Genomic DNA, 43102 nt, shown 5'->3' with positions numbered 1-43102 from the left:
AGGCAAAATTAAAAATGAGTCCGGTACAATACCGAACCCATTTTGAGAAAGTTGCCTAATGAAATAACCGTGTCTAACTTTTAGGGGTCACTTCAAAATCACATGCGCGGCGTTTTTTATTATTCGATTTCTTCAATTGGTTGTTCGTTTACGGCTTCTTCTACACTCACTGGTACTTCCTGCTTTGGCGCTTTCCCAGTCTTTTTTAGAATGAAGTAGGCACAGCCAAAATTACAATATTCAAATAAATAATCTTCAAAAGTACTAATCTTCGTATCAAATGTGGCTTTTTGATTTCGATCATCGAAAAACCCTTTTAAACGAAGCTGGCCATATCCCCAATCTCCAACGATATAATCATATTTCACTAAAATATCAGAATATCGAGATAAAAACGCATCCTCTTGAAATCCATCTCGGACGTTTTCGACAATTTCATATGCATTTCCTTCTGCAATAATCATCGAAAAATTCCCCCTATCCACATACGTTCCTTTAGTTTCAAAGGTAGTATTCTATTTATTTTACTTCTGCTTGAAGTTGTCTTGTTTTCGTTGCTTCATTTACTTGCTCATCTGCATGGTAGCTACTACGCACTAGTGGACCTGCTTGACAATGTTGGAACCCTTTTTCCATCGCAATTTTACGAAGCTTTCCAAACTCAATCGGAGAATAATATTTTTTGACAGGTAAATGTTTTTTCGATGGTTGTAAATACTGACCAATCGTCATAATGTCTACGTTATTTGCACGTAAATCATCCATTACTTCTAAAATTTCATCCCATGTTTCCCCTAATCCAATCATTAGCGATGATTTTGTTGGAATGTCTGGTTGCATTTCTTTCGCTTTTCTTAAAAATTCTAAGGAACGATCATACTTAGCACGTGCACGAACTCTTGGCGTTAAGCGGCGAACCGTTTCAATGTTATGGTTTAAAATATCAGGTTTTGCATCCATTAACATTTGTAAGTTCTCTTCTACTCCACCTAAGTCTGAAGGTAATACTTCCACAGATGTTTGAGGAGATTTACGGCGAATCGCACGGATCGTTTCTGCCAGTACGCCAGCTCCACCATCCTTTAAATCATCGCGAGCAACCATTGTAATAACGACATGTTTTAAATTCATAATTTCAACAGAATCTGCTACACGTTCTGGTTCTGCTAAATCTAGCTCAGTCGGTAAGCCTGTTTTTACAGCACAGAAACGGCAGGCACGCGTACAAACCGACCCAAGAATCATCATTGTTGCTGTTCTTCTTTCGCCCCAACATTCATGAATATTCGGACAACGCGCTTCCTCACATACCGTATTTAAGTTTTTCTCGCGCATTAATTTTTTTAAGCCTTTATATTCATCATTTGTATTTAATTTTATCTTTAACCACTCTGGTTTACGTAATATTTCATCTTTCCTAGTTGTAGGATTCGTAGTCATATCATCAGCCCCAATCAATATTGAAAAATATTTACACTGATGTCAATGTAACATATTCCTACAATCGAAAACAACTAACTTTCTTTTTTCATTTCAGATTAATTACTAGGAACAGGTACCTCGATTGACGGCTGTGCTCCCTCTCCCCCATTTGTATAAATATGAGGTACTTGGCTTCGGACTAGTCCAATCGCAACAGGTATTGTCTGTTCGACAGTCGCTTGCTTACTAGCAAATGGAATAATAATTTGCACATTTACTTTAAGGTGAATATTTACTTCTACTAAAGCATTGTTAATTCCAAATTCTTTAATGGATGTTGCGACATCACTAGCAACGTTTCCGATGATATGAAATCGAATCGGCACTCTTGGACCTAAGTTTCCTAAAAGCGGGATGTTTAATGCTTGGGCAATGGGAACGAAAAATACAATACCATCCCCCTTTTGTATTTCACTTATGTCATATTCAACATTTTCTAGATCTGGTAACTGAGTTAAATCTCCCTGCTCTGCTAATGTTAGGTGTTCTTTTACTAAAGTTACTGTCTCAGCACGAACTTGGTTAATAATTTCTGCATTAAATCGAGTAGTTAGCATGTAGTCAGACTCAGATGGTAAATCTTCTATAATCTCATTTATATCTAAAACCGTCGTCGTTCTCGCATTGATTGCTTTACTCACAACATGAGCCGCAATTTTATAGGTTTGTACTTCAGCATATTGTAAATACGTGGGCATTAGACGACCATTTAGAATATACAAAAACAACGTGACTGCCACAACGAAACTAATGACAAATATCGCAAAACGATTGGATCTGTTGCGCCTTTTTGGTCTTTTAAACCGCATTTTTGGTCGACGAGAAAACAAAAAATCTCCTCCTGCTCCAATTTATGAACAGGGGGAGATTTCTATTCTGCATTCGGTAAATAATCCGTTTCCACTTTTTCAATGATCACATTCAACTGTTCATCTAAATTAATTAAATAGGTTGATTTTAATAATGTGCCATTTTCTTCAAATATCCGAATGCTTGGCATTGCTGCATTATCCTTATTTTGTTTTGCAATAATGCCTCTTCTACCGTCCGATAATAAAACGACGGACCCATTCGGATAATGGATGATGCTTCGATTAAAGGCTTCCACCACGCGTTTATCGAAAATCGTACCTTTACCAGCATTAATGATTTCAACACCTTGAGATGGCAGCATTTTCTTTCGGTAGACGCGATTCGATGTGACGGCATCAAACACATCTGCCACAGCAATAATTTTGGCATATGGATGAATCTCGTATTCTACTAGTCCTCTAGGATAGCCACTTCCATCAAGGCGTTCGTGATGTTGAAATGCACAATGGGCAACAAGTAAGGACACCGTATGTAAATTTCGTAAAATATCAAATCCACTACGCGCGTGCTGCTTCATAATTTCATATTCTTCATCGGTTAAACGGTCCGGTTTAAATAATATATCAGTAGGAATGATCATTTTTCCTACATCATGTAACATCGCGCCAATTCCAATTGTTTTTAATTCTTCACGGGAGTATCCCATTTCTCTTGCAATTGCAACTGAATATAACGTCACTTGAAAGGAATGTTGGTAAATATATTCATCATAAATGAGTGTATCGGTTAAAACCGTTAATATTTCATCACTTTTCATAATGGAGTTTAATAGATCATCTACAAGCTCTCCAATCGCTTTAGACTGTTTATCTAAGACTAGAGATGCAGCGCTACTATTTAACCCTTTTAACTGATTAAATGAACTCGTTATATGTTTAACGGCTTTTGTTCGTTTTTCTGGTGAAATGGTTTCTTCTATTTCAATACCATCCGAAATTGCATCCTCAATGTACAAATATTGTATGCCTAATTGTTTAAGACGTCTAAGGATGCCTTCAGATAAAACAACATTTTTTTGTATAAGAGGATGCCCCGCTTCATTCCAAATCGTTTTACCTGCTACCATTCCTGGCTTCAGTACATTAATCGATATTAATCGCATTGGCATTTAAACCTCAATTCTTATTCAACTGTTCTTACCATTTTATAAAACCAATGCTAAAAATATAATATTTCAATAACGATTGTCAATCAAAATTTCTTTTCCCCAAAACTTACGAATATGTCTCTTAAAAACATTGGTAGTAAATATTGCTTCTTGGCATATTTGAAATTCGGGAAAAAGTAACCAAACGTAAACATATCTAAAGTAGCTAATTTGTACGTTTGGTCAGGTAAGGCAACTTTATTATTTATTAACAGTTCACGATGTCGATTCATTGAAAATTGATACGTAAGCATCTTACCAAAAATGGTTCCTCTAAACCCAAGTCCTTTTAATTCGAGCATCGGCCAATCTTGATTTTGTGCTTGTAAATACACTTCTTTTAGCTCTGTTCCTGTCAGTTCGATTACGCACAAATTAATGGGATGAGGGAATATTTTATGAATATCGTACTTGGTTATGGTTCCCTTTTTTAAATCATCCAACAAAATTCCAGCATTAAACATCGTACAATCGGCCTTCGTAAAATCTAAGATGGCTTCTGCAAAAAGTGTGGACAAATTGGAATAATGGAACCATTCTTTATTATAAAATTTTTTTGTTTCGAAAATGGGCGTTTGAAGCAGTTGCTTTCCTTGTTCTCGAAGCTCTGTTAGAAATAGCCCTTCTTCATTAAGTTCAGGTAATAGGGCATTTTCAATGGCAATTTCATCTTTTTTCGTAAGGGTACGCGTTGTATGATTAAATTGCAATGTGAGATGACCCGTATACATGCCAAACTTTCCACAACCAGTAAGTAACACATTATTCACTACTTTACCTTGCTGGAATAAATGGTGGGTATGCGCCCCAAAAATGACGTCAATGGATGGACACTCTGCAGCTAATAATTCATCCTCTGTAATTCCTAAATGGGATAAACAAACGACAATGTCTACTTGTTCTTTTAGTTGATTTACGATGTCAATGATCTTCTGCCGTGGTTCTGTCACATGCCAATTTAATTCTTCGTAAAAGGCATCAAATCTTGCAGTGGCAGCAACCACACCAATCGTCGTGCCGTATTTTGTTTGTAGAATCGTATAAGGTTTCAACCATTTCGGCTTTTCCCCTTGTATTGGTTCTATATTTGCTACAATTACTTCAAATTGCGCTTCATCGTAAAGCGTATAAAGCTCGTCATAGGATAACGTAATTCCTTCGTTGTTACCGATCGTGACAACATCATATTCTGCTTCATTTAATAGCTTCACATTCCCTTTACCTAAAGTAGCTTCAGTAAAAATGTTAGAGCGATCGAGATGATCCCCTATATCCATTAAAAAGCTTGCCTCGCCACACTTAGCATATTCTAATCTTTGTTCTTTTATATATTTTTGCATTCTTATCCAATATTCAAAATGACTATGTATATCATTTGTATGAAAAATATGAATTGTCTCCAGCATATTGACACCACCTTTCATTATTTTAAAATTCTAAAGTAATCCTTCAATGACCGAACGAATCCCCATAATCATCATCACAACTTGTAATACCATAACGACTGTTTTTGAGCTTAATTTTTTATTTAATGCCGAACCAAACTTTGCACCAATATATGCTCCAATAATGACCGGTATTGTATAACTCCAAGGGACATTCCCTAAATAAATATGACTTGCAGAGTTAACAAGGGACGATAAAAATACCATGAACATTGAAGTTGCCACGGCCACGTGAGGTGGAAATAAAAATAAAAGAACCATTGCAGGAACTAATAAAGACCCACCACCAATTCCAAACAGCCCGGAAATCATCCCTACGACAAATGTTAGGACGATCGCAAACCAAATTGGAAAACCATATTCATATTCAATACCATTTTTATCAATAAACGTTCTTTTTGTACCATGATCGATAAACCAACTAATTGGCTTTAACTTATCTTTCACTAATAAAAGCGTGGATAAAACGATTAACAAAATACCAAAAAGTAAATTAAAGGAGGGTAAATCTAAACTTTTATTTAACCATGCTCCAAACATCGTTCCGGGAATACTTCCAATAAAAAAGATCAAGCCACTTTTAAAATCAATTTGTTTTGATTTCATATACGATAGAGTGGAAGATAATCCTGTAAAAATCATCATAATGACCGATAAGCCAACAACACGTTGAGGCGTTAAGTCTGGGAAAAATTGTAGTTCCAACCCAATAAATAATGTGGCAGGAATCAAGATGACACCGCCACCAAGTCCCACCAGTGCCCCCACTATGCCTGCACATAAAGCGATAAGCCCTAATAATAAAAATGCCATTAAAATTCTCCTTCAAATAGATCCAATTGTTTTGGTGAAAGTCCCTCGTAATCTATACGGAGCATTTGTTGCAATGTTTTTGCATTTTTTGCTGCATGGTGCCCTGAATTATTATTAAATAAAACATAGACTTCCTGACATTGACTTTCTAGTTTTTTTATCTTTTCCGCTAAATCGGTTAGTTCGTCTTCATTATAGTCATAAAGAAAACGTACTTCTCTCCAATTTTCTGTTGATCCAGAGTTCCGCCAACCAAACACGTTGCGCCCATGTATACGAACGAGTGCCTTTTTAGAGGTCGCTTCTAACACGAAAGGAACCGAACCAACACCAGCTTGTGGCTCGTCACACACCGTATGGATTGTCCCAAGCTCTCGTAAAAAACGGAGTGTCTCTTGTCTTCTCTCTTTGCTATACCATGTCTGATTTCGAAACTCAATCGCAATGGGAAAATCGACTAATTGTTGTTTAATGTAACGCAAATATTGAACATTTTTCGCTGCACAATCAAACCAAGGTGGAAACTGGACTAAAATCATCGCTAACTTGTTTGCCTTCTGGAACGCTTGAGCGCATTGACGAAATGCTTCGAACATATCGTTACGCGTCTCATATGGATTGTCATCTCGTAAATGTCCTGTCATTCCTTGATAGGCCTTCACTATAAATTGAAAAGTATCCGGTGTTCCAAAAATCCATTTCTCTATATTTTGGACAGAAGGAATCGCATAAAAGGACGTATCCACCTCAACGATAGGAAAATGACCGCTATAATCAAATAATCGATCTCGTTTTGCAGCATTTGAACGATAAATCGATGGATGATCTCCCCATCCAGTAAGACCAATTTTTATCATGTTATTTCACCTATTTTACATTATTTCATTTATCTTCATCTTCTCTAATTATTAGTATAAACGAAAAAATTAAAAAGTTCGTTTACGCAAGTAGCATAAATCGAACTTTTTTGTTTTTTCTTATTTAAGTCGTATTTTTTCATTTTTATCAATTTGTACAACATGTTGATCTTGGATAACAACCGTGATTGAGCCATAACTTAATGTCGAAATCATTTTTTCAATGTTTTTTAAAGCTAATTCAATATTTTCCTGTTTTTTACTCATATCACATTTTCCTTTCTTTTGTTTATTTTGAAAAATTTATTGATAAATCTCGTCAAACACACCACCATCAACAAAATGTGTTTTTTGTGCTTCTTGCCAACCACCAAACTCATCAATTGTAATTAAGTCGAGTGTTTGGAACTGATCTTTGTATTTCTCTAGAATTGCTTCATTACGCGGGCGATAGTAATTTTTCGCAGCAATTTCTTGACCTTCTTCCGTATATAAGTATTGTAAGTAAGCCTCTGCCACTTCCCGAGTCCCTTTTTTATCTACAACCTTGTCAACTACTGCAACTGGTGGTTCTGCTAAAATACTTAATGATGGCGTTACAATTTCAAATTCATCTTTACCTAATTCATTTAATGAAAGATACGCTTCGTTTTCCCAAGCAATTAATACATCCCCAATTTCACGTTCAACAAATGTTGTCGTAGAACCACGTGCACCAGAATCTAATACTTCAACATTTTTATATAAATCTTTAATAAATTGCTTTACTTTTTCTTCATCACCATTGAATTTTTTATCAGCATAGCCCCAGGCAGCTAAGTAATTCCAACGTGCACCACCACTTGTTTTAGGGTTTGGTGTAATGACAGAAACATCTTCTTTTGTTAAGTCATCCCAATCTTTAATTCCTTTTGGATTGCCTTTACGAACTAGAAATACAATAGTTGATGTGTAAGGTGACGAGTTACTTTCAAATTCCGTTTGCCAATCTTCGTTTAATAATTGACGAGATAATGCAATTTCATCAATATCGTAAGCTAATGCTAGCGTAACAACGTCTGCTTCTAAACCATCAATTACTGCACGGCCTTGCTTACCAGAACCACCATGGGATTGCTGGAATGTTACTTCCTGACCACTTTCTTCTTTCCAATGAGCAGCAAAGGCTTCGTTAAATTCCACATATAGTTCACGAGTTGGGTCATAAGAAACGTTCAATAATTCAATCGAATCTTTTTTTATTGTTGTTTCTTTTGAAGCTTCACTTGACGTTTCTACAGTTTGCTCACTATCCTTTTCATTGTCCTCTCCACCGCAAGCTGCTAATACAAGCAGTAATACAGCAATTAAAAATGGGAATAATAATTTCGTAGATTTCTTCATTTTTCTTCTCTCCTTTTAATTTTATTTAACTCATTAACTTACTAGGTTTTAAGTTAAAAAATTACAACCCAGTAAGTACATTTTTGAGTATTTTTATATAAAAAATGCTCAGTTAACAATACATTAATGTTTGTCAGCTGAGCCTCTGGATGTCCAGTAAGCAGAAACTATTTTTTGATTACATTTAGATACAGAAAAGGCCGCTATTTCAACTGAATGAAATAGCGACCTTTAGTTTGTCTAATCAGTCGTGTAACTCAAAATCTAATTCCTATTATGTTTATAGGTTTAATATATCATATACATTTGAGATGTCAATAATTTCTAAAAAATTTTTATTCGACTACATTAAATTGAAAAATCCTCGGGTATAAACACTCTTAATTGTTTTGGGCGGATATAGACTACATCCCCTTTTTTGATCCCTAACTCATTGAAATGTTCTTTTGTTACTTCAGCTTCTAAATATTCATCAATGTCATCACGTTTTAATTCAATTTGAACAACTGGACCTAACAGATGAATATGTACAATCGTCGCTGCAACGGTCTCATTGTTTGATTGTACTTTTTCAATATGAATATCATGAGGTCGAACATACCCCACTGCTTCTTCATGGGAATCTAAATAAGTTGGTACATCAATTTCAAATTGGCCTTGTGTTAATTTCCCATTATGCAATCGACCTTTAAATAAATTCACATTGCCTAGGAAGTCATAGACAAACGGACTTTTCGGATTTTCGTATACCTCATCCGGTGTGCCAATTTGTTCGATTTTCCCATTATTCATGACAATAATACGATTCGCTACATCCAGTGCTTCCTCTTGGTCGTGAGTTACGAAAATACTTGTGACATGAAACTCATTATGCAATTTGCGTAGCCAACGACGTAACTCTTTTCGCACCTTTGCATCTAACGCGCCAAACGGTTCATCTAATAACAACACTTTTGGCTCTACTGCAAGGGCACGTGCTAAAGCAACCCGTTGACGTTGCCCTCCTGAAAGCTGTGAGGGATAGCGATCTGCTAAGTTATCTAATTTTACAAGTGCTAATAAATCATTCACTTTTTTCGCAATTTCTTCTTTTGATGGACGCTCTTTTCTAGGACGTACTTTTAAACCATAGGCCACATTATCAAAAACTGTCATGTGACGAAATAAAGCATAATGTTGGAATACAAAGCCTATTTTCCGCTCTTTTGGACTAACATTTGTAATATTTTGACCGTCAAACAAAATGGCACCTTCATCCAATCCTTCTAAACCAGCTAATATGCGTAAAAGGGTAGTTTTACCTGAACCAGATGGACCTAAAAGTGCAATTAATTCACCTGATTCAATATCAATTGAAATATCACTTAACGCTTGAAATGAACCAAAATTTTTTGAAACATTTTGTACTTGAATACTCATATATTTACCCCCTACACTTCTTTTGCTTTCCACTCAATAATATTTTTAATGACAATGGTGATGATCGCTAAAATTGACATTAAGGACGCTACTGCAAAGGCCGCTGTAAATTGATATTCGTTATATAAAATTTCGATATGCAACGGCATTGTATTTGTTAAGCCTCGAATATGTCCCGAAACTACGGATACCGCACCAAACTCTCCAATTGTCCGCGCATTACATAAAATAATTCCGTACAATAAACCCCATTTTATATTTGGTAGTGTGACTAACCAAAACGTCTTAAAACCACTTGCCCCTAATGACATAGACGCTTCCTCTTCTGTTACTCCTTGCATTTGCATTAATGGAATCAATTCACGAGCTACAAATGGGAATGTAACAAAGATGGTTGCTAGAATAATACCAGGCAATGCAAAGACAATTCGAATATCGTGTTGGTAAAGCCACTCTCCAAACAATCCTTGTGCACCGAATAATAAAATAAAAATTAAACCGGCGATTACAGGTGAAACCGCAAAAGGTAAATCAATTAGTGTAATTAATAAATTTCTTCCCTTAAAATTAAACTTTGTTATGACCCACGCTGCAGCAACACCAAATATCGTATTTAATGGCACTACGATTAATACTACGGTAAGTGTTAGTTTTATTGCCGCCAAAGCATCTGGATGAGTAATAGACGCTACATATGTCGCCCAGCCCTTTTCTAAAGCTGTTACAAAGATTGTGATCAGCGGTAAAATTAAAAATAAAGCAAGAAATAAAAGAGAAATCGTTATTAAAGACCACTTTACAATGGCGGATTCCTGCAAAGCATAAGACTTTATAGCTTTGCGATTAATAATTGGAGAGGCATCCTGTTGGACCTCTATTGATTTCGTCATATAAGCTTAACCTCCTTAATACTGATTAAATTTTCGATTTGTGTACCATTGAATGATGTTAATAATAAAGAGGAACAGGAATGAGGCGACTAACATGACTGTAGCAATGGCAGTAGCTCCAACATAATCGTATTGTTCCAATTTCGTCATAATAATTAATGGTGTAATCTCTGTCTTCATTGGTATATTCCCTGCAATAAAAACGATGGAACCATATTCGCCAAGGGAACGAGCAAAGGCCAAAGAAAAACCTGTAATCATCGCAGGTAATAATTCTGGAAAAATAACCTTTAAAAATGTTTGTACACGATTTGCCCCAAGACTCGCGGATGCTTCCTCCACTTCACTACTTAAATTTTGTAAAACGGGTTGCACTGTTCGTACGACAAATGGCAAACCGATAAATGTTAGTGCAATAATAATTCCTAGTGGTGAATAAGCAATTTTAAAATCAAAAAATTGACCGATCCAACCATTTGGTGAATACAGTGTTGCTAAAGCGATACCAGCTACTGCAGTTGGTAAAGCAAAGGGTAGATCCACAATACCATCGACAAGCTTTTTGCCAGGAAAGTCATAGCGAATTAATACCCATGCGATAATCGTTCCAAAAACTACATTAATAATCCCTGCTGCCAGTGCTGTACCGAGCGTTAGTTTATAAGAAGCAACTGCACGTGGATGTGTAATGGTTTCGTAAAACTCGCTCCAACTCATTGACAGTGTATTGAAAAAGATCATTGATAATGGTAGCAACACAATAATGCTTAAATAAATCATCGTATACCCAAGTGTTAATGAAAAACCAGGTATGATTGTTTTTTTCTTACGTTTCTTTAGTGTTAATTCCATAGGTACCTCCCTAACAAAATCAATCGAATTACAAGGATGGAGACAACTAGCTATTGGTAGATTTCATCAAAAGTCCCACCATCTGCAAAGTGAACTTTTTGTGCTTCTTGCCAACCACCAAAATCCTCAATCGTCACTAGCTCTAAATTTTCGAATTGATCTTTATATTTTTCTAACACTGCTTCATTACGTGGTCGGTAGTAGTTTTTCGCAGCAATTTCTTGACCTTCTTCTGAATATAAGTAGTTTAAGAAACCTTCTGCCACCTCACGTGTACCTTTTTTATCAACAATTTTGTCAACAACTGCAACAGGTGGTTCTGCTAAAATACTTAAAGAAGGCGTAATAATTTCAAATTCCCCTTTATCACTTTCATGTTTTAAGGATAGATACGCCTCATTCTCCCAAGCAATTAACACATCCCCCATCTCACGTTCAATAAATGTTGTCGTTGATCCACGTGCACCAGAATCCAATACTTCCACATTTCCATATAACTCTTTTATAAATTGTTTAATTTTTGTTTCATCCCCATTAAATTGCTTATCCGCAAAGCCCCACGCAGCTAAGTAATTCCAGCGTGCTCCTCCACTTGTTTTAGGATTTGGTGTAATCACTGATACATTTTTTTTGATTAAATCGTCCCAATCTTGAATATCTTTTGGATTTCCTTTACGCACTAGAAATACGATCGTTGAAGTATAGGGCGATGAGTTATAATCCAACTCTGTTTGCCAATCTTCGTTTAATAATTGACGTGAACGTACAAGCTCATCGATGTCATATGCTAATGCAAGCGTTACAATGTCAGCTTCTAAACCATCGATCACTGCACGACCTTGTTTACCTGATCCACCGTGTGATTGTTGAAAGGCTACATCTTGCCCCGTTTCTTCTTTCCAATAAGTCGCAAACGCTTCATTAAATTCTTGATAAAATTCACGTGTAGGGTCATAAGAAACATTCAAAAATGCTACCTTTGAAGATCCATCACCACAAGCAGCTAAAACCATTAACAGTACAGAGATTAAAATTGTAAAAATTACTTTTTTACTGTTATTCATTTTGTAAAACACCCCTTAAAAAATAAAGGGTTACATGCTCCTCCCTTAAAAGAGAAAAGCCTGTAACCTTCAGTTTGTCTGATCAGTTAGATATGTAGTTTTTGTTATTGCTATAGTAAAACCATTTCTTAAAAACACATTAAACAAATATATCCTATTAGTCAACAAGGAATTAAAATAATTTCACGTTTTTTTAAAAAATTCAAACTCTTTCCTATATTAGAAAAACAGGTCCAAATAATAGTTGACTATTTCTAGTAATATAGTATACTTTAAATACGAATTAAGGAAATTAAGCTAGTTCTTATGATTTTATCCAAATTAAATAGTTAAATGCTGACTAGACAACTAGAGGCGTTTTAATGCACACGGTTTTCTTTCTGTATGGCATTAAAGCGCCTTTTTCTTATAAAAGGGGGAAATTTATGCTTACTTACGGCACATGGAATGATTCATTAGTCGATTTTGAAGTAGACGACACATATAAAGGTGCGCTCAATGTTTTAAAATGGGCTTACGATCATTACGGAGAAGATGTAGTTTATGCATGTAGTTTTGGTATTGAAGGGATTGTGCTAATTGATTTAATTGCAAAAGTAAAACCAGATGCCAAAATTGTCTTTCTAGATACAGACGTTCATTTTAAAGAAACTTATGAAACAATTGAACGTGTAAAAGCAAACTATCCTACATTAAATATCGAGATGAAAAAACCTGCACTTACTTTAGAAGAGCAAGCTGCACAATTTGGTGATGAGTTATGGAAAACCAATCCAAATAAATGCTGTGACATTCGTAAATTAGTACCGTTAAAAGAAACACTTACTGGAGCAAAAGCATGGATTTCCGGATTGCGCCGAGATCAATCAGAAACTAGAAAAAATACAAACTTCATTAACCAGGATAATAAATTCCAATCTGTAAAAATTTGTCCTCTTATTCATTGGACATGGAAAGATGTGTGGCGCTACGTTAGTAAACACAATTTAGCGTATAACCCACTACACGACACAGGTTATCCAAGCATTGGCTGTTCACACTGTACAAAGCCAGCCTTTACGATGGAAGATTTACGTTCCGGTAGATGGTCCGGTTCAAACAAAACAGAGTGTGGATTACACGAATAAGAAAAGCGAAAGCGGCTCGCCCAATCTCGCTTCGACGATACATTAACAACACAACTTAGGAGGAAATTAAACAATGAGTATTCAACCACATGGAGGCAAACTAGTTTATTCTTATGAGCCGAATGCATCTTTAGAAAATATCGAAAAGGAAATTCAATTAGATGCCATCGCACTAAGCGATCTTGAACTAATTGGGATCGGTGCGTATAGCCCAATCGAAGGCTTTTTATCAAAAGAAGATTACGAAAATGTTGTAGAAAAAATGCGCCTAGCTTCAGGGATCGTTTGGAGTATTCCAATTGCACTACCTGTTTATGACGATGTAGCAGCTACTTTAAAAGTAGGAGAAAAAGCAAAATTAGTTTTCAATGGAGAAGTTTATGGCTTAATCGAAATTAGTGATATTTATTCACCAGATAAAAATGTTGAAGCTTTATTAGTTTACGGTACTGATGATTTAAACCACCCAGGTGTGAAAAAATTATTTGATCGTCCAGATACGTATGTAGGTGGAAAAACAACATTAATTAAAAAAGCAACAAAGCAATTCCCTTCTTATAGTTTTGAACCAAAAGAAACACGCGCTATTTTTGAAGAAAAAGGATGGAGCACAATTGTTGGCTTCCAAACACGTAATCCAGTTCACCGTGCCCATGAATATATTCAAAAAATCGCATTAGAAATTGTGGATGGTCTTTTCTTAAACCCACTTGTTGGTGAAACAAAATCAGACGATATTTCAGCTCCGATTCGTATGGAAAGCTATGAAGTATTACTTGATCAATACTATCCAAAAGAACGTGTTCAATTAGGTGTTTTCCTAGCTGCTATGCGTTATGCAGGTCCAAGAGAAGCAATCTTCCACGCACTTGTTCGTAAAAACTACGGTTGTACACACTTCATCGTAGGTCGTGACCACGCAGGTGTTGGCGATTACTATGGTACGTATGATGCTCAAAAGATTTTCGAACAATTTGCGCCTGAAGAAATTGGTATTACACCATTAAAATTTGAACATAGTTTCTATTGCACTGCTTGTGAAGGCATGGCAACTACAAAAACTTGTCCACACGATGCTTCATCACGCATTATTTTATCAGGGACAAAAGTACGTGAAATGTTACGAAACGGAGAAATCCCGCCAAGCACATTTAGCCGTAAAGAAGTAATCGAAGTGTTAATTAAAGGTTTACGTCAAGAAGTTCATTCATAATAAAGAGGTGTAGAATTTTGAGTACAAATATCGTTTGGCATGAGGCTTCAATTAGTAAAGCAGAAAGAAGAGAAAAAAATAAACATCACAGTTTTATTCTTTGGTTCACAGGTTTATCAGCATCAGGTAAATCATCCATCGCGAATGCAGTTGCACAAAAATTATTCGAGCAAGGGAATCAATCGTTCGTTTTAGATGGAGACAATATCCGTCATGGTTTAAATAAAAACTTAGGCTTTGATGAAGAGTCACGTAAAGAAAACATCCGCCGTATTGGTGAAGTTTCTAAGCTTTTCGTGGAAAGTGGCCAAATCGTTTTAACAGCATTCATTTCTCCATACAAAGAAGATCGCAATGTTGTTCGTGCACTTGTGGAAGAAGGCGAATTTGTTGAAGTCTATGTACAATGTTCCGTAGAAGAATGTGAACGCAGAGACCCGAAAGGACTTTATAATAAAGCGCGTAATGGTGAAATTCCAAACTTTACAGGAATCAGTGCACCTTACGAAGCTCCAGATAATCCGGAGCTGGTTGTCGATAGCGAGAACTTCTCCGTAGAAGAGTGTACGGAACAAATTATTAAGTTCTTAACTGAAAAGAACTATATTTAAAACTTAGAAAAAGCTACTACATTTGTTGTATGACAAAGGTAGTAGCTTTTTAAATTGACTCACTTAGTAAGAATACATGGCTAAATAATTAATAGTAAAAAAAGGAATGGTACATGTGATGGACATCTTTAAAAGATTCGATAAACTTCTTTAACATATCCTAACACCACCTTCTTTTGCTATTACTATTACAATGCTCATTTTTATTGAAATGATACATTTTTTATTTAGATATTTTTAATAACTGAGCTTCATTTAAATGGTGGGAAAACTATTGAATGAAGTGGGCTTCATATACTTGATGAAGGACAATATCACGGGAAAATTCGATTAAAGTGGGCTTCATAACTCCGATGAACACTTTTTCCATTAAAAAAATTCCTTAAAGCGGGCTTCATACACCCGATGAACACCTTTTCTATTGAAAAAACTCCTTAAAAGAGGCTTCATACACTCGATGAACACCTTTTCTATTGAAAAAACTCCTTAAAAGAGGCTTCATAACCTCGATGAACACCTTTTCTATTGAAAAAATTCCTTAAAGCGGGCTTCATACACCCGATGAACACCTTTTCTATTGAAAAAACTCCTTAAAAGAGGCTTCATACACTCGATGAACACCTTTTCTATTGAAAAAACTCCTTAAAAGAGGCTTCATAACCTCGATGAACATCTTTTCTATTGAAAAAACTGCTTAAAGAGGGCTTCATAACCCCGATGAACACCTTTAAATCTAAAGTTCAGAAAAACCAAAAAATCGAGTGCAAATACAATGGATTTTTTTGATTCTATTATATTTATTGTGGTTTTCATACAATTTACGAAAAAGAAGTAGCACAACATCATCTATTTACTTAACTTGAGTACGAGAAACAATTAGTAAAGGTGAGTTGTACTATATGAACCACAATTATAAGAAACAAATATTCCATCTTTTATAAAACGTATTCCAACTCAAAAAAACTGGCAGGTACCATTTTTCAATGCCGTTCCTATGATGTTTGACTATTAGTGCAAAAACTCTTCCATTTTATCTGTAGCCCATTTAATTTGAACTTCTTTATTGCTAAAGAAAATTTTAAAAAGTCCAAGCAGTTCAATTCTCACACCATCTTCATCGACAATTCTAGATTTATGCTCTATTTTTCGCAATACTCTTTGTATCACTTCATCTATATCTTCTTGAGTCGATGATTTTAAAAGATAGTGAATTGCTTTTAGTTTAAATTCATCATCCGCGTACTGACGATAATCGGAAACATTTACGATTTCTAAATTTGGGCATTTATTTAAGAGCTTAAACCCGAGTTCGATTCCATTTGTTCCTGACTTCTCAATATCTAGGAAAACTACATCTGGCTTTAATATTAAAATTTCATTTATTACTATTGTCGGTTTACAAAACTCGGCAATCACTTGAGTTAAGCCTGTATTCTCTAACTGCATTTTCAAGAAACTTGACGCTAATTTTTCATCGCCTATAATAACTACTTTGAGCACTTGTAAGAATACCCCTTTCATTTTTATACCTTATTCACAACCAACCATAAATTTCATCCAAATTTGATTTTTCATCGCAAGATTATTGAATAAATAATAGGTTCCCCATTGTTATATGACTTAACAGGCGTGATTTTAATTGTTTTTGGATTAATTACTTCGACTTTAACTTCAACTTTTCGTCCATGTTTCATCTGATAACACCCATTTATATGTGGAACAGGTTTTAATCCTATGAAAATCATTGAAAACTATGACAAGTGTTATAAATTCTGCCTACACCATACCAGCCCACCATATTTTTAAAAATCTACTAATTAGAACTACTCTTACTACTCTTATCAAATTGTTAATTATTTTTGGAGGCATTATGGAAAATCTATAAAACCCCATTTTTTACAAAAAGCAACTTTTTTCTATTCCTACTCCAAAATTCCTAGTAAACTAAAATGAGAATACTTTACTAATGTTAGTTTAATTGAAAATGGTTTGTGGGGATGGTTAAATTTTACACCTTTAGGTAAAGTTTCCTTAACCTTGGTAAAGGAGGACAAAAATTTGAAGAAGATACTTAAAATCATGGTTGCTGTTTTCATCATTTCCTTTGTTCTCTTCAATCGGGAAGTTCGCGCAGAAAATCTTCAAATTAAACAGGGGGTGCTTGATCTTCAAGAGCAGCCACTTAATGATCAAGTTCTAAAGCTTGAGGGGGAATAGGAGTTTTATTGGGGAGAGTTATTGACGCCTCGGGATTTTAGTGGACAAACCACAAATACGAAAGATTAGATTCAAGCGCTTGCCGTTTGCGAAAAAATACGACTAAATCATAATTCGATTTAGTCGTACTTTGGTTTATTTATTATCCAATACTGCCTTCCATCTCGAACTTAATCAGACGGTTCATTTCTACGGCATATTCCATTGGTAATTCTTTTGTGAATGGTTCAATGAAGCCCATTACGATCATTTCTGTTGCTTCTTGCTCAGAAATACCACGGCTCATTAAGTAGAATAATTGCTCTTCTGATACTTTCGAAACTTTTGCTTCGTGCTCTAAAGATACATTGTCATTTAAAATTTCATTGTATGGAATTGTATCCGATGTTGATTGGTTATCTAAAATTAACGTATCACATTCAATGTTTGAACGTGCGCCCGTTGCTTTTTTACCAAAACGAACGATCCCACGGTACGTTACTTTCCCACCTTGTTTTGAGATGGATTTTGAAACGATTGTAGAAGATGTGTTTGGTGCTAAGTGAATCATTTTTGCACCAGCATCTTGGTGTTGACCTTTACCTGCAATAGCAATTGAAAGTGTTAACCCACGTGCACCTTCACCTTTAAGAATACATGCTGGGTATTTCATCGTTAATTTCGAACCAATGTTACCGTCAATCCATTCCATTGTTCCGTTTTCTTCAACAACTGTACGTTTTGTAACTAGGTTATAAACGTTATTTGCCCAGTTTTGAATTGTTGTATAACGGCAATACGCATCTTTCTTAACGATAATTTCAACTACTGCAGAGTGAAGTGAGTTTGTTGTATATACAGGTGCTGTACATCCTTCAACATAGTGAACGTGTGCGCCTTCATCAACAATAATTAACGTACGTTCAAATTGACCCATGTTTTCTGAGTTAATTCGGAAGTATGCTTGTAATGGTGTTTCTACTTTTACACCAGGTGGTACATAGATGAATGATCCACCAGACCAAACAGCTGAGTTTAATGCAGCAAATTTGTTATCTGATGAAGGGATTACTGTACCCCAGTATTTTTTGAAAATGTCTTCGTTTTCGCGAAGTGCTGAATCTGTATCTTTAAAGACAATTCCTAAATCTTCAAGGTCTTTCTTCATGTTGTGGTATACCACTTCTGATTCGTATTGTGCAGAAACCCCTGCTAAATACTTTTGTTCTGCTTCTGGAATACCTAATTTATCAAATGTTGCTTTGATTTCATCTGGTACTTCATCCCAAGATTTTTGCGTCGCTTCTGATGGTTTTACGTAGTACGTAATTTCATCGAAGTTTAAAGCAGAAAGGTCGCCACCCCATTGTGGCATTGGTTTTGAGTAGAAGATTTCTAATGATTTTAAACGATAGTCTAACATCCACTCAGGTTCATTTTTCATATTTGAAATTTCACGAACGATTTCTTCAGTTAATCCACGTTTTGAACGGAAAACTGATACGTCCTTATCATGGAAGCCGTATTTGTAATCGCCGATATCTGGCATTTGTTTTGCCATTTTTATTTCCTCCGTTCAAAGCTTATTTTGACTCGTTTTGTACGCCCTTTTCCATTGCTTTCCACGCTAACGTTGCACATTTAATACGGGCTGGGAATTTTGAAACACCTTGTAGTGCTTCAACATCTCCTAAGTCATATTTATCTGTATACTCTTCTCCTAGCATCATTTTCGAAAAAATATCCGCTAGTTCAAGTGCTTCTTCTAATTTTCTTCCTTTAATCACTTCAGTCATCATAGACGCAGAAGACATTGAAATGGAACAACCTTCACCGTCAAATTTCGCATCTTCCACAATACCATCATTCAGTTTTAATGTTAAATGGATACGGTCACCACAAGTTGGGTTATTCATATCGATTGTTACACTATTTTCATCTAAAGAACCTTTGTTACGAGGTTTTTTATAATGATCCATAATGACTGAGCGATAAAGTTGATCAAGGTTATTAGTAGACATCGTTAAAATACTCCTTCGCTTGGCGCAATCCTTTTACAAGCGCGTCAATATCTTCTTTTGAATTGTACATATAGAAGCTTGCACGCGCTGTTGCAGAAACTTTTAGCCATTTCATAAGCGGTTGAGCACAATGATGACCTGCACGAATTGCAATACCATTCATATCGAGTACTGTCGCTAAATCATGTGGGTGTACATCATCTAAATTAAATGTCACTAATCCACAACGTTTCATCGGATCTCGTGGACCATAAATTGTCAGTCCTTCGATTTTTTCCATTTCATTCATCGCATACTCGACAAGTTGATGTTCGTGTTCCGCGATTTTATCTAACCCAATTTCAGTTAAATAATCAACCGCAGCACCTAAACCTATAGCACCTGCAATATTCGGTGTACCACCTTCGAATTTCCATGGTAGCTCTTTCCAAGTAGAATCGTATAGGTCTACAAAGTCAATCATTTCGCCACCGAATTCAATTGGCTCCATGTTTAGTAAATGCGCTTTTTTACCATATAGTACACCAATACCAGTTGGACCGCACATCTTATGACCAGAAAAACCTAAGAAATCTACATCTAAATCTTGCACATCAATTCGCATATGAGGAGCCGCTTGAGCAGCATCCACGACAATGATTGCGCCATGTTCATGGGCAATTTGTGCAATTTCTTTAATTGGATTAATTGTTCCTAGTACGTTCGAAGTCATCGTGATTGCAACAATTTTCGTTTTATCTGTAATCGTTGCACGCACTGTGTCCAATGTAATTGTGCCGTCTTCTTCTAAGTCAAAATATTTTAAGACAGCACCTTTTTCTTTTGCAAGTTGTTGCCAAGGGATTAAGTTTGAGTGATGTTCCATGTAGGAAATTACAATTTCATCGCCTTCTTGAACATTTTGTCGACCGTATCCTGAAGCAACTGTATTGATTGAAGTTGTCGTACCACGTGTATAAATAATTTCTTCTGTTGAAGTTGCATTAATAAATTTACGGATTTTTTCTCGTGCACCTTCGTATGAATCAGTTGCACGATTACCGAGAGTATGTACTCCACGGTGTACGTTTGAATTATCAAGATCGTAATATTTTCGAATAACATCTAATACTTGTTTTGGTTTTTGAGATGTTGCCGCACTATCAAGGTAAACGAGCGGATGCCCGTTTACTTCTTGATCTAGTATTGGAAACTGTTTTCGAATTTCATTCATTAGCGAACTTTCCCTTCGATAACCTTTGTTAATTGCTCTTTTACACTTTCAATTGGAAGGCTATTAACAACTGGTGCAAGGAAACCATGAATAACTAAACGTTCCGCTTCTGCTTTTGAAATACCGCGGCTCATTAAATAATAAAGTTGAATTGGATCTACTCGACCTACTGAAGCTGCGTGTCCAGCCATTACATCATCTTCATCAATTAAAAGCATTGGGTTCGCATCTCCACGTGCATTTTCAGATAGCATTAATACACGGGATTCTTGTTCTGCGTTAGATTTTGTTGCACCATGCTCAATTTTCCCAATACCATTGAAAATTGTTTGAGCCGCATCTTTCATTACACCATGTTTTAAGATGAAGCCTTCAGAGTTTTTACCCCAATGACGGATTTCTGTAGTGAAGTTTTGTTTTTGTTGCCCACGACCAACAACAACTGATTTTGTATTAGCAAGTGAACCGTCACCAACTAAATGTGTAATACTTTCAGAAATTGTATCTGAATCGTTCATTAAACCAAGAGCCCAATCAACTTTTGCATCACGTTTAAGATGACCACGACGGTTTACATACGTTGTAAAACCTTTTGCAAGAACATCTACAGCACCAAATGTTACTTGTGCATTGTCAAAAGCAATGACTTCTTCGATTAAATTTGCTTGTCCCTTTGACTCTTCAATTGTTGATACATACGTTTCAACATACGTAACTGCAGAATTGCTGTCAGCTACAACAAGGACATGGTTAAATAATGATGCTTCTTCATTATCATTAACAAATACCACTTGTAATGGTTTTTCAACAACTACATTTTTAGGTACGTATACGAATACTCCACCATTTACTAATGCTGCATGGTAAGCTGTTAATTTATGTTCATCAACCTTAACCGCTTCTGTCATAAAGTATTTTTGAACTAAATCTCCATGCTCGCGAACAGCCGTTAAAATATCCGTAAAGATCACACCTTGTGATGCTAACTCTTCTGAAATTTTAAGGAATGCTGGTGTATTATTACGTTGAATATATAGGTTTTCTTGACCTTCAATATCAATAATTTCTTTGATCTCTGTTGGAAGTTCCTGTAATGAATTAAATGGTGTACTTTCAACAGTGTGAACTGGAAACTCAATAAAGTTCCATTTTGTAATATTTGTTTTATCTGGCTTTGGCATTGGTAATTCAGCCGCTTTTTCAATTGCAGTAGCACGTAAGTCAGCAAACCAAGTTGGTTCATTGTTGCTTTGTGAGAACGAGCTTACTTCTTGAGCTGATAACGCCAATTTTGTTTCAACCGTCATCTTTTTCGTCCTCCTAAATTATGCTTGTTCTACTGATTCGTCTTCGATACCAAGTTCTTGTTTAATCCAGTCATAACCTTCAGCCTCTAAACGTTGTGCTAATTCCGGGCCACCAGATTTCACTACTTTACCTTGCATCATTACGTGTACATGGTCTGGCGTGATGTAGTTTAATAAACGTTGGTAGTGAGTGATTGCGATACAGCCGAAACCTTCGCCGCGCATTTCATTAATGCCTTTTGCCACTACTTTTAATGCATCGATATCTAAACCAGAGTCAATTTCATCAAGGATAGCAAATGTAGGTTTGATCATCATTAATTGAAGAATTTCGTTACGTTTCTTTTCCCCACCTGAAAATCCTTCGTTTAAATAACGTTGTGCCATATCTTGGTCCATTTCAAGGAAGTCCATTGTTTTATCTAATTCACGGATGAATTTCATTAATGAGATTTCATTACCTTCTTCACGACGAGCGTTAATTGCTGAACGGATGAAGTCTGCATTTGTTACACCAGAAATTTCTGATGGATATTGCATTGCTAGGAAAAGACCTGCTTTTGCACGCTCATCTACTTCCATTTCAAGTACGTTTTCTCCATCGATTTCAATTGTACCTTGAGTAACTTCATATTTTGGATGACCCATGATTGCAGATGCTAACGTTGATTTACCAGTACCGTTAGGACCCATGATTGCATGGACTTCATTTGTATTAATAGTAAGATTTAAACCTTTTAAAATCTCCTTATCATCAATTGATACGTGAAGATCTTTAATAACCAAAGTTGACATTATATTACCTCCGTAATTACGCATTGAATGGGTTTTCCATTCCTAATTTATTATCATTCTAATCTTAACCGAAAACATCCAAGCATGCAAAACATTTATTCGACAAACAATATTTTTCAGTAGAATCCGTTAAAATAAAGGTGTTTTCTTTAATTAATCTATAGTGCAGAAAAATAATGAGACAAAAATAGAACATAATTCATTTTCAATAATCTAATTCTAATTGAGAATTCATTTCACTATCAAAACGTTGGAAACCTCACACTTTACGTATTCTAGCCTTTTATTTAGTTTGCGGCTTTCAATAAACATCCTATACATAAAGGGTAAAATTATATTTGTAAAATAAATTCCCTTAAAAATCAAATAAAAACGATTTTCAAGCTGACTAACTCAACTTGAAAATCGCTGTATTTATGGCTTTAAAATTACAGATAAATAGTCATGCACACTCGCCGCTACTGCTCGCCCTTCTTTGATTGCCCAAACAACTAAGCTTTGGCCACGACGCGCATCACCCGCTGCAAACACACCAGGTACATTCGTTTCAAAATCTTTAATCGATGCCTGGATTCGATTATTGGAAATCGTAATACCAAAGTTTTCTGGCAATGATTTTTCGACTCCTTCAAATCCAATCGCTACAAATACTACCTGAGCCGGCCATACTTTCTCCGTATTTGGCAACTCTTTAAAGTAGTGGAAACCATCGTCACCTAAAATTTTCTCCATTTGAATCGTATGCAATTCTTTAACGAACCCACGCTCATCTGCAACGATCTTTTTCGTTTGGATGCAATATTCACGTGGGTCTCTTCCAGTTAGTGCTGCCGCTTCCTCATATGCATAATCTAATTTATAGACATTTGGATCTTGTGGCCATGGTCGATCGTCTTCACGCACTTTTGGTAATTCAGGGTGTTTCCCAAATTGATAAACCGAGCGTGCATTTTGACGAATAGCCGTTGCAACACAGTCTGCACCAGTATCGCCTCCACCAATGACAATGACATCTTTCCCTGCGACATCTAGCGCTGTTCCATCTTCAAAATTCGAATTTAACAAGCTTTGTGTGACACCAGTTAAGTAATCCATCGCTAAGTGAATCCCTTTTGCTTCACTACCTTCTAAATGAAGTACGCGTTGTTTTTGTGCACCAATACATAAAATAACGGCATCATATTGCGCTTGTAATTGTTCTTTCGTAATATCTTTCCCAATTTCCGTATTGACGATAAAATCAATACCTTCTTGACGCAGTAAATTTACACGACGGTCAATAACATTTTTCTCAAGTTTCATATTCGGGATACCATACATTAATAATCCACCTAGTCGATTCGCACGTTCATATACCGTGACACTATGGCCTAATTGATTTAACTGATCAGCCGCTGCTAACCCCGCCGGACCTGATCCAACAATCGCAACTTTTTTCCCTGTACGATGTTGTGGAATTTTTGGAACGATCCAATTGTTTTCAAATCCTTTATCAATAATAGACCGTTCGATGGATTTAATGGCAACAGATGGCTCGTTAATTCCTAAAGTACAAGAACCTTCACAAGGTGCTGGACAAACACGACCTGTAAATTCCGGAAAGTTATTTGTTAAATGCAATCGATCGAGCGCCTCTTTCCATTGTCCTTTATAAACTAAATCGTTCCATTCTGGGATGACATTTTGAATTGGACATCCAGCTGCTGCACCACGAATCTCTATCCCCATATGACAAAATGGTGTACCACAATCCATACAACGTGCACCTTGTGTTTTTAAAGATTCATCCGATAGCCTCGTTGCATATTCATTCCAGTTAGTAATACGCTTCTCCGGAGGCATTTCTTTCGTTTTTTCTCTTTTATATTCCATAAATCCTGTTGGTTTTCCCATTGTATTCCCTCCTATCTTTTAGAAATCGCTAGCTCTTTTCCGCCCGTTGCATCCACAAAGGCTTGCATCGCTGCATCTTGCTCTTCTAATCCTTGATATTTATGATGATTAATCTTTTCTAGCATCGCTTTATAATCTGTTGGTACTACCTTTACAAACTTCGGTACAAATTGTTGCCATTTTGCTAAAACGTCTAAAGCAATCGAACTTTCTGTATGCTCTAAATGTTGAATGATCATTTGACGAACTTCTTCCAATTCATTTTTGTCTTCTAAACGTTCAAATTGAATCATTTCCATATTGCATTTTTCTTTAAATGCCTCTTCATCTGTTGGTAAGACATAAGCAATCCCACCACTCATACCAGCAGCGAAGTTTTTACCAACATCACCTAAAATGACAACACGCCCGCCAGTCATATATTCACAACCATGATCGCCAATGCCTTCAACTACAACATTTGCCCCACTGTTACGTACGGCAAAACGTTCGCCTGCACGACCATTAATAAATGCTGTACCACTTGTTGCTCCATATAAACATACATTACCTGCGATGACGTTTTTCTCTTGTTCCCCTTTAATTGGCGCAATGGCTACTAATTTACCACCAGATAAGCCTTTACCAAAGTAGTCATTTACATCACCCACACATGAAAGTGACATACCTCGAGGAACAAAGGCACCGAAGCTTTGTCCTGCATGCCCAGTAAATTTAATTCGAATTGTATTATTTTTCAGACCCTTTTCACCGTACTTTTTCGAAATCTCACTTCCGACAATTGTACCGACAACACGATCTGTATTTTTAATGTCAAACTCAAGTTCAATCGGTTCATTCTCTTCAATACTTCTTTGTACTTTTGGCAAAATGAAGCGACTATCAAATGTTTCCTCAATGCGCAAATCTTGATTCGTCTGTTTTGTTCGTGCCCCTTGTACTTGATAAAGTAGTGCAGATAAATCAACTTGGCTAGCCTTCCAATGAGCTTTTGCACGCTCACTTATTTCAAGAATATCTGTACGACCGACCATTTCTTCAACAGTACGGAAGCCTAATTTCGCCATGTATTCACGCATTTCTTGAGCTATAAATCGCATGAAGTTCACGATATGATCTGCATTCCCCATGAATTTTGCACGAAGCTCCGGATTTTGTGTTGCTACCCCTACTGGACATGTATCTAAATGACAAGCACGCATCATGACACAACCAAGAACGATTAATGGCGCAGTGGCAAAACCAAACTCTTCTGCCCCAAGTAATGCTGCCATCACCACATCTTTACCTGTCATTAACTTCCCGTCTGTTTCTAATGTTACTCGTTCACGAAGGCCATTTAACATTAACGTTTGATGTGCTTCTGCTAAACCAAGTTCCCAGGGTAGTCCAGTATGTTTTATTGAAGTTTTTGGCGATGCGCCTGTTCCTCCATCATAGCCAGAGATGACAATAACATCTGCTCCACCTTTCGCTACACCTGCAGCAATTGTTCCTACACCTGCTTTAGCAACGAGTTTGACAGAGATACGAGCATGACGATTTGCATTTTTTAAGTCATAAATCAATTCTGCTAAATCTTCTATTGAATAGATATCATGATGTGGCGGTGGTGAAATAAGTCCAACACCTGGCGTTGAACCACGCACTTCTGCTACCCATGGATAGACTTTATTACCAGGTAATTGACCACCCTCACCAGGTTTAGCGCCTTGAGCCATCTTAATCTGTAACTCTTGTGCATTCACTAAATAGTGTGACTTTACACCAAAGCGTCCTGATGCAATTTGTTTAATGGCACTGTTTCGGTTATCCCCATTCGCATCAATTTTGTAACGCCCTGCATGTTCGCCCCCTTCACCAGAGTTAGAACGTGCACCTAAACGATTCATGGCAATTGCTAATGTTTCATGGGCTTCTTTTGAAATTGAACCAAAGGACATTGCCCCTGTTTTAAATCGTTTCACAATGGATTCTACAGATTCTACTTCCTCTACTGGAATTGATTTAGTAGTTTTGAATTCAAATAGATTACGTAAAAAGCCGATGCGTTCTTCGTTTGCCATTTCTGCATACATACGGTAAATTCCGAAATCATTTTTTCTTGTAGCCGTTTGTAACGTATGAATTGTTTTCGGGTTAAAGGCATGATGTTCGCCATTTGCACGCCATTGATATTCACTGCCAGATTCTAAAATTTCAGAATTTGATGCCACTGCTTGTGCATGACGACGCTTCGTTTCCTCACCAATTGTTTCTAAATCAATGCCATCAATTTGTGAAGCAGTACCTGTGAAATATTGATTAATTACTTCCTTACTAATGCCCACCGCTTCAAAAACTTGCGCACCACGGTAAGATTGAACCGTTGAAATGCCCATTTTAGACATCACCTTTACGACACCTTCAGCAATCCCTTTACGATATTTTTCAACAGCATCTTGGTAGCTAAGGGTAATATGTCCAGCCTGAATCGCCTCTTCAATGGACGCGTACGCTAAATAAGGAGTAATCGCATCTGCACCAAATCCAATTAATGCAGCAAAATGATGTACTTCTCGTGTTTCACCACTGTTCACTAGTAAACTTACTTGTGTACGTTTTCCTGTACGCACTAAATATTGATGTAAGCTACTTACCGCAAGTAGAATTGGAATTGTCGGTGTTGTAAGATCTTGAAGTTCATCTGACAATACTAGTAAAGAAACGCCTTTTTCGATTGCTGCATCTGCTTCTTTAAATAGACGCTCTAGCTCCAGCTCCAATGGTTTTTTGAATTCTAATGTTAAAATTGCATGTTGGAAGTGTTGTTGATGTATTTCTACAATTCGATTTAACTCATTGTTTGTAAGAACTGGCGTTTCTAAATAGATACGTCTAGCATTCTCTGCATTCGGATGAAGTAGATTTCCTTCCGCTCCTAATAGTGTCATTGTTGACGTAACAATGTGTTCACGGATCGAATCAATTGGTGGGTTTGTTACTTGTGCAAATAATTGCTTAAAGTAATTAAAAAGGGATTGCGGTTGATCAGACAATACTGCTAATGGCGTGTCGTTCCCCATCGAACCAATCGGATCTTTTCCACTACTCGCAATTGGAACGATATACTTCTGGATATCTTCAAACGTAAATCCATACATTTTTTGTCGACGTGTAAGTTGATCCAATGCTTTTGGTTGCTCTTCTTTCTTTTCTAAAGTGAGCATATTGTCTTTAAGCCACTGTGCATATGGTTCTTCTTTGGCCATCGTACTTTTTAGCTCTTCATCTGAAATAATTTTTCCTTCTTCTAAGTCAATTAAGAGCATACGACCTGGACTTAAACGTTCTTTATAGAGAACATTTTCTTCTTCCATATCTACAACACCCACTTCTGACGAAAAGACAATCATATCGTCTTTCGTTACATAATAGCGAGCTGGTCGTAATCCATTACGGTCTAATATCGAACCAATTTGTTTACCGTCTGTGAAACAAACTGCTGTTGGGCCATCCCATGGCTCCATTAAATTCGCATGGTAGGTATAAAAGGCTTTTTTCTCTTCTGAAATATGAGGATTTTCTGTCCACGGCTCTGGAATTAACATCATCGCCGTATGTGCTGGTGTACGTCCTGCTAATACGAAAAATTCGAAAGCATTATCAAGCATAGATGAATCAGATCCCGTATTATCGATTATTGGCATCAATTTCTCTAAATCATCACCAAATGCTTGCGATACGAATCGTTGTTCACGAGCCGTCATCCAATTGATATTTCCGCGTAGTGTGTTAATTTCACCATTGTGAACAATATAACGATTTGGATGCGCGCGTTCCCAGCTTGGGAAAGTATTTGTAGAGTAACGTGAGTGTACAATTGCAAATGCGGAGATGAAACTCGGATCCTGTAAGTCGATATAGAATTCATTTACTTCTTCTGGTGTAAGCAATCCTTTAAAGACCATTTTTTGACTCGACATACTTGGACAGTAGAATTTTAAATCTTGCTTGTTCGCCCAAATTTCTGCTTGTTTACGAATTAAATATAATTTCCGTTCAAATGCTAATGTGTCATGAATATTCTCACCTTTTTGAATAAACACTTGGCGTACTACTGGAGCTGTTGATTTGGCAATATCACTTAAGTTTTCTTTAAACGTAGGAGCTGTTCTCCAACCGATTAGTTTTTGACCTTCTTGTTCGATCAGTTCATTAATTTTTTGTTCAATCGCTTCTCTAGCACCTAGATCTTCTGTAAAAAATAATTGCCCTACACCATAATCCCCTTTTTGAGGTAATGGCAATTCTGGACAGTTTAATTTATAAAATGCATCAGGAATTTGCACCATTAACCCTGCGCCATCTCCAGTTTTGCCATCAGCTCCACGTCCAGCGCGGTGATCTAAGCGACATAACAATTCTAGACCCTTTACAACAATATCATGTGAAGCGCGTCCTTTTATATTTGCATAAAAACCAATTCCACAAGCATCGTGTTCAAATGTTGGTGAATACAAACCTTGTGCTGCTGGTAGTTGATGAAAAGTCATTTAATTTCCCCCCAAAACTTCCTTTAATATCTTATTTACATTTTAAGGTTTATGAAATAATATTAACAATATATAGATTGGATGGAATTAATCTAGATTTTAGATAAGAGGGGTGGAAATATTGGAATTACGCCAATTGAGGTACTTTGTAGAAGTAGCAGAACGAGAGCATATTTCAGAAGCAGCAGAACATCTACATGTCGCACAGTCAGCAGTCAGTAGACAGATTGCAAACCTTGAAGATGAGCTAGGAACACCACTTTTTGAACGCGTTGGGCGAAACGTAAAGCTAACGCCTATAGGGAAAGTCTTTCTCGAGCATTGTATTACCGCGTTGAAGGCAATTGATTTTGCAGCAAAACAAGTAGAGGAGTATTTAGATCCTGCAAAAGGAACAATTAAAGTCGGATTCCCTACAAGTTTAGCAAGCTATGTATTACCAACCGTTATTTCAGCATTTAAAAAACAATACCCAGATGTTTCCTTTCATTTACGCCAAGGGTCCTATAAGTATTTAATTGATGCTGTAAAAAACCGCGATTTAAACTTAGCTTTTTTAGGGCCTGTTCCTTCAAAAGATGAAGCAATTGATTCTATGATTCTATTTAGTGAAAAAGTGCATGCGTTACTACCTGCAAATCATCCATTAGCACAACGAGACCGATTGAACTTAACGGATTTACGAAAAGAAAATTTCGTACTTTTCCCAGAAGGCTACATTTTACATAAAGTGGCAGTAGACGCTTGTAAATCAGCAGGGTTTGTTCCAAATGTCACTTCTGAGGGAGAAGATATGGATGCATTAAAGGGGTTAGTAGCAGCGGGAATTGGCGTCACATTATTACCAGAAAGCTCTCTTTACGATTCAACTCCACGTCTTACAGTAAAAAAAGCAATTGATAATCCGAATATTACAAGAACGGTCGGGGTCATTCATCCGACAAACCGGGAGCTAGGTCCATCTGAAAAAGTATTTTTAGAATTTATTAGCACTTTCTTCTCGCGGTTGAATCAGTTTGTGTAATTTTTATTAGTTCTCAATTTTATCTAATATTCATAAATAAAAACAGACCTTTGGAGATTTGTTCCCCAAAGGTCTTTTCTTTTACAAATTATTCACTTACAGGTACTACTGCGCCGCCCCATTCTTCAATAATGAAGTCTTGGATTTCTTTCGTGCGTAATACGTCTACTAATTTTTTGATTGCTTCGTTATCTTTATCTTCAGAACGAACAGCAATAACGTTTACGTATGGAGATTCTGAACCTTCAATAGCGATTGAATCTTCAAGTGGATTGATACTAGCGTCGATTGCGAAGTTTGAGTTAATAACAACTGCATCTCCTTCGCCCTCTTCATAATACGTTACTAACATTTCTGGAGCTGAGCTTGCATCGATTACTAAGTTTTTAGGGTTTTCAACGATATCATCTAAAGTTGCAGCAGTTTTGTCAATGCCGTCTTTAAGTTTGATTAATCCTTCAACTTCTAACATTGATAAAATACGACCTTGGTCAGTCACAGAGTTTGAAATAATAATTGTTGCACCATCAGGAAGTTCATCTAAAGATTTATATTTTTGAGAGTAAATACCGATTGGCTCGATATGGATCCCACCAGCATTTACGAAATCATAACCTTTTTCAGCAATTTCGTTTTCTAAATAAGGAATATGTTGGAAATAGTTAGCATCTAATTCACCAGAGTCTAAATCTTGGTTTGGCATTACATAATCTTGGTAAGGCTCGATCACTAAATCTACACCTTGTTCAGCTAAAAGTGGTTTTGCTTGTTCTAAAATTAAATCATGTAAGCCGTTAGAAGCACCTACAGTTAGAGTTGTAGTTTCTGTTTCTTCCGTTTTTCCATCATCAGTTGATGCGTTTGTAGCTGGTTCTTCTTCAGAACTGCCACAAGCTGCTAATGCTAGTACGACTACCGATAGTAATAAAAATGATAATAATTTCTTCATTTTGACTTTCTCCTTTTGTTGTTATGATATATGTGAACGGGTATCCCCGAAAACACCAAGCGTTAACGTTTATCCGCTTTTGTTGTAATAAAGTCCCCAATTAATTGAATAATGAAGACGATAATTAAAATGATAATCGTCGCCATAAGCGTTACATCATCTCGACTTCGTTGGAAGCCATCAATAAACGCTAAGTTCCCTAATCCACCTGCACCAATAATACCTGCCATTGCTGTATACCCAACTAATGTAACTGCCGTCACAGTAATACCAGAAAGAAGTGCCGGTAACGATTCAGGAATGAGAACTTTCCAAATAATTGTCGATGTTTTTGCACCCATTGAACGAGCGGCTTCTAATACACCTTTATCAATTTCACGTAATGCAATTAAAACCATACGTGCATAAAAGGGAGCAGCACCGATTATTAATGCTGGTAATGCCGCATTCATCCCACGAATTGTTCCTAATAAAAACTTAGTAAACGGGATTAATAAAATAATTAATACGATAAATGGGATTGATCGGAAAATATTTACAAGTGAGCCTGTAATAAAGTTCGCAATTTTGTTTGCCCATATTTGATGTGGACTTGTTAAGAATAAAATAATCCCTATTGCTAAACCTAGTACAAATGTGACAACTGTGGAAATACCTGTCATGTACAAAGTTTCATATGTCGCTTCCCACATGTTGTCCCATCTTACATTTGGAAATAATCCACTAAGCATGCTCAATCACCTCCGTTTGAATCTCTAATGATTGAAGCAGCTGTAATGCTTGATTCACTTTCGATTGGTCACCATCAATTTGGACAATTAATGTGCCATATGGTCCGCCAGATGTTTGTGAAATATTCCCGTGAACAATATTTACTTCCACATTAAACTGTTTAATGAGCTGTGAAATAATAGGTTGTTCGGTTTTATTCCCAACAAATGTTAGCTTCACAATTTTTCCAGTAGGATAGTTGACTAATATTTGTTCAATCGAGTCCTTCGATTCCTTTGTCCCCGACACTTGCATGACGAAATTTTTCGTAATATCCGCTTGTGGGTTTTGGAATACTTGTAGAACGTTTCCTTGTTCCACAACTTGTCCAGCCTCCATTACGGCAACACGGTGACAAATTTTGCGAATGACATGCATTTCATGGGTAATCAAAACAATTGTAAGTCCTAATCGTTTATTAATATCTAACAACAGTTCCAAAATGGCATCCGTTGTTTCTGGGTCAAGTGCGCTTGTTGCTTCATCGCAAAGTAGTACTTCAGGATTGTTCGCTAACGCTCTTGCAATGCCTACACGTTGCTTTTGACCACCTGATAATTGCGATGGATAAGCATTATCTCGACCAGATAACCCAACTAGGTCAATTAATTCCTTCACTCGTTTATCCCTTTGTTCTTTCGGTACACCAGCAATTTCTAATGGGAAGGCAATATTATCAGCAACTGTACGTGACCAAAGTAAATTAAAGTGTTGGAAGATCATACTTATTTTTTGTCGTGCATTGCGTAGTGCATTACCAGAAATCGAAGAAACTTGCTGACCATTTACATCAACAGTCCCACTGGTCGGCTTTTCAAGTCCATTCAATAAGCGAATCATCGTACTTTTCCCAGCACCACTATATCCGATTATTCCGAATATTTCACCTTTACTTATTGATAGATTTACATTTTTAACGGCATGTATTTCACCGTTTTTTGATTTATATACTTTAGAGATATCTTTTAATTCAATCATGTTGTCTATACTCCTTTAATACGCATAACGTATTTTGTGCCCCAATTCTCCATTCTATATTAAATTCGCTATCTTGTGTACGTATATTTTAAAATTAGCAAAAAATAACCCCAACTACATAGATAAGTAGAAGGGGTTTCGCACAACATTTATTCGCTATACGTTAACCGTCCTCTCATCTTCCAAAGTATCCACTTCGCGTGACTTGGCACCTTTTCACATTTGTGATGGTTGCCGGGCTTCATCGGGCACTTCCCTCCGCCTCTCTTTATAAGAGTTACGATATTAAGTTTAAATTACTATGACAGTAACTTTATCATGGGTAATTCGTATAGTCAACTACTTTTTCAACTTTTCATATAGGTTTGGTACGGATTGGAAAGCATACAATTTTTCTACTACATTTCCACTCTTTCCAATAACCAAACAAGGCACACTTTCTATTTGATAATCCATTGCCAATGATTGAATGAAATTAATGTTTGCTTTGCCAATTGGAACGTCTGGCAAAACATTTTCAACGACTTCGAGCATTTTGGATGCAACCGCGCATGTCCCACACATTGGCGTATATAAATAAAAAGCTACAATTGGATGCTGTGTTAAATTTTGCTCCCACTGTTCAATTGTCCACTCTTGCATGTAATTCACCTAATCCCTCAATATAAAATGACGACTTACTCAATTTCGAGGAAGTCGCATGAATTTAATATTATTTTTTTCTTGATCTATTACGAACTATGATGATAAAAATTGTTTGCGAATCGAGAATTTTGCATCATATAACAAATGTGCCAGTACTTTTTTCGGAGCATTTGCTACCTCGATATATGTTCGTGGAATAAAAAGATGAACCGCCTCCGAATAAATTCTTTTCGTTAGCTTTCTCAACTTTTCACCCGATTTATCCTGATCAAATAAAGTATAAATTTTACATTCTTCAAAGGGTTCAAGTAGATCCAATAATGCTTCTTCACTAATTGTCCCATTTGTACAGATAATTTGTACACTTTCTGCAAATATCGGTTCAATATTTAACTTATCCGATCGACCCTCAACGATTATACACTTTTCAACAATCATTTGCTCACCCCACGATTTCTAAGTAATACAACTTGATAATGTTAGAAAGTATGCATAAAAAATGTGAAAATAGGTGGTTTCTTATTATATTATTGTAGTGTAAAAAAAACGCCAGTGTTTTTAACTGGCGTTTTAATATATCATATTCTTATTCTGCTTCAATTAATTCCTCATATTGCTCAGGAGTTAATAAAGTTTCTACTTCTGCGATGTCAGTTGGCTCAACAACAATCATCCATGCTTTTTCATATGGAGATTCGTTAACAAATTCTGGGCTATCTTCTAACTCAGCATTAACTTCAACCACTTTACCTGAAATCGGTGCATAAAGTTCAGAAACTGTTTTAACAGATTCAACACTTCCGAATGGTTCGTTCGTTTGAATTTCATCCCCAACTTGTGGTAATTCTACAAACACGATGTCACCAAGTTCAGATTGTGCGAAATGTGTAATTCCAATACGCACTTTACCATCTTCAACTTTTACCCATTCATGTTCTTCAGAGTAACGTAATTCTTTTGGTGTGCTCACTAAAACCCCTCCAAATTTATGTAATTATTCAAGTTCAGTTTGACATATTTTAATAGTAAAAACAAGTTAATCTATACTTTTTATTTCCACGTATTTGTGAATTCTTCCTCTTTAAATCCTAATGTAACGATTTCTCCATTTGTAACGATTGGTCGTTTAATTAGCATTCCATCAGAGGCTAAAAGTTCTAACTGTTCTTCTTCTGTCATCGTACTTAATTTGTCCTTTAAGCCTAATGATTTATACTTCATTCCGGAAGTATTAAAAAACTTTTTCAATGGCAGACCACTTTTTTCCCATAAGGATTTTAATTCTTCTTTTGTCGGTGTTTGTTCGACAATATGAATTGCCTCATACGAAATGTCATGTTCATCTAACCACTTTTGTGCTTTTTTACATGTCGTACAGCGCGGATATTGGATCAATTGCAATGTCATGGGGAGTTCTCCTTTTTTAGTATTTTCACTATTCTAACAAAAATGAAGACTATACAGTTAATAGAAAGGTTCCTAACTTTTAGAAGAGCAGGAATAGAAAACGAAAAAGAAGGAATCCCGGAGGCAATAGGATTCCTTCTAGATGGTTTCTAGCTTAGTTTTAAACGATATACTTCTCTGCTTCAATTAATTTTTGAGAAGCTTCACGTTTCTTTAATATTAAATTGTAAGGATTGCTACGAGTTAACTTACGTAATGCGGATAATGTCATTTTTCCTGCATCACCTTCAACAGAAGCTAAGATCACTTCTTTTGCTTCTTTTTCAATTTCTGCAAATGCTTCTTGGCAGAAAATTTCTGTATAAAGGATTTTTTGTTTTGCTTTTTCTGCTCCGTCTCGGTTAATCGCTTTTTGTGTACGGATGACTGCAGATTCCATTGCATATACTTGGTTTGCAATGTTCGCGATATTTACCAGCACTTCTTGTTCTGCTTCTAGCTTCGTACCAAACTTCTGAGCAGCAACTCCGGCAACTAAAATGCCAATTTTCTTCGCATTTTTCACGAGGTATGCTTCTTGTGCAAGTGGTTCGTCCCCGATATCTTCTGGCATTAGCATTAATAGCTCTTCCTGCAATTTTTGTGCTACTTGAAGAAGTGGTAATTCACCTTTTAATGCTTTCTTCATAAATGTTCCAGGTACAAGTAGTCGGTTAATTTCGTTCGTTCCTTCAAAGATACGATTGATTCGAGAATCACGATAAATGCGTTCTACTTCATACTCAGCCATGAACCCGTAACCACCATGTAATTGTACCGCTTCATCCGCAATGTAATCTAGCGTTTCTGAACCAAATACTTTTGCAATCGAACATTCAATCGCATACTCTGCTATTGCTGCTGCAATGGATCTACCGTCTTTTTGCTCCTCTTCAGACATTTGGCTTAAACGATCTTCAAAGTAACCAACTGTACGATAGTTTAAAGATTCGGAAGCATAAAGCTGTGAAGCCATCGTTGCAATTTTTTCTTTTGTCAGGTTAAAGCTTGATAAAGGTGTTTTAAATTGTTGACGTTGGTTTGTATAGGCAACCGCTAATTCAAATGCACGTTTAGAAGCTCCAACAGTCCCTACCCCTAATTTGTAACGTCCGATATTTAAAATATTGAAGGCAATAATATGGCCTCGACCAATTTCACCTAATAGATTTTCTACTGGTACTTGAGCGTCTTGTAAAATTAATGTACGCGTAGAAGATGATTTAATCCCCATTTTCTTTTCTTCCGCACCCACTGATACGCCAGGGAAATTACGTTCTACAATAAATGCCGTAAATTTATCGCCATCAATCTTTGCATAGACAACAAATACATCAGCAAATCCAGCATTTGTAATCCATTGCTTTTCACCGTTAAGGACATAATGTGTTCCTGCATCATTTAACTTTGCTACTGTTTTTGCTCCTAATGCATCAGAACCTGAACCTGGCTCTGTTAATGCATACGCTGCAATTAATTCCCCAGAAGCTAATTTCGGTAAATATTGAGACTTTTGCTCATGGTTACCGAATAACACGATTGGTAACGACCCAATCCCTACATGGGCACCGTGAGTAATTGAGAATCCACCAGCAGGAGACATTTTCTCGCCGATTAACGCAGAAGATACTTTATCTAACCCAAGTCCTTCATACTCTTCCGGAATATCTGCAGCAAGGAGTCCTAGTTCACCAGCCTTTTTCAATAGACGAACAGAATGATCAAATTCATGATGCTCTAAATTTTCCACAACTGGTTTTACTTCTGTTTCAACATAGTCAGCCGTTGTTTGGGCAATCATTTTTTGCTCATCTGTAAAATCTTCCGGTGTAATTACACGATCTAATTCCACATCTTCAATTAAAAAACTACCACCTTTAATAATATTCGTTGTTTGAACCATAACTAATTCCTCCCCAATTTTGTTTTATAAAGTTAGGAATAATTCCGCCATTTTTGAGTAGAATTCCGCCAAACTAATTAATAATTCCGCCACTTTTTGTCGAATTTCCGCCAAATCACTAAATTATTCCGCCAATCTATTTTTATAGCACTTCAAACACGCCAGCAGCACCCATACCGCCACCGATACACATTGTTACGACACCATATTTTTTACCTTGACGTTTTAATTCATTGATTAATTTTAATGTTAGAATCGTACCTGTTGCTCCTAGTGGATGACCAAATGCAATAGCTCCACCATTCACATTCACTTTCTCTATATCAATGCCTAAGTGACGCACGACTTGAATTGATTGGGATCCGAATGCTTCGTTTAGCTCCCATAAATCAATCTCTTCTTGCGTAAGACCTGCGATTTTTAACGCTTTTGGAATTGCTTCAATTGGACCAATTCCCATTACTTCTGGAGGAACGCCCCCAACTGCAAATCCTAAAAACTTTGCCATTGGTTGTAGTCCTTGCGCTGCTGCTTCTTCACGGTCCATGACAAGAACAGCTGCTGCCCCATCGGATGTTTGTGAAGAGTTTCCTGCTGTTACAGAACCTTTAACGTGAAAGGCTGGGCGTAACTTTGCTAACACTTCCATTGACGTACCTGGGCGAACCCCTTCATCTGTATCAAAAATAAACGTCTTTTTCTGAAGTTTATGATTTTCATCAACATAATGCTGAACAACTTCAATCGGAACAATTTCGTCTTTAAACTTTCCTTCTTTAATCGCTTTCGCAGCTAATTCGTGGGAACGCACTGCAAAAGCGTCTTGATCTTCTCGACTAACCTCATAACGTCGTGCTACTTCTTCAGCAGTATGTCCCATGCCCATATAATACTGGGGGGCTTCTTCTGCTAGTTTTGGATTCAAACGAACTGTATTTCCTGGCATCGGAACCATACTCATCGATTCTACACCACCCGCTATGATGGCTTTTGAATGACCAAGCATAATTCGCTCTGCTGCATAGGCAATCGACTGTAATCCAGAAGAGCAGTAACGATTAATTGTAATTGCAGGTGTAGAATCAGGTAACCCAGCTAACGCCCCAATGTTACGTGCAACATTCAACCCTTGTTCAGCTTCAGGTAATGCACAACCCATTATTAAATCATCTATTGGACCTTCATATCCTGCTCGATTTAACGTTTCCTTTACTACAATCCCACCAAGATCATCTGGCCTCATGTTCGCAAGTGATCCTTTTACCGCCTTCCCGATCGGTGTTCTTGCTCCTGCTACTATAACGGCTTCACGCATAGTGTGTATCCCCCTTATCTTATGAAAAGCAAAAGGCGCTCGCCTAGCTATAAAGTTCTTTCAACTTTTGGAGAGCTAGCGCCTGTAGCTAGACACTGTTCAAAATCTAATAATCTTAAATTTTACACATTAATTACGTAATGGTTTCCCCTTAATTAGCATGTGTTGCATTCTTGCCTGTGATTTCGGGTCGGCTACCAGTTGTAAAAATGCCTCTTTTTCAAGGTTCAATAAATATTCTTCCGACACTTCTGTTCCGTATGGTACTAATCCCCCAGCAATGACGTAAGCAAGCTTTTTCGCAATTTTCAAGTCGTGCTCACTAATATAACCTGACTGGAACATACCTTCTGCACCTAGTAACAATGTTCCATAACCTGGTGCGCCTACTACTTTTATTTTCTTTGGAACAGGTGGCTTATACCCGGCTTCATAAAGGGCTAATGCTGCTTGTTTTGCATCATATAGTAAGTGATCCGGATTGACAGAAACACCGTCAGCAAAATTAAGGAAATTATTTTCACGTGCCTCTTCTGCTGAAGTTGATGTTTTCGCAAGGGCTATCGTTTCAAATACTTTTGTTGCAATTGCTTGGTAATCAATGTCGACGCCGTTTGGAATACCTTTCAAAAACTTTTCATAGAGAGCAAGGTTTCCACCGCCTCCTGGAATTAAGCCTACCCCTACTTCCACTAAGCCCATATACGTTTCACTCGACGCTTGTATATGTGCAGCAGGTAAACAAACTTCGGAGCCTCCTCCAAGGGTCATGCCAAATGGTGCCGCTACTACAGGGACTTTGCTGTATTTAATTCGGCGCATCGCTTTTTGGAAAGCGCGAATTGTAAAGTCTAATTCAAAAATATTATCATCTTGCGCTTCTAATAAAATCATGCCAAGGTTGGCACCAACACAGAAGTTTTTGCCTTGGTTCCCGATAACAAGCCCTTTATAGTTCGCCTCTACTTCATCAATAGCAAAGTTAATCTTTTGGATAATATCGAGTCCGATTGCGTTCGATTTTGAATGGAACTCTAAAAGCGCAATGCCATCGCCTAAATCGATTAAACTTGCACCAGAATTTGATTTAATAACGCCATGTTTTTTCTTATAACGCCTTAAATCAATCGCTTTTTCGTTCACAGGTACTTTCTCATATTCTGAACCGTTAAAGTATGCTAACTCACCATCTATTTCTTTATAGAAAGATTCATAGTTTTTCGCTAATAACTCTTTCACAAAAGCAGGGATTTCTCTTCCTTCTGCTTCCATTCTTTCTACAGATTGTTTCACACCGATTGCATCCCACATTTCGAATGGTCCTTGTGTCCAGCCGAAGCCCCACTTCATCGCATTATCAATTTCAACAATTGTATCTGCAATTTCGCCCATTAGCTGCGCGGAATAAGTTAAAGTTGGAGCAAAGATATTCCAAAGTAATTCGCCTACTCGATCTTTTGCATAGACTAACGTTTTAACTTTGTTTGAAAGCCCTTTTGTTTGTTTGGCCATTTCAATAGAAGGAGTTTGTAAACTTTTTACCGGAACATATTCCAACGTATTGGCATCTATTTCAAAGATGTCTTTCCCTTTTTTCACAAAGAATCCTTGCCCTGATTTCGCACCTAACCAGCCATTTTCAACTAGCTTTTTCATTAAGTCCGGAACATCAAATACTTGTTGTTCTTCTCCTGTTGTTTGGTCATATACTGTTTTGGCAACATGTAAAAATGTATCTAATCCAACAACATCTAACGTTCTAAATGTCGCTGATTTTGGTCGACCAATTAATGGACCTGTAATTGAGTCGACTTCACCTACAGAGTATCCGCGCTCTAACATTTCTCGAAGTGTAATGAGTAAACCATATGTTCCAATCCGATTGGCAACAAAGTTTGGTGTATCTTTTCCGATTACAACTCCTTTCCCCAATACATCTTCAGCAAAGTTTTTCATGAAGCTAACTACTTCTGGCAATGTATGTTCTGTAGGGATCACTTCAAGTAATTTTAAATAGCGAGGCGGATTAAAGAAATGTGTACCTAAGAAATGTTTCTTAAAATCTTCGGAACGACCTTCCACCATCGCATTGACACTAATACCAGAAGTATTAGAACTAATGATCGAACCATTTTTACGAACAGCTTCAACACGTTCGAATAAATTTTGTTTTACTTGTAAATTTTCAACAACAACTTCAATAATCCAATCCACTTCTTGTAATTTATCTAAATCGTCTTCAAAGTTACCAACTGTTAGAAGACTTAAATTCTTTTTTGATGTAAGAGGAGCCGGCTTTTGTTTAAGAAGCTTTTGTAGCGCTCCGTTGGCAAAACGATTGCGTACTGCTGGATGTTCTAACGTTAACCCTTTCGCTTCCTCTTCTTTTGTTAATTCTTTTGGAACAATGTCTAAAATTAATGTTGGAATCCCGATATTCGCTAAGTGAGCCGCAATACCTGAACCCATCACCCCTGAGCCTAGTACAGCTGCTTTTTGAATTTTGTAAGACATAAACATCCCCCTTATCCGTCTTCTTGAATGAATACTCATTCATTTTGAAGTTAAAAAAAATAAAACGTAAAAGAAATTTCATTTAAAACAGATTTTCTGTTCTTAGTGTAGTTGATTTTGTCAATTTTAGCAATCTTTTTTATCTAAATTAACTAAAAATTTCGTTAATAGACTACAAGAAAAGCGGAAGGCGTTCGTTCAGCTCCGAAAGCAACTGGAGACTTATGGTCCCTTATTCAATAAGTCAAATTACTTTTCAAAATTAAACAATAATGTGTACACTACTCATAAGGAGCGTGAATTTAAATGAATCAAATTACAACAAATGAACAATTTAACGAAATCATTAGCAATGCGCAACCAGTCATTATTAAATTTTATGCTGGATGGTGTCCAGATTGTACACGTATGAATATGTTCATTGATCCAATTATCGAAGAATATAAACAATACGACTGGTATGAAATTAACCGTGATGAGTTCCCTGAGCTAGCAGAAAAATACCAAGTGATGGGTATTCCAAGTCTTTTAATATTCAAAAATGGCGAAAAACTAGCACACTTACATAGTGCAAACGCCAAATCTCCAGAGCAAGTCATTGAGTTTTTAACTGCTCAAGCATAAAGGAAATGGCCGTATTAGTGAGATGTTTCGACACTCATTTAATATGGTCTTTTTATATAAGGAAAACGAATACTTTTAAAAAGATTTCCTTTATACTAACAATAGTTCTAAATAATGGAGGTTCGTATTTATATGCCATACGTAAATATTAAAATTACCAATGAAGATGTAACACCTGAGAAGAAGGCAGCTCTGATCAAAGGAGCGACTCAATTATTAGTGGATGTACTCGGAAAAAACCCAGCAACAACGGTTGTCGTTATTGATGAAGTAAATACGGACAACTGGGGGATTGCAGGAGAGACTGTAACAAAGCGTAGACAAGAAGGAAAATAAGAAATGCTAGCCGATCTATCTCTGAGTGCAGGTAGATCGGCTCGTTTTATTTCATCCTAAAATAGTATGCAATTCATCTAGTCTTGTAATTTCATAAGTTGGGATTACTTTAGTGTTATTCTCTTTTCTTTGAAGATTTACCCAACATGTATCAATCCCAGCACGCCATCCTCCCGTTATATCTGCTGATAGAGAGTCGCCAATGATGAGCGCATGATCATGTTTGAAGTTTTCAATTTGTGAAAAGACATGATCAAAAAATTCTTTCATTGGTTTTTGATAGCCGGTATCTTCAGAAACAAAAACGTTTAAAAAATATGGCGCTAACCCTGAATCTTCCAATCGTTTGAACTGCGAAAAAGACGAACCGTTTGTCACCACATATAAATCATACTGTGTGTGAAGAGATTGAATTAACTCAACGGCACCAGGAATAAGATGATGGCCTTCTGACAAATAGCTCATATAACTATTTTGTAGTTCAATCCCATTCACTTGAACCCCATATAATTCAAACAAACGCGAAAATCTCGTATTGACGACTTCATCTCGGTCCATTTGATCCTCTTCATACGCTTTCCAAAGTTGGTCATTAATTTTTTTATAATCTGCTTTAATTTGTGGCGTCAATTCAAGTTGATATGCATTAAATAATTTTTGTAATGCCATATCTTCAGTTGCTTGAAAATCAAATAATGTATCATCTAAGTCAAATAATAATGTTTTATACTTTTTCACACAAACTCCTCCAACCATTACACGTGCATTCATTTCCAACTCATTATAACATTGTTTTTTTACATCTCCCTACAAATTACATAATATAGAAGAAAGGGGGCTTGAGGTGAAAATGAAAGTACAATTAAATATTAAAGGGATGTCCCAGCATAGTGAGGAAGTTTTCCCACAATATCGAAATTCGGCTTGTGGCCCTACAACGGTTTATGTCATCTTAAATTATTTAGGTCAGCAACAGCTTAACCAGGATGTAAATTCCCTTTATAAACTTCTTGGTGGTACTCCAATTGGCCTATTTAAATGGCGCCTTATTAAACGGTTACGAAAGCATTTAGGAAATGACTGGATTGTCGCAGATTGTTCCCTTTATGAAGCATTAAAACAATTAGATGCCGGTAGACCGGTAGCGATGAAGTTTGATAAATATTTTACATTCCAATTCAATTCAAAACCTACATTTAAGTATCACTGGGTTCCATTAATCGGTTATGAAATAAAAGATAGCGCCCTATACTTTATCATTCATGATAATGGTAGTCCAAATCGAGAGAGCCAAATTCGAGTTGTCCGGTATGCAGAGAATGAAAAAGTTTTAAGTTTTGTAAAAATAGAGCCGAAGTGATAGATGTGATATGCTCCCCAATAGGTAGACAGATGAAAAAACAAAATCTGTTTATCTGTTGGGGAGTATTTTTTATGGGGCGAAGTAAGCATACGATTGAA

The 43102-nt window shown here is 36.6% G+C and carries 40 protein-coding genes and 1 riboswitch; of the genes, 8 read left to right on the top strand and 32 right to left on the bottom strand.

What is annotated here, in order from left to right; all coding sequences use genetic code 11:
• Positions 1-119: 119 nt before the first annotated feature.
• The 13 genes from EK386_RS17590 to EK386_RS17530 all read right to left on the bottom strand — a co-directional run bounded on the left by EK386_RS17590 (position 120) and on the right by EK386_RS17530 (position 12225).
• Positions 120-464 (bottom strand): YutD family protein, encoded by a 345-nt coding sequence (locus EK386_RS17590; RefSeq protein WP_126660485.1) that lies wholly within the window; start codon positions 462-464, stop codon positions 120-122.
• A gap of 55 nt (positions 465-519) precedes the next feature.
• The gene (gene lipA / locus EK386_RS17585) at positions 520-1440 is read right to left on the bottom strand and encodes a lipoyl synthase (protein ID WP_126660484.1); all 921 of its coding nucleotides are present in this window, start codon (positions 1438-1440) and stop codon (positions 520-522) included.
• A gap of 98 nt (positions 1441-1538) precedes the next feature.
• Complete coding sequence (yunB, locus tag EK386_RS17580) at positions 1539-2312, bottom strand: sporulation protein YunB (RefSeq protein ID WP_179966058.1); 774 nt, start codon at positions 2310-2312, stop codon at positions 1539-1541.
• A 41-nt stretch (positions 2313-2353) separates the two neighbouring features.
• Positions 2354-3463, bottom strand: coding sequence for a cyclic di-GMP phosphodiesterase (locus tag EK386_RS17575; RefSeq protein ID WP_246027715.1), 1110 nt, complete (start codon positions 3461-3463; stop codon positions 2354-2356).
• An 83-nt stretch (positions 3464-3546) separates the two neighbouring features.
• Positions 3547-4908: a bifunctional metallophosphatase/5'-nucleotidase gene (locus EK386_RS17570; RefSeq protein WP_126660483.1), complete on the bottom strand. Its 1362-nt coding sequence runs from the start codon at positions 4906-4908 to the stop codon at positions 3547-3549.
• 30 nt (positions 4909-4938) lie between these two features.
• Positions 4939-5760, bottom strand: a complete 822-nt coding sequence (locus EK386_RS17565; RefSeq protein WP_126660482.1) for a sulfite exporter TauE/SafE family protein — start codon at positions 5758-5760, stop codon at positions 4939-4941.
• Positions 5760-6617 carry a DUF72 domain-containing protein gene (locus tag EK386_RS17560; RefSeq protein WP_126660481.1) on the bottom strand — a complete coding sequence of 286 codons (858 nt, stop codon included), beginning with the start codon at positions 6615-6617 and terminating at the stop codon, positions 5760-5762. Before EK386_RS17560 ends, EK386_RS17565 begins: the two co-directional genes overlap by 1 nt.
• Before the next feature lie 120 nt (positions 6618-6737).
• Complete coding sequence (locus tag EK386_RS17555; RefSeq protein WP_121214246.1) at positions 6738-6884, bottom strand: YezD family protein; 147 nt, start codon at positions 6882-6884, stop codon at positions 6738-6740.
• Positions 6885-6920: 36 nt separating this feature from the next.
• Entirely contained in the window at positions 6921-8000 is a 1080-nt protein-coding gene (locus tag EK386_RS17550) for a sulfate ABC transporter substrate-binding protein (protein WP_126660480.1), read from the bottom strand.
• A 348-nt stretch (positions 8001-8348) separates the two neighbouring features.
• A complete protein-coding gene (locus EK386_RS17545) occupies positions 8349-9419 on the bottom strand; it encodes a sulfate/molybdate ABC transporter ATP-binding protein (protein WP_126660479.1) in 1071 nt (356 codons plus the stop codon).
• A gap of 11 nt (positions 9420-9430) precedes the next feature.
• Positions 9431-10309, bottom strand: coding sequence for a sulfate ABC transporter permease subunit CysW (cysW, locus tag EK386_RS17540; protein WP_126660478.1), 879 nt, complete (start codon positions 10307-10309; stop codon positions 9431-9433).
• Positions 10310-10324: 15 nt separating this feature from the next.
• Positions 10325-11161 (bottom strand): sulfate ABC transporter permease subunit CysT, encoded by an 837-nt coding sequence (cysT, locus tag EK386_RS17535; protein ID WP_126660477.1) that lies wholly within the window; start codon positions 11159-11161, stop codon positions 10325-10327.
• 50 nt (positions 11162-11211) lie between these two features.
• Positions 11212-12225, bottom strand: coding sequence for a sulfate ABC transporter substrate-binding protein (locus tag EK386_RS17530; protein WP_126660476.1), 1014 nt, complete (start codon positions 12223-12225; stop codon positions 11212-11214).
• A gap of 425 nt (positions 12226-12650) precedes the next feature.
• On the opposite strand from EK386_RS17530, the gene EK386_RS17525 reads away from it, so the two are divergent.
• From EK386_RS17525 to cysC, 3 genes are all read left to right on the top strand, one after another.
• Positions 12651-13352, top strand: a complete 702-nt coding sequence (locus tag EK386_RS17525) for a phosphoadenylyl-sulfate reductase (protein WP_126660475.1) — start codon at positions 12651-12653, stop codon at positions 13350-13352.
• 73 nt (positions 13353-13425) lie between these two features.
• Positions 13426-14565, top strand: coding sequence for a sulfate adenylyltransferase (sat, locus tag EK386_RS17520; protein ID WP_126660474.1), 1140 nt, complete (start codon positions 13426-13428; stop codon positions 14563-14565).
• Positions 14566-14582: 17 nt separating this feature from the next.
• A complete protein-coding gene (cysC, locus tag EK386_RS17515) occupies positions 14583-15176 on the top strand; it encodes an adenylyl-sulfate kinase (protein WP_126660473.1) in 594 nt (197 codons plus the stop codon).
• A 1008-nt stretch (positions 15177-16184) separates the two neighbouring features.
• Here the strand turns inward: cysC and EK386_RS17510 are convergent.
• Positions 16185-16697, bottom strand: a complete 513-nt coding sequence (locus EK386_RS17510) for a LytR/AlgR family response regulator transcription factor (RefSeq protein WP_126660472.1) — start codon at positions 16695-16697, stop codon at positions 16185-16187.
• Between the two features lie 537 nt (positions 16698-17234).
• Here EK386_RS17510 and EK386_RS20265 point away from each other — a divergent pair.
• On the top strand, positions 17235-17393 hold the full coding sequence (locus EK386_RS20265; RefSeq protein WP_158674466.1) for a hypothetical protein: 159 nt from the start codon (positions 17235-17237) through the stop codon (positions 17391-17393).
• 142 nt (positions 17394-17535) lie between these two features.
• On the opposite strand, the gene sufB is transcribed toward EK386_RS20265, so the two are convergent.
• The 7 genes from sufB to gltB form a co-directional block, all read right to left on the bottom strand.
• On the bottom strand, positions 17536-18933 hold the full coding sequence (gene sufB / locus EK386_RS17505) for a Fe-S cluster assembly protein SufB (RefSeq protein ID WP_126660471.1): 1398 nt from the start codon (positions 18931-18933) through the stop codon (positions 17536-17538).
• Between the two features lie 22 nt (positions 18934-18955).
• On the bottom strand, positions 18956-19393 hold the full coding sequence (gene sufU, locus EK386_RS17500) for a Fe-S cluster assembly sulfur transfer protein SufU (RefSeq protein WP_126660470.1): 438 nt from the start codon (positions 19391-19393) through the stop codon (positions 18956-18958).
• Positions 19383-20606 (bottom strand): cysteine desulfurase, encoded by a 1224-nt coding sequence (locus tag EK386_RS17495; RefSeq protein ID WP_126660469.1) that lies wholly within the window; start codon positions 20604-20606, stop codon positions 19383-19385. Before EK386_RS17495 ends, sufU begins: the two co-directional genes overlap by 11 nt.
• On the bottom strand, positions 20606-21913 hold the full coding sequence (sufD, locus tag EK386_RS17490; RefSeq protein ID WP_126660468.1) for a Fe-S cluster assembly protein SufD: 1308 nt from the start codon (positions 21911-21913) through the stop codon (positions 20606-20608). Before sufD ends, EK386_RS17495 begins: the two co-directional genes overlap by 1 nt.
• A gap of 18 nt (positions 21914-21931) precedes the next feature.
• Positions 21932-22708, bottom strand: a complete 777-nt coding sequence (gene sufC / locus EK386_RS17485; protein WP_126660467.1) for a Fe-S cluster assembly ATPase SufC — start codon at positions 22706-22708, stop codon at positions 21932-21934.
• 414 nt (positions 22709-23122) lie between these two features.
• Positions 23123-24601, bottom strand: a complete 1479-nt coding sequence (locus EK386_RS17480; RefSeq protein WP_126660466.1) for a glutamate synthase subunit beta — start codon at positions 24599-24601, stop codon at positions 23123-23125.
• Positions 24602-24612: 11 nt separating this feature from the next.
• A complete protein-coding gene (gltB, locus tag EK386_RS17475) occupies positions 24613-29136 on the bottom strand; it encodes a glutamate synthase large subunit (RefSeq protein ID WP_126660465.1) in 4524 nt (1507 codons plus the stop codon).
• Between the two features lie 121 nt (positions 29137-29257).
• On the opposite strand from gltB, the gene gltC reads away from it, so the two are divergent.
• Positions 29258-30160, top strand: coding sequence for a glutamate biosynthesis transcriptional regulator GltC (gltC, locus tag EK386_RS17470; RefSeq protein ID WP_126660464.1), 903 nt, complete (start codon positions 29258-29260; stop codon positions 30158-30160).
• Positions 30161-30248: 88 nt separating this feature from the next.
• Here gltC and EK386_RS17465 read toward each other — a convergent pair whose 3' ends face one another.
• From EK386_RS17465 to EK386_RS17420, 10 genes are all read right to left on the bottom strand, one after another.
• Positions 30249-31109 carry a MetQ/NlpA family ABC transporter substrate-binding protein gene (locus tag EK386_RS17465; protein ID WP_126660463.1) on the bottom strand — a complete coding sequence of 287 codons (861 nt, stop codon included), beginning with the start codon at positions 31107-31109 and terminating at the stop codon, positions 30249-30251.
• Between the two features lie 62 nt (positions 31110-31171).
• Positions 31172-31840: a methionine ABC transporter permease gene (locus EK386_RS17460; RefSeq protein WP_126660462.1), complete on the bottom strand. Its 669-nt coding sequence runs from the start codon at positions 31838-31840 to the stop codon at positions 31172-31174.
• A complete protein-coding gene (locus EK386_RS17455; RefSeq protein WP_126660461.1) occupies positions 31833-32858 on the bottom strand; it encodes a methionine ABC transporter ATP-binding protein in 1026 nt (341 codons plus the stop codon). Before EK386_RS17455 ends, EK386_RS17460 begins: the two co-directional genes overlap by 8 nt.
• Before the next feature lie 172 nt (positions 32859-33030).
• Positions 33031-33135, bottom strand: a riboswitch (SAM riboswitch).
• 62 nt (positions 33136-33197) lie between these two features.
• Positions 33198-33500 (bottom strand): thioredoxin family protein, encoded by a 303-nt coding sequence (locus tag EK386_RS17450; RefSeq protein WP_126660460.1) that lies wholly within the window; start codon positions 33498-33500, stop codon positions 33198-33200.
• A 96-nt stretch (positions 33501-33596) separates the two neighbouring features.
• Positions 33597-33941: a toprim domain-containing protein gene (locus tag EK386_RS17445; RefSeq protein ID WP_126660459.1), complete on the bottom strand. Its 345-nt coding sequence runs from the start codon at positions 33939-33941 to the stop codon at positions 33597-33599.
• Positions 33942-34089: 148 nt separating this feature from the next.
• Positions 34090-34473 (bottom strand): glycine cleavage system protein GcvH, encoded by a 384-nt coding sequence (gene gcvH, locus EK386_RS17440; protein WP_126660458.1) that lies wholly within the window; start codon positions 34471-34473, stop codon positions 34090-34092.
• An 80-nt stretch (positions 34474-34553) separates the two neighbouring features.
• A complete protein-coding gene (locus EK386_RS17435; protein WP_126660457.1) occupies positions 34554-34910 on the bottom strand; it encodes an arsenate reductase family protein in 357 nt (118 codons plus the stop codon).
• Between the two features lie 160 nt (positions 34911-35070).
• Positions 35071-36852 (bottom strand): acyl-CoA dehydrogenase FadE, encoded by a 1782-nt coding sequence (locus EK386_RS17430; protein ID WP_126660456.1) that lies wholly within the window; start codon positions 36850-36852, stop codon positions 35071-35073.
• A gap of 142 nt (positions 36853-36994) precedes the next feature.
• Entirely contained in the window at positions 36995-38167 is a 1173-nt protein-coding gene (locus EK386_RS17425) for an acetyl-CoA C-acetyltransferase (protein WP_126660455.1), read from the bottom strand.
• A gap of 129 nt (positions 38168-38296) precedes the next feature.
• Positions 38297-40681, bottom strand: coding sequence for a 3-hydroxyacyl-CoA dehydrogenase/enoyl-CoA hydratase family protein (locus tag EK386_RS17420; protein ID WP_126660454.1), 2385 nt, complete (start codon positions 40679-40681; stop codon positions 38297-38299).
• Positions 40682-40987: 306 nt separating this feature from the next.
• Between EK386_RS17420 and EK386_RS17415 the strand changes: the two genes are divergently transcribed.
• Both EK386_RS17415 and EK386_RS17410 read left to right on the top strand, forming a co-directional pair.
• Positions 40988-41305, top strand: a complete 318-nt coding sequence (locus tag EK386_RS17415) for a thioredoxin family protein (protein WP_126660453.1) — start codon at positions 40988-40990, stop codon at positions 41303-41305.
• A 132-nt stretch (positions 41306-41437) separates the two neighbouring features.
• Complete coding sequence (locus tag EK386_RS17410) at positions 41438-41641, top strand: 2-hydroxymuconate tautomerase family protein (protein ID WP_126660452.1); 204 nt, start codon at positions 41438-41440, stop codon at positions 41639-41641.
• Between the two features lie 51 nt (positions 41642-41692).
• Here EK386_RS17410 and EK386_RS17405 read toward each other — a convergent pair whose 3' ends face one another.
• Positions 41693-42379 carry a YjjG family noncanonical pyrimidine nucleotidase gene (locus EK386_RS17405; RefSeq protein ID WP_126660451.1) on the bottom strand — a complete coding sequence of 229 codons (687 nt, stop codon included), beginning with the start codon at positions 42377-42379 and terminating at the stop codon, positions 41693-41695.
• 112 nt (positions 42380-42491) lie between these two features.
• Between EK386_RS17405 and EK386_RS17400 the strand changes: the two genes are divergently transcribed.
• The gene (locus EK386_RS17400; protein WP_126660486.1) at positions 42492-43001 is read left to right on the top strand and encodes a C39 family peptidase; all 510 of its coding nucleotides are present in this window, start codon (positions 42492-42494) and stop codon (positions 42999-43001) included.
• Positions 43002-43102 lie beyond the last annotated feature (101 nt).

Source organism: Lysinibacillus antri (assembly GCF_003977595.1).
Taxonomy (GTDB): Bacteria; Bacillota; Bacilli; order Bacillales_A; family Planococcaceae; genus Ureibacillus; species Ureibacillus antri.
The sequence above is the reverse complement of the archived record's forward strand: the minus strand, read 5'-3'. Positions and strand labels throughout refer to the sequence as shown.

Coding starts and splice junctions, on each gene's coding strand:
- sufB (WP_126660471.1), bottom strand. CDS start 18,933: ATGGCAAAACAAATGCCAGATATCGGCGATTACAAATACGGCTTCCAT.
- sufC (WP_126660467.1), bottom strand. CDS start 22,708: ATGTCAACTTTGGTTATTAAAGATCTTCACGTATCAATTGATGATAAG.
- EK386_RS17575 (WP_246027715.1), bottom strand. CDS start 3,463: ATGCCAATGCGATTAATATCGATTAATGTACTGAAGCCAGGAATGGTA.
- sat (WP_126660474.1), top strand. CDS start 13,426: ATGAGTATTCAACCACATGGAGGCAAACTAGTTTATTCTTATGAGCCG.
- EK386_RS17525 (WP_126660475.1), top strand. CDS start 12,651: ATGCTTACTTACGGCACATGGAATGATTCATTAGTCGATTTTGAAGTA.
- EK386_RS17445 (WP_126660459.1), bottom strand. CDS start 33,941: ATGATTGTTGAAAAGTGTATAATCGTTGAGGGTCGATCGGATAAGTTA.
- EK386_RS17425 (WP_126660455.1), bottom strand. CDS start 38,167: ATGCGTGAAGCCGTTATAGTAGCAGGAGCAAGAACACCGATCGGGAAG.
- EK386_RS17545 (WP_126660479.1), bottom strand. CDS start 9,419: ATGAGTATTCAAGTACAAAATGTTTCAAAAAATTTTGGTTCATTTCAA.
- EK386_RS17400 (WP_126660486.1), top strand. CDS start 42,492: ATGAAAGTACAATTAAATATTAAAGGGATGTCCCAGCATAGTGAGGAA.
- EK386_RS17570 (WP_126660483.1), bottom strand. CDS start 4,908: ATGCTGGAGACAATTCATATTTTTCATACAAATGATATACATAGTCAT.
- EK386_RS17420 (WP_126660454.1), bottom strand. CDS start 40,681: ATGTCTTACAAAATTCAAAAAGCAGCTGTACTAGGCTCAGGGGTGATG.
- EK386_RS17430 (WP_126660456.1), bottom strand. CDS start 36,852: ATGGTTCAAACAACGAATATTATTAAAGGTGGTAGTTTTTTAATTGAA.
- EK386_RS17560 (WP_126660481.1), bottom strand. CDS start 6,617: ATGATAAAAATTGGTCTTACTGGATGGGGAGATCATCCATCGATTTAT.
- EK386_RS17435 (WP_126660457.1), bottom strand. CDS start 34,910: ATGACATTGCAATTGATCCAATATCCGCGCTGTACGACATGTAAAAAA.
- EK386_RS17510 (WP_126660472.1), bottom strand. CDS start 16,697: ATGAAAGGGGTATTCTTACAAGTGCTCAAAGTAGTTATTATAGGCGAT.
- cysW (WP_126660478.1), bottom strand. CDS start 10,309: ATGACGAAATCAATAGAGGTCCAACAGGATGCCTCTCCAATTATTAAT.
- EK386_RS17555 (WP_121214246.1), bottom strand. CDS start 6,884: ATGAGTAAAAAACAGGAAAATATTGAATTAGCTTTAAAAAACATTGAA.
- EK386_RS17530 (WP_126660476.1), bottom strand. CDS start 12,225: ATGAATAACAGTAAAAAAGTAATTTTTACAATTTTAATCTCTGTACTG.
- sufD (WP_126660468.1), bottom strand. CDS start 21,913: ATGACGGTTGAAACAAAATTGGCGTTATCAGCTCAAGAAGTAAGCTCG.
- EK386_RS17460 (WP_126660462.1), bottom strand. CDS start 31,840: ATGCTTAGTGGATTATTTCCAAATGTAAGATGGGACAACATGTGGGAA.
- lipA (WP_126660484.1), bottom strand. CDS start 1,440: ATGACTACGAATCCTACAACTAGGAAAGATGAAATATTACGTAAACCA.
- EK386_RS17410 (WP_126660452.1), top strand. CDS start 41,438: ATGCCATACGTAAATATTAAAATTACCAATGAAGATGTAACACCTGAG.
- EK386_RS17450 (WP_126660460.1), bottom strand. CDS start 33,500: ATGCAAGAGTGGACAATTGAACAGTGGGAGCAAAATTTAACACAGCAT.
- EK386_RS17455 (WP_126660461.1), bottom strand. CDS start 32,858: ATGATTGAATTAAAAGATATCTCTAAAGTATATAAATCAAAAAACGGT.
- EK386_RS17590 (WP_126660485.1), bottom strand. CDS start 464: ATGATTATTGCAGAAGGAAATGCATATGAAATTGTCGAAAACGTCCGA.
- EK386_RS17415 (WP_126660453.1), top strand. CDS start 40,988: ATGAATCAAATTACAACAAATGAACAATTTAACGAAATCATTAGCAAT.
- gltB (WP_126660465.1), bottom strand. CDS start 29,136: ATGACTTTTCATCAACTACCAGCAGCACAAGGTTTGTATTCACCAACA.
- EK386_RS17565 (WP_126660482.1), bottom strand. CDS start 5,760: ATGGCATTTTTATTATTAGGGCTTATCGCTTTATGTGCAGGCATAGTG.
- cysT (WP_126660477.1), bottom strand. CDS start 11,161: ATGGAATTAACACTAAAGAAACGTAAGAAAAAAACAATCATACCTGGT.
- sufU (WP_126660470.1), bottom strand. CDS start 19,393: ATGTCTACTAATAACCTTGATCAACTTTATCGCTCAGTCATTATGGAT.
- EK386_RS17465 (WP_126660463.1), bottom strand. CDS start 31,109: ATGAAGAAATTATTATCATTTTTATTACTATCGGTAGTCGTACTAGCA.
- EK386_RS17495 (WP_126660469.1), bottom strand. CDS start 20,606: ATGAATGAAATTCGAAAACAGTTTCCAATACTAGATCAAGAAGTAAAC.
- EK386_RS17550 (WP_126660480.1), bottom strand. CDS start 8,000: ATGAAGAAATCTACGAAATTATTATTCCCATTTTTAATTGCTGTATTA.
- EK386_RS17480 (WP_126660466.1), bottom strand. CDS start 24,601: ATGGGAAAACCAACAGGATTTATGGAATATAAAAGAGAAAAAACGAAA.